We start from the raw sequence: 57,671 nt of genomic DNA on the forward strand, positions 1-57,671 counted from the left end.
ATTTCGACATGCCCACCGAGCGAGGCAGCGTTGGCCATGATGACTTGATTGCCGATCTGACAATCGTGGGCGACGTGGGTGTAAGCCATGAACAGATTGTCGTCGCCGATACGGGTGACGCTCTGATCCTGCACGGTGCCGCGATGAATGGTGGCGAATTCGCGGATGCGATTGCGGTCGCCGATTTCCAACCGCGTCACCTCGCCGTTGTATTTTTTATCTTGCGGGTCTTCGCCGACTGAGGCGAATTGAAAAATGTGATTGTCGCGCCCAATCCACGTTGGCCCGCGCAGCACGACGTGCGATCCCACTCGCGTTCCCGCGCCCAGATGAACATCCGCGCCAATCACCGCAAAGGCACCAACCGCAACGGTCGGATCCAATTCGGCAGCGGGATCAATCAGCGCGGTGGGGTGAATCAAGCCGCAAACTCTCGCGCCGTACACATGATTTCAGCGGTGGCGACGACATAATCATCAACCCGCGCTTCCGCATCGAATTTCCAAATGCCGCGCCGAATCGGGCCGAGTGTCACTTTCATAGTGATTTGATCGCCGGGTTCAACCGGACGTTTGAATCGCGCTTTATCAATGCCAACGAAATAATACAATTTATCGCCGACTTCTTCCGGGCGCGACGCCATTGCTAATAAGCCAGTCGCCTGCGCCATCGCTTCAATAATGAGAACGCCGGGCATTACTGGTCGCACGGGAAAATGACCGGTAAAAAACGGCTCATTATAAGACACATTTTTAATCGCAATGAGATAATCATTGATCTTAAAATCAATCACCTTATCCACTAATAAAAACGGATAACGATGTGGTAATAAACTCAGGATGCGATGAATATCCATCGTGTGAATGACGGCAGTATCAGTGCTCATCGGTTCGGGAACGCCTGCGCCAGAATGCGATCCATCCATTTTATGCTTTCCCCCGCGTAATAATCTCTTTCATTACATCAATCCATTTTTCAATTGTTTTGAGTCGGTGCATGATGTCATTAAGCTGCTTAAAGCGCACCACATTGCGCCGCCATTTCGCAGTAGGCATCACCGGAATTCCGCTGCTATAAGACCCCGGTTGCTGAATAGAATGTGTCACCATCGTCATACCAGTGAAATGCACCTGATCGCCAATGTCTAAATGACCCGCAATGCCCACCGCACCCGCAATGGTGCAATGACGACCAATGCGCGTAGAACCCGCAATGCCACAATTCCCGGCAATGGCGGTGTGATCGCCAATTTCAACATTATGCGCAATTTGAATGTGATTATCTAATTTAACCCCATTACCAATGCGCGTATCGCCAAGGGTACCGCGATCAATGGCAGTATTTGCCCCCACTTCGACATCATCACCGAGAATGGTGCGTCCAATTTGCGGAATATGCACCCATTCTTCACCATCGCGGGCAAAACCAAAACCTTCTCGACCAATCACCGCACCGGGATGAATTAACACCCGTGCGCCAATGTGCGTTCCTGTGCATAACGTCACATTCGCAATTAAACGACTGTCCGCGCCAATTCGCACCGCATTTTCAATCACACAACCCGGACCAATAAAAGCGCGCGCAGCAATGGTAACATTGGCTTCAATGACCACTAATGCGCCAATTTGCGCAGTGGCATCAATCACTGCACTGGGATCAATCACGGCGCTGGGATGGATGCCAGCCCGGAGTGGCGGTGGTGGATGTAATAATTGCGCGGCGCGGGCAAATGTTAAATACGGGTTATCGCTGAATAATATCGGTATTGCGGCGGCATCAGCGTTATTGTGTGACAGAATGACAGCACCAGCATGGCTTTGTTGTAAAGCAGAACGGTATTGATCGTTCCCTAAAAAAACGAGGCTTTTTGCATCCGCATCAGCGAATTGCGCGACGCGGGAAATCTGCACATTTGGATCACCCTGCAATACCACACCTAACTGCGCTGCGAGCTCACCAAGCTGGATATCCATAGACGCTCAACCTTTCCATCGTATCAGTGCGACACGTTATTTTTTATTAAATTCTTGTTTCAGACGTTCAATCACTAAATCAGAAATATCAATGCGCGGATTTGAATACACCAAACCATCGCTGATAATGAGATCAAATTTCTGTTCTTTCGCTAATTCAACTACCACTTCATTCACTTGCCGCCCCAACTTCTTGCGCAGTTCATTTTGACGCAGGGCGAAATCTTCTTGAAATTCATCTCGCGCATATTTCAATTTGCGGGTGCGGCTGCGAATATCATTTTGCAAGCGTTGAATTTCATTTTCACTCATTAACGCGCCATCATGTTCCAGTTTTTTTTGCAATGATGCAATCTGTTCTTGCTGATCACGCAAGCCGCGTTCCCGATCTTCTACTTCGCGCTGCAACGCATCACGGGCGGCTTCGTATTGCGGTGATTTTTCTACCACACGATTGGGATCGACCACTGCAATGCGATAGTCAGCCGCAGTTGCTAACTGTGGCACAATTCCAAAAGATAAGCATAAACTGAATAGAATTAACCCGCGCATCTGTAAACCTCATGCCTTAAAAGGCTTGACCAAATCCGAATTGAAAGACCTGCGTCTCATCGCCGTTTTTCTCGGTTAAGGGATAAGCGAGACTGATTGATAATGCGCCAACTGGCGATAACCACGTCATTGACATGCCAGTTGAATAACGCAAATCTGCTAAATCAAAGCCAGTGGCATTCAGCAGCCGTGAATCATTCATTGCCCATACTGAACCAAAATCAAGAAAGGTACCGAGCCGCAACGTTTTTTCAAATTCACCGCCCACTGGAGCTGGGATAAAAAATTCCAAACTGCCTACCATTTTCAAATTGCCGCCGACCGGATCATCAGTAATGATTTCACGCGGACCAATAGAATTGGCGACCCAACCGCGTACTGAACGCGGACCGCCAGCGTAATAGTTTTCAAAAAACGGTAATTCTGGACTCTCGCCATAACCATCGCCGTAAGCGATATTGCCAGTGAGTGACACAATAAACCGCGAGGTTAATGCCACATAACGCTGTTCTTGATAATTCATTTTATAGTATTGCAAGGCGCTACCAGGTACGGCAATTTCAGTGGATAGCGTTCGCAAACCGCCTTTGGTAGGAAAAATTGCAGTGTCGCGGGTGTCATTAGAATAACTTGCTGAAATTAAATAATCATTAAACCGCGAGCCGTTATCGGTAATGAACTGACGCGCTAAACTGGAATCACCCGCCGTGAAATCAGTATATTGATAACGAAAGCCCAATCCAGCGCGACTGTTATCTGCAATTGGTAAACCGAACGTCATTTCCGTAGTGCCCACGTTTGACGCATAATTCGCACCAATCAATTTACTAAAATCAGTTTCGGTGTAGGACGCATTAAACCCGCGACTGATACCATCAACAGTGTAATACGGATTGGTATAACCAATTTGATATAAACTGGTGGAAGTGCTGGTATTAAATGCCATTGCCACCCGTTTGCCAGTTCCCAAAAAGTTGTTTTGCGTGATGCTGGCATTCAATAAAATACCCTGCGATTGGGAAAACCCAATACCTGCTGCTAAATTGCCGGCGGGTTTTTCTTTCACGGTCACATCAACATCAACTTGATCGGCCGAGCCGGGCACGGCAGGAGTGGCGATATTGACCTCTTCAAAATAACCAAGCCGTTGAATACGTTCCCGCGATTTACGCACTAATTCGGCTGAAAACCACGCGGTTTCTAATTGCCGCATTTCCCGCCGCAGGACTTCATCACGGGTGCGCGTATTGCCTTTCATATTCAACCGCCGCACATAAACCCGTTTCCCCGAATCAACAAAGAAGGTGACAGCGACTTGATGTGCCGCTTCGTTAATTTCAGGCACCGTATTGACATTTGCAAAAGCGTAGCCTTCATCGCCGAGCAAACCTGAAATACGTTCTGAGCTTTCAGTCGTCACTTTGCGGGAAAAGAAATCGCCGCGTTTTAAGTGAATCAACGGAAATAACCGCTCCACTGGCACCGATGGCTCGCCTGCCAATTTAATATCGCTAATCGTAAAGGCTTGACCTTCATCAATGACGATGGCGATATAAATATCTTTCTTATCGGCGCTAATCGACACCTGCGTCGATTTGATTTCAAATTTAATGTAACCGCGATCTAAATAAAACGAGCGCAGCGCCTCCAAATCTCCCGCCAGCTTTTGTTTAGAATACTGATCGTTTTTAGAATAAAATGAGTTCCAACGGGTTGAACCGAGTTTGAATTGTTGGTTAAGTTCTTCGCTCTTAAATGCTTTGTTGCCAATAAGATTGATCTGTTTAATTCGAGCGGTTAAGCCTTCAATCACTTCAATATGAATTGACACGCGATTACGTTCCAGCGGCGACACGGTGGATTGAATAATCACGCCGTATTTACCCCGCGCAAAATACTGGCGCTCCAATTCTTGCTCAATCCGATCCAACACTGAGCGATTAAAGACGCGCCCTTCTTTTAAGCCAATATCTTCTAACGCCGTGTTTAATGCTTCGGTTTCAATATCTTTGTTGCCGGTGATTTTAATTTCGGCAATGGCGGGACGCTCGCGCACCCATAGCACCAACACATTGCCATCACGTTCCACCCGCACATCATCAAAAAAGCCAGTTTTATACAGAGCGCGAATAATGCTGCCGGTCACATCTTCAGCAACGGTGTCGCCAATTTGTACCGGCAAATAATTGAATACCGTGCCGGGAGCAATCCGCTGTAAGCCTTCAACACGAATATCCGCAATTTGAAAGACTGCCGCCGTTACGGGCTGCATGAATGCCAGCAGCGCCAGCAGAGGAATTATTCCTTTAATGCTAATGCGAAAAAATTGAGCAATGGCAAACAAGATAATATCCTCTCATTAAATCGAAAGATGCAGCACCGCTGGCAGTCACAAGTACGGGAGTTGGTTAGCTTAACAGCCGCAAAATATCAGCATAAAATGCCAATACCATTAACGCGATTAACAGCGTAAAACCGACAATTTGCGCACGCTCTTGAATCTTTTCTGAGACCGGACGCCCGCGAATACGTTCCAATAGAAAATACGCAAGATGGCCGCCATCTAATACCGGAACTGGTAGCAAATTTAATACGCCTAAACTCACGCTGACGACCGCTAAAAACTTAATAAACGCATCCAAGCCAGAACTGGCGGAGCGCCCAGCAATTTCCGCAATCGTGATCGGGCCGCTTAAATTTTTAACCGACGCCTCGCCAACCAGCATCCGCCCCATCACGCGCAACATCATCACGCTCAAATCCCACGTTTTGCCGACCGCTTGCCCCAGCGCCTCGCCCGCGCCGTAACGCACCAGCACCTGATAGTCATCCATCAATCCTTCTGGCACCGCCACGCCCGCGCCAATCCGCCCGACCGTTTGCCCGTCGACTTCGGTCGCCTGCGGCGTCACCGTCAGGGTGAGATGCGAACCGTCGCGGCGCTCCACCTCAACCGCCAACGCCTGCCCGGGACGCTGGCGCACCAGCTCAACCCAATCTTTCCACAATTCAAGCGGTTGCCCATTAACACTGCGCACCCGATCACCCACCGCCAAGCCAGCTTGCTCCGCCGCTGCGCCGGGTACCAATTCGCCAATCACCGCCGGCAGTTGCGGACGCCGCGCCGTCAAACCGAGCCGATTGAGCAAATCCGGCACTTCCGCCAACGCCGCCAATTCCGCACCGGGCAACCAGCGGGTTTGCGTCATCCCCGCAGCATCGCGCACCTGCACCTGCACATCTGCGCCATCAAGCGCCTCCAGCGCCAAGGTAAAAATCGCAGTTTCCCAACTCCGTGCCGGCTGCTCGCCCAGCGCCAGCACCTCGTCATCAGGCTGGAAACCGGCGTTGGCAGCGATGGACTGCGGCGCAACGGTACCGATAATCGGCTTCAAACCGAGATCGCCGCTCATAAACAGCGCCCAATACGCCAGAATCGCAAACAACAGATTAAACAGCGGGCCTGCGACCACAATGGCGGAGCGTTTCCACACCGGCTGGCGATTAAAGGCATGTTTTAACTGCTCTTCTGGCACTTCGCCTTCGCGTTCGTCGAGCATCTTGATGTAGCCGCCGAGCGGAATCGCCGCCAGCACATATTCTGTCGTCTCCGGACTGCGCTGCCATGACAACAGCGTCGGGCCAAAGCCAATTGAAAACCGGGTGACGTGAACGCCCAAGCGTCGCGCTACCCAAAAATGCCCAAACTCATGCACCGCGATCAAAATCGTGAGCGCGATGACGAAGGAAGCGATGGTGAATAACAGGTTATCGGTCACGCTAATAAACCTCGGTGCCGCACCAGATGCGCTGCCTGCTCGCGGGCACGGCGATCAACATCCAGAAGAAAATCAACATTTTGCCCAACAACGGTTTCATACGGCAGCGCATCTAAAGTGCCGCTCACCACCGCCGCAATGCCCGGTAAATCGAGCTGGCGCTCCAAAAATGCTGCCACCGCAATCTCATTGGCAGCGTTCAAAATCGCCGGCGCGGTGCCGCCGCTTTGCGCCGCTTGAAATGCCAGCGCCAAGCACGGAAACCGTGCGAAATCAGGCTCTTGAAAATCAAGCCGCCCCACTGCGAATAAATCCAACGGTGCCACGCCCGAAGTCAAGCGTTCTGGCCACGCCAGCGCGTGTGCAATCGGCGTGCGCATGTCGGGATTGCCGAGCTGCGCCAACACAGAACCATCCTGATATTGCACCAGCGAATGAATCACGCTTTGCGGATGAATCACGACCTGAATGTGATCGGTATCGGTGCCAAACAGCCAGCAGGCTTCAATCACCTCCAAGCCTTTATTCATCATCGTGGCGGAATCGACCGAAATTTTGCGCCCCATTGCCCACGTCGGATGGGCGCAGGCTTGTTCTGGCGTCACGCTCGCCAATTGATCTAGCGGCCACTCGCGCAGCGGGCCGCCCGACGCGGTGAGCAAAATCCGTTCGACGCCGACTGCGGCTAATCCGGCGCTAAATTTGGAGGGCAAGCACTGAAAAATAGCGTTGTGTTCGCTGTCAATCGGCAGCAATTCCGCGCCGCTGGCTGCCACCGCTTCCATCAATAACGCGCCAGCGACGACCAGCGCTTCCTTGTTAGCCAGCAGCACCCGTTTACCGGCGTGCGCGGCCGCGAGCGTGGGACGTAAACCTGCCGCGCCGACAATCGCTGCCATCACATAATCGGTTTCTGGCAGTGCTGCGACCTGTTCTAAACCCGCCACGCCGCTCAAAATTTCCGGCGGCTGCGCGAGATCAGCCAGCGCCGTGCGCAATTGTGTCGCCGCCAGCGGATCAACCATCACCGCCACTGCCGGACGATGCGCCCGACACTGCGCGGCCATCCGCTCGACATCCTGATTGGCAGTCAGCGCCACCACGCGAAACCGGTCGGCGTGACGCGCCAGCACATCCAGCGTGCTCACGCCGATGGAACCTGTTGAACCCAGTACGGTTACACCTTTCACAACGTCACCCCACAAGTTAAGAAAACACCCAGATCATGCCCAACGTGAACAGCGGCGCGGCTGCCGTCAGGCTATCAATCCGATCCAATAAGCCGCCGTGACCGGGCAGCAGTGCGCCCGAATCCTTCACGCCGCGCTGGCGCTTGAGCAGGCTTTCATATAAATCGCCGATGACGGAAATCCACACCGTCGCCCCGCAAATCATCACTATCCGAATACTTTCAATCACATCGAGCCGCAGCCACAGCGCCAGCGCCACACTACAGAGCGTCGCGCCAACCAGTGCGCCCTTGACGCCAGCGCGGGTTTTATTGGGACTGATGAGCGGCGCTAACTTGGTGCGCCCCCACTGCCGCCCGACAAAATAAGCGGCTGAATCGGCTGACCAAATCAGAAGCATCAAAAACAGCACCAACTGCGTGCCCACGATGGGCAGTTGGTGCAGCGCCACTAACGCGATCCAAGGAATCACCACAATCACGACGCCAATCACCAGCAATTCCGGTCGTAAACCCGTGTTTGGCACGATCTCGCGCACCTGCGTGAGCAGCAGCATTTGCCACCCCCACCACATCACTCCCAGCACCAGCAGCCCCATTTGAAAATCTGGGCGCACCCAAGTGAGCAGCATCACTGCCGCCAATCCGCCTAAATACAGACCGCGCCACGTTGGCGGCGTGAGTCCCGCCAAGCCGCACCATTCCCATGCTGCCATTAAAAAAATCAGCGCCGTGCCGAGTGCGAAGATCGGCGTCGGCAGCCACAAAATCGCGGCGATGACCAGCGGTGCCAGCACCAGCGCGGTGCGGAGGCGCAAAAAAATCCCCCCCTGCCCCCCTTTTTCCAAGGGGGGAGAATCAGAAAGCCCCCCTTTGGAAAAGGGGGGTTGGGGGGATTTTCCTAACGAATTATTTGGTTCGGTCATTGAGAGCCACCCACGATTCAACTTGTTCGCCGGTATGGCCGAAACGCCGCTGGCGCTGCGCAAAATCATCCAAAGCTGCGCCCAGCGCCGCTTCATCGAAATCCGGCCACAGAATGTCAGTGAAATACAGCTCGGCATACGCCGACTGCCAGAGGATGAAATTGCTCAACCGCTGCTCGCCGCCGGTGCGGATGAACAAATCTGGATCAGGCACATCAGGAAAGGAGAGAAACGCGGCGAGGGTGGTTTCATCGCACTCGGCGGGGTTCAAATGTCCCGCCTGCGTCTCAATGAGCAGACGGCGCATGGCTTGGGTAATGTCCCAACGCCCGCCGTAATTCGCGGCAACTTGCAAAGTCAACGCAGTATTGGTGGCGGTGAGCTGTTCCGCCTCGACGATCCGGCGTTGCAGTTTTTCAGAAAACGCGCTGCGGTCGCCGATCACGCGCAGCCGCACGCCGTTGTGATTCATGCGCCGCACTTCACCGCGCAGCACCACCAAAAACAGCTCCATCAACACCATGACTTCAGCGCGGGGTCGCCGCCAATTTTCACTGCTGAAAGCAAAGATGGTGAGGGTTTTAACGCCGCGCCGGAGACATTCATCCACCGTGCGGCGGACGCTCTTCACGCCTTCACGATGTCCGACAGTGCGTGGACGCCCGCGCAATGTCGCCCAGCGCCCGTTGCCGTCCATGATGATCGCCACATGCTGTGGCACAGAACCAGCGGGAGCGGCAACGGGGGGAGTAGCGTCCACAACAATTTGATTCTATTTGTGAAAATGCACTTTAGATGGACAACAAATCCTGTTCTTTATCCGCCAGCACCGCATCGACATCCTTGATCGCCTGATCGGTGAGTTTTTGCACCACTTCCTGTCCGCGCCGCTCGTCATCCTCAGAAATCATCTTGTCTTTCACTAATTCCTTGAGATCGTGATTGGCATCGCGGCGGATATTGCGCACGGCAACCCGCGTTTGCTCCGCCTCGTGACGCGCCACGCGGATGAGATCGCGGCGGCGTTCTTCGGTCAACGCCGGCAGCGGCACCCGAATCACCGTGCCCGCCGTGTTGGGATTCAAACCGAGATCCGATTGCATGATGGCTTTCTCAATCGCCTGCACCATGTTCTTTTCCCACGGCACCACCGCCAACGTGCGGGCATCTTCAGCGTTGACGTTAGCGACCTGCCGGATCGGCATTTCCGAGCCGTAATAAGACACCATCACATGATCCAGCAGCGATGGATGCGCCCGTCCGGTGCGAATTTTAGCCAACTCGTGCGTCAGCGCCTCAACGCTTTTGCCCATGCGCTCGCTGGCATCTTTTTTAATATCTTCAATCATTTAGCAATTCTCACTGACAACTAACGAGCCAATATCTTCACCGCAAATCAGGCGCTGCAACGCGCCCGGTTCATTGATGTTCATCACCCGCAACGGCAGATGATGATCGCGGCATAACACGATGGCGGTGGTATCCATGACTTGCAGCCCGTCGCGCAACACCTGCGCGTAACTGATGCGCGGATAACGAATCGCGCTCGGATCGCGCAGCGGATCGGCAGAATAAATCCCATCAACCTTGGTGGCTTTAATCAACACTTCGGCACCAATCTCAATTGCCCGCAAACTGGCGGCGGAATCGGTAGTGAAAAAGGGATTGCCGGTGCCTGCTGCCAACAGCGTGACCCGCCCTTTGTCCAGATGGCGCAACGCCCGTCGCCGGTCGTAACTTTCGCACACCTGCGCGATGGGCAGCGCCGACAGCACCCGCGCTGGCACCTGTAACCGCGTCAGCGCGTCCTGCATCGCCAACGCATTCATCACGGTGGCGAGCATTCCCATGTGATCGCCGGTGACGCGATCCATGCCCCGCGCCGCCAAACCCGCGCCCCGAAACAAGTTGCCACCACCAATCACCAGCGCGACCTGCACTCCGGCGGTCACTAACGCTTGCACCTCGCCGGCGTAGCGGTCGAGCACTTCGGGATCAATGCCATCCGTACCCGTGCCCATCAGCGCCTCGCCACTGAGCTTGAGCAGGATGCGATGATAGACAGCGGCGTGAGACATAGCGGGAAATCCTCGGAGTGGTCAATAAACGACAGCGCCGCCGGCGGGGCGCAACGGATTAGCTGGCGCGAACCTGCGCCATCACTTCTTCAGCGAAGTTTTCGGTTTTCTTTTCAATTCCTTCGCCAACCTCAACCCGCGCAAACGCCAGCACCTGAGCGCCAGCGTGCTTGAGCAATTTCTCCACCGACTGCTCGGGGTCTTTCACGAACGGCTGTCCCAATAAAGTGACTTCTTCCAGATACTTGCGAATCCGACCGTCGATCATCTTCTCCACAATCTCCGGTGGCTTGCCGCTCTCCAACGCCTGAGCGCGGAAAATCTCCTTTTCCTTCTCCAGCGTCGCCGCTGGCACCTGTTCGGCGCTGAGGCAGAGCGGATTACTGGCGGCGACGTGCATTGCAATATCGCGTCCCAGCGCAGCATCGCCACCGACCATGTCAACCACGACGCCGATGCGCACGCCGTGCCGATAGCTGTGCAATGCGCCGCTGGTGCTCTCGAACCGCAGCAAGCGCCGGACTTGGATGTTCTCGCCAATCTTGGCGATCAAGGCCTCGCGGGCAGCACTCACCGTCAAGCTGGCATCAGTCACCAGCGGTTGATTGGTCAGCGCCTCAACATCGGTGACTGGAGTTGCCAACGCGGTGACGGCGACGGCTTCAGCGAAGGCGACAAAGCCGGCATCTTTGCCGACGAAATCGGTTTCGCAGTTGATTTCAACCAACACGCCGTGTTTTTGATCGGCAGTGATCTGAATCACGACCACGCCTTCAGCGGCGATGCGCCCAGATTTTTTCGCAGCGCGGGCTTGACCGGATTTACGCATTGCTTCAATTGCGGCTTCGATGTCGCCATTGGCTTCAACGAGAGCGGTCTTGCATTCCATCATGCCGACGCCGGTGCGCTCGCGCAGTTCCTTAACCATTGCGGCTGTAATCGCCATGTTTCACCTTCTAAATTGTTTGACTGCTGACGTGCTGAAATTGAGGGGTGCCTGAATCCCCCTTTTTTCAAAGGGGGCTTTTGAAATCAGCAACTTACTGGCGTTCTTCCCGCTCGGCGCTGGCTTCGATGATGACTGGATCGCCGCGTCCGACCATTGCGGCAGCGGTGCTGCGCCCGTCGAGAATGGCGTCAGCGGCACCAGCGATATAGAGCTGAACGGCGCGGATGGCGTCGTCATTGCCGGGGATGACGTAATCGACGTTGCTGGGATCGTTGTTGGTATCGACCACGCCGATGACCGGGATGCCGAGCTTGTTGGCTTCGGTGACGGCGATTTTTTCGTGACCGACATCAATCACAAACATCGCATCGGGCAGACCGTCCATGTTTTTGATGCCGCCCAAGCTCTGCTCCAATTTGTCCCGTTCCCGCGACAAGCCGAGGGCTTCTTTCTTGTTGAAACGGTCGATGGAGCCGGTTTCAAACATGGCTTCCAATTCTTTCAGCCGCTTGACTGATTGGCGGATGGTTTTGAAGTTGGTCAACATGCCACCGAGCCAGCGGTGATTGACAAACGGCATGCCGCAGCGCAGCGCCTCATCCCGAATGGCATCGCGGGCGGCGCGTTTGGTGCCGACAAACAACACCTTGCCGCCGTTAGCGGTGAGTGTCCCCATGAAATTCACTGCCTCTTGATACAGCGGCAGAGTTTTTTCCAAGTTGACGATGTGAATTTTGTTGCGATGCCCGAAGATGAACGCGCCCATCTTGGGATTCCAGTAGCGGGTCTGGTGGCCGAAATGGACACCGGCTTCCAGCATCTGGCGCATAGTGACATTGCTCATAATCTTGATTTCCTAATGGTTTGGGTTGAGACCTCCACGCGCCCCATGTGACCACCTGCATGGCAATCTCAGGCACCCAGTCGCATGTGTCGGCACGTGTGTGGACGGTGATCGCAGTCAGTGCTGCAAATAAAAATAAAGCGAAAAACGAGTTTTTCGCTTGGTGTCAGCGCCGCCATCAAAAGAATTGGCTTGATTGCGGCGCTGCGCGGCGTTTTATACCATGCTCAACTCAATACGGGCAATTGTCCCGCTTTCCCACTCGATTTCTCACAATACCAACAATGAGTGTGCCAATTAAAACACCAGAGGCAATCGAGCGAATGCGCGTTGCCGGTCGCCTCGCCGCCGATGTGCTCGATATGATTGAGCCGCATGTCCAGCCGGGGATCACCACCGATGCGCTCAATGAATTGTGTCATCGCTATATCACTGAAGTGCAAAATGCAGTGGCTGCGCCCCTGAATTATCGTGGCTTTCCCCGGTCAATTTGCACATCGGTCAATCATCAGGTCTGCCACGGGATTCCGAATAGCAAGCGCCTGAAAAAAGGCGATGTGCTCAATATCGACATCACCATCATCAAAGACGGCTATCACGGCGACACCAGCAAGATGTTCTTTGTCGGTGAGCCGTCGGTGCTGGCGCGGCGGTTGGTGACGGTGACGCAGCAGGCAATGCAATTGGGCATTTCCGTCGTGCGTCCCGGCGCGACGCTGGGCGACATCGGTTATGCGATCCAACGCTTTGTCGAACAGCACGGTTATTCGGTGGTGCGCGAATACTGCGGACACGGGATCGGCTACGAATTTCACGAGGAGCCGCAAGTGCTTCACTACGGGAAAGCGGGCACGGGGCTGGTGCTGGAGGCGGGCATGTGTTTCACCATTGAACCGATGGTCAACGCCGGCAAACGCTATATCAAGGTGCTGCCGGATGGCTGGACAGTGATTACCAAAGATCGCAGCCTGTCGGCGCAATGGGAACACACCGTGCTGGTGACGCCTGACGGTCACGACATCCTCACGCTCCGCGCTGAGGAACGTGACGATCCATTGCCATGAATCATTCCGACGCTCCCGCTCCGCTGACCACTGCCGCCACCCCCCCTTTGGAAAAGGGGGGCAGGGGGGATTTATCAAAAGCCGCGCTCACGCCCCTCGCCGTCTATCGGGAACGTCTCCGCACGGATCGAGAGGCGCTGTATCAACAATTTAATCAAGGCGTTCCGGTCGCAGTGCTGGTGCGCCAGCGCAGCCAACAGCTAGATACCGTGCTCCGGCATCTGTGGGCAGATCAGCTCGGTGCGCCGACTGCGGCAGCGTTGATTGCGGTCGGCGGCTACGGGCGTCAAGAGCTGCAACCCGCGTCTGACATTGACATCCTGATTTTAATTGCGCCGGAGTTGGATGCCGCGACCACGACGGCGCTGGAGTGTTTCGTCACCTTTTTGTGGGATTTGCGGCTGGAAATTGGGCACAGCGTGCGCACCGTCGCCGACTGTGTGCAGGAGTCGGAGAAGGATGTCACCGTCATCACCAATCTGATTGAAGCGCGGTGGTTGAGTGGCAATCCGGCGCTGTTTCAAGAGATGCGCGAGGCGATTGCACCCGAGCGGCTGTGGAACAGTGAACGATTTTTTGCGGCGAAAACCGAAGAGCAGCGGCTGCGCTGGGAAAAATACGGCGGCACGGCTTACAACCTCGAACCGAATATCAAAGAAAATCCCGGCGGCTTGCGCGATATTCAAATGATCGGCTGGGTTGCCAAGCGCCATTTTGCGGCTGAGACGTTGCACGATTTGGTCAGCCACGACTTTTTGACCGAAGCCGAACATCACACCTTGATTGAAGGGCAGGCGTTGCTGTGGCGGATTCGTTTTGCGTTGCATCAATTGGTCGGACGCCGTGAAGATCGGCTGTTGTTTGATTATCAGCGCACCTTGGCGGAGCAGTTTGGCTTTTGCGACGGGGCGAATAATCTCGCCGTTGAGCAGTTCATGCAGCAGTACTACCGCACGGTGCAGGAACTCAATCGGCTCAACGAGATGCTGCTGCAATTGTTCCGCGAGGCGATTTTGCTCCACGACGTGCTCGGCCCACCGCAGCCGATTAACAAACGGTTTCAAATCCGCAGCGGTTATTTGGAAGTGACCGCCGCAATGGTGTTTCAACGCACGCCGATTGCGTTGCTGGAAGTGTTCCATCTGCTGCAAACGCGCCCCGAATTGCAGGGCGTCCGCGCCAGCACCATTCGCTTGATCCGTGAAAATCGTCACCGCATTGATGACCGCTTCCGCGCTGATCTCCGCGCCCGCAGCTTGTTTATGGAAATTTTGCGCGAGCCGTTTGGCATCACCGAAGCGATACGGCGGATGAATCGCTACGGCGTGCTGGCGGCGTACATTCCCGCGTTTGCCAACATCGTCGGGCGGATGCAATACGACCTGTTTCACGTCTACACCGTCGATGAGCACACGCTGATGCTGGTGCGCAATCTGCGCCGCTTTGCCAATCCCAAATACGATCACGAGTTTCCGCTGTGCAGCGCGGTGAGCCGGCGGATTCCCAAGCTCGAGTTGCTCTATCTCGCCGGGCTGTTTCACGACATCGCCAAAGGACGTGGCGGCGATCATTCGACGCTTGGAGCGCAGGACGTGACTGCATTTTGCCAAGTACACGGCTTGAGCGAATTTGACACGCGACTGGTGGCGTGGCTGGTGACGCAGCATTTAGTGATGTCGATGACGGCGCAGCGCAAAGACATCAGCGACCCGGAAGTGATTCAAGCGTTTGCGGAAAAGATCGGCGATCCAACGCGGCTGGATTATCTCTATTTGCTCACCGTCGCCGACGCTCGCGCCACCAATCCAGACCGTTGGAACGGGTGGATGGACGCGCTGCTGCGGGAGCTGTATCAGGGCACACGGCGGGCGTTGCTGCGGGGTTTGGACAATCCGCAAGCGCAGGATGATTTGATCGCGCAAAAACAGTCGGAAGGCGTGCGGTTGGTGGCGCGTTACGGCGGCAATGCCGAAGCCTGCGCGGAATTGTGGGGCAAGTGCGGGGTGGATTTTTTCCTGCACCATTCGCCAGACGAAATCGCGTGGCAGACGCGGCAAATTCTGGCTGCCGATCTGGCGCAATTGCCGTTGATTGTGATCCGCCCGCTCACCATGCGCGGCGCGACTGAGATTTTTATTTACACCCACGACCGCACCAATCTGTTTGCGCACACCACCGCGCTGCTGGATCAACGCGGCTTGAGCGTGATGGATGCGCGGGTGATGACGACGACGGACGGGATGGCGATTAACAGTTATCAGGTGCTCGATCACGACGGCAGCCCGATCAATGATCCGCCGCGTATGGCGGAAATTCGGGCGCGGCTGGCGGTGCTGATTGCTGATCCGCAGCGGATTCAAGTCAAGGTAGCGCGGGCGCTCTCGCGGCGACATCGGCATTTTCCGATTGAAACTCGCGTCAGCTTTGCGGTGGACGCGCCCAATCAACGCACCATCATGCGCTTGACGACGTTGGATCGACCGGGCTTGTTGGCCGAGGTGGGCGCGGTGTTTCAGCAGTGCGGGATTCGGCTGCAAAACGCCAAGATCGCCACCGTCGGCGCGGAGGTGGAAGACATCTTTTTCATCACCAACGGCGATGCGACGCCAATCACCTGCCAAACGGCGCTGACGTGTTTACGCCAAGCGATTCACGACCGGCTGGAGTAATCAGCAAAGCCCCCCTTTGAAAAAGGGGGGTTGGGGGGATTTGAGATCGGGCGGTTGGGTGGATTGATCTATCGGCAGTTGGTTCGCAAGCCCACCTACGGTGGGCAAAATCCCCCCAACCCCCCTTTTTCAAAGGGAGGCTTTGATGCCAACTGCTAACGCAATAACGGGTTATTAAAAATGTTGATTCAATTCCAAACTCCCGCCTACGCCACCATCACCATGTTTGGCGATGTGGCGCTCACCCTTATCAAACTGATGGGACACAGCGGCACCGTGCCCGGCGCCTTGCTGGCTTCAGACATTCCCGCTGCGCTGACGCAGTTGCAAGCCGCTGTCGCCGCGCATCCTGAGCAACCGCTTGACCCGGCGACAACAGCAACCGCTGCTGCTGCGGGTCAGCACGTCAGCCTCGCGCATCGCGCCCAGCCGTTGATCGCATTGCTGCAAGCCGCTGCCGCTGCCGGCAACTCCGTGCTGTGGGAACAGGTGTGAATGCAGCAGTGCCCGTGATCGGCGTAGTTGCGCCGAGCGGCAGCGGCAAAACGACCTTGCTGCGGCAACTCGTCGCCGTGCTGCGCCAGCGCGGGCTGCGGATTGGTTATCTCAAACACGCGCATCACAGCTTTGATCTTGACGTGCCCGGCAAAGACAGTTTTGAGCTGCGAGCCGCCGGAGCAGCACAAACGCTGTTGGCGTCACGCGAACGCTGGGCGCTGTTGGTGGAGGAACCGGCGGCAGTTGATCCCGATCTCAACGCGATGCTGGCGCGATTTGAAACCGCACAGCTTGATTTGATTCTGGTGGAAGGCTTCAAACATGCGCGTTATCCGAAAATTGAGGTGTATCGCGCCGCCACCGGGCAACCCGTGTTGTATCCGACTGACCCCGACATCATCGCGGTAGCGAGCGCAGAACCGCTGCCGGTTGTTCCGCATCCGCCGCACTTGCCGTTGCAGGATGTGCCCGCCATTGCCGCATTCATTTTGCGCCAAGTTGCGCACTAACCCGTTGTATGGAAATGGATATCAGCACTGATTTGGCAGCGCCAGCGGATGCTGAAAGCCAAGTGATCGCCGCGCTCCATCACCTCGGCAAGCTCACGCCGGGCGAGCTGGCGCGGGCGCGGCGCTTGGCAGAAGACGGTGGCGATGCGTTATTGCCGCTGGTGCTACGGTTGGGATTGGTCGCCGAGCGCGAGCTGGCGCGGGTGATGGCGGAGGTGTTGGCGTTGCCGTTGGTGGAGGCAAGCGAATTTCCACCTGAAGCGGTGCCCGAAGACGGCGTGAGTGTGCGCTTTCTCAAAGATGCGCGGGCGCTGCCGCTGGCGCTGACGGCTGACACCTTGACGGTGGCGCTGGCCAATCCGTTGGATCAGTTTGTGCCGGCGGCGCTGGCGCTGGCGACGGGCAAAACGATCACGCTCGCGGTCGGATTGCCATCTGATATTGAGGCGGCATTGGTGCGGCTGTACGAGCCGAGCCCAGAGCCGCCGCCGGCGTCAGAAGCGGAATTTGGTGATTTTGCCGAGGAAGATATTGAGCATTTGAAGGATTTAGCCAGCGAAGCGCCGGTGATTCGGATGGTGAATCAGTTGATTCAAAAGGCGGTGGAGGTGCGGGCGTCGGACATTCACATCGAACCCTTTGCTGACGTGTTGAAGGTGCGTTATCGGGTGGACGGGCTGTTGAAAGAGGTGGAAGCCCCGCCGGTGCGTTCGACGGCGGCGATCATTTCACGCATCAAAATTATGGCCAAGCTCAATATCGCCGAGCGCCGTTTGCCGCAGGATGGGCGGATTCCGCTGCGGATGCAGGGGCGGGAGCTGGATTTGCGGATTTCGACCGTGCCGACGATGTTTGGTGAAAGCGTGGTGATGCGGTTGCTGGATAAAGAAAGCGTGCGTTTTGATCTCGATGCGCTGGGCTTTGACGGCGCACCCCGCGAGCGGTTGCGGCAGGTGTTGGAACAGCCGTATGGCATTGTGTTGGTGACAGGCCCGACCGGTTCGGGCAAGAGCACAACGCTGTATACCGCACTGAGTCGCCTGAATACGGAGGCGCATAAAATCATCACGGTGGAGGACCCGGTGGAATATCAGTTGCCGGGCATCAACCAGATTCAGGTGAAAGCGGCGATTGGGATGACGTTTGCCGGGGCGCTGCGGGCAATTGTGCGCCAAGACCCTGACATCATTATGGTAGGCGAAATGCGCGATCTGGAGACGGCGCGGATCGCGGTGCAATCGGCGCTGACTGGGCATGTGGTGTTGTCAACGCTGCACACAAACGATGCCGCCAGTGGGGTGACGCGGTTGCTGGAGATGGGTGTGGAGGATTATCTGCTGACTTCAACCATCAATGGCATTGTGGCGCAGCGGCTGGTGCGACGGTTGTGTCCGCACTGTCGGCAAGCCTATCGGGCGTTGCCGGAATTGGCGGAACGGTTTGCACACACGGCGGGCGTGAGCGGGGCGGTTGATTTACATCGGGCGGTGGGTTGTGCGCTGTGCAATGACAGCGGTTATCGGGGGCGGTTAGTGATTACCGAGGTGCTGCTGATGACCGATCAGATTCGTAAAGCAGTGCTGGCGCACGCGACGGCAACGGAGATTCGCCGATTAGCGGTGGTGGAAGGCATGGAGACGATGTATCAAGACGGGCTGCGCAAAGCGTTAGATGGTCGCACGACGATTGAAGAAGTGTTGCGAGTAGCTGCCGCAGATTAACAACAATGGCGCAAGAAAACGGGCGCAATAAAAAACCCTCAATTCCGTTAAAAGAACTGAGGGTTTTTAATAGCGAAGATTATTTATTAAACATAAAAAACTACGCTACGCACGACACTGAAAATAACAGCGCCGCAATGCAAACAGCTTACTGTGCAACGGTGGTTGCAGCAGATGCTGGTGCGACTACAGCAGCAGGAGTCTTCACACGAACGGAATCCTTCCAGCCGTAGCCTGGCAGAGCCAGTGCATAGCTATGAATCATCCACATTTGAACGAACAGAATACCAAAGAAAGGAACCATCCACGTTGCTGGATTGATAACAGTCCAAATTTTCCAATCTTCTTCAGGATGATTGGGTGCAGCAATGGAAGGATCGGCGAGCATAACTGGAACTTGCATTTAGATATCTCCTAACTCAAATAAAGAGGCTCAACGAGAACCAGCGGCTCAAATTAGAACCAGGGTTGATAAACCCAAGTAGCTACATGAACGGCGCAGGCGATCATCACCCAGCTCCAAGTACCATGCTTCCAATGCTCATGGAATTCTTTTGCTTGTGCGTCGGTCAAACCAGACAGGTTAGCCATGAAAATATCTCCAGCGTGAGAGTGGGTAGCCATTTCGGCTCGTGATAGGCTCACTAAGCATCAGCACCATAAAACTAGCGATCAATGTTGCCGTGTTGCCTGCGATACCTTGAGTGTTAGTTTAACCTGACACAAGCCGGTGTCAAGTTGAATTTACACGCACCGCGATTGAGGACGCTGCGCCAGTGCTGTGGGCATGAAAAAACCCGTTACTGCAACAGCAACGGGTTTGATCAATGTGTGGCGGAGAGAGAGGGATTCGAACCCCCGGACCCTTACGAATCAACGGTTTTCAAGACCGCCGCTTTAAACCACTCAGCCATCTCTCCGGTTATCTAAAGATGCGTGGACATTCGTCTTAAACTACGCCTCTATCTGACGGCGGCAATCATAACCCATGATGCGCCGCTGTCCCAATAGCGTTATTTTTCACTCGCCAATTTTTAGGATGATCCATGACCACCGCTGACACCACCGCCCGTCTCGCTCGCCTGCACAACATCATTGAAGACCTCTTGAAAGAAGCCAAACGCCAAGGTGCCAGCGCCGCTGAAGCCGCCGTTGGCAGCAGTGCCGGTTTAGAGGTCGCAGTGCGGCTCGGTGAAGTCGAAACGGTCGAACACACCCGCGACAACGGGCTGGGCATCACCGTCTATTTCGGGCACCGCAAAGGCTCATCCAGCACCTCCGATCTCAGTCCCACCGCCGTGCGCGATGCCGTCACAGCCGCCTGCGTCATCGCCCAGCACACGCAAGAAGACCCCTGCGCTCATCTCGCCGATCCCGCGCTGTTGGCAACGGATGTGCCCGATCTCGATCTGTATCATCCTTGGGCAGTGACAGTTGACGACGCCATCGCGCTCGCCGTCGCCTGTGAAGACGCCGCTCGCGCCTACGATTCGCGCATCGTCAATTCCGATGGCGCCAGCTTTTCCTCCCAATTCGGCATTCACGCCGTCGGCAACAGTCACGGCTTCATCGGCGGCTATCCCACCACTCATCACAGCCTCGACTGCGCCGTGATTGGACAAGCTGGCGACCAGATGCAGCGCGATGCGTGGTGGACGACCGCTCGCTGTGGACAAGAGCTTGATTCTGCGCAACAAGTTGGTGAACGCGCCGCCCAGCGCACTCTCGCCCGCCTCGGCGCACGACGCCTCGACACCCGCGACGCGCCCGTCTTATTTCAAGCGGAAGTGGCGACCGGCTTATTGCGCAGCCTGATGTCCGCGATCAGCGGCGGCAGCATTTATCGCCGCTCCAGCTTTTTGCTTGACCACCTCGGCGAGCGCATTTTTCCCGATTTCGTCCGCATTCACGAAGAGCCGCACCTGCGACGCGGACTCGCCAGCGCCCCCTTTGACGGCGATGGCGTCGCCACCCGCGCCAAAGATTTAATCAACGCCGGCGTCTTGCAAACCTATTTACTCAGCGTCTATTCCGGCTGCCGCCTCAATTTGCCGACCACCGGCAACGCCGGTGGCGTTCGCAATTTGCGCGTTGACATGGGCACACACGACCGCGCCGCCCTGCTGCGTTTAATGGGCACCGGCTTGATGGTCACTGAATTGATGGGACAAGGCGTCAATCTCGTTACCGGCGATTATTCACGCGGCGCAACGGGATTCTGGGTTGAAAATGGCGAAATTCAATTTCCCGTCGAAGAAATCACCATTGCCGGTAATCTCAAAACCATGTTTGCGGGATTAGTCGCCATTGGCAATGACTGCGATTTCCCCGGCAGCGTGCGTACCGGCTCATGGTTAATTGACCGGATGACTATTGCTGGAGAATAAAAAGTGCGGGCGTGTTATTCTAAGCGTTAAGAATCGCTTTAATTGAAGACCGTTTCTCAGGATTATTGGCAATGACTTACGATTCAACGAATATCAAAGTATTAAGAGGTTTGGACGCCGTGCGCAAGCGTCCGGGCATGTATATTGGCGACACCGATGATGGGACTGGTTTACATCACATGGTGTTTGAAGTCGTCGATAACGCCATTGATGAAGCGCTTGCTGGTCATTGCACCAATATCAACGTGATTTTACATAGCGACAATTCAGTATCAGTGCGTGATGACGGGCGTGGCATTCCAGTTGATATTCATGCTGAAGAAAACCGCTCCGCAGCAGAAGTCATTATGACGATTTTGCACGCTGGCGGTAAGTTTGACGACAATTCTTATAAAGTGTCGGGCGGTTTACATGGCGTCGGCGTTTCAGTGGTCAATGCGTTATCGGAGCGGTTAATTCTGCGCATTTATCGCGGCGGTTGGGCGTATGAACAGGAATATCATCTCGGCGTGCCACAATACCCACTGCGTCAAGTTGCCGAAACCACGCAAAAAGGCACAGAGGTACGGTTTTATCCCTCAGATACCATCTTCACGCATTTAGATTTTCACTACGACATTCTCGCCAAACGGCTGCGAGAATTATCGTTTTTGAATTCTGGCGTGCGGATTTCACTGCTTGATGAAGCCAGCGAACGCAGCGATGTATTTGAATATCAGGGCGGGATTCGTGCTTTCGTTGAAAACCTGAATCAGAATAAAGAAGCGATTCATCCCACCGTCATTTATTTCAGCACCGAACGCAATACAGTTGGCGTCGAGCTGGCGATTCAATGGAACAGCAGCTATCAAGAAACGATCTTTTGTTATACCAACACCATTCCGCAAAAAGACGGCGGCACCCATTTAGCTGGTTTTCGCGCCGCCTTAACGCGCACCTTAAACGGTTATATTGAACGCGAAGGCTTGGATCGTACTCAAAAGATTCACCCGATTGGTGACGATGCGCGAGAAGGATTAACTGCCGTATTATCCGTCAAGGTGCCTGATCCTAAATTCTCCTCCCAGACCAAAGACAAACTGGTCTCCTCCGAAGTAAAAGGGATTGTTGAATCATTAGTGGTTGAACAATTGAATTTATTTCTCGAAGAACAGCCGGCAGAAGCGAAGATCATCGCTAATAAAATGCTTGATGCAGCGCGGGCACGAGAAGCAGCGCGGAAGGCGCGGGAAATGACGCGCCGCAAAGGTGTGCTTGATATTGCGGGTTTGCCGGGCAAGTTAGCGGATTGTCAGGAAAAAGACCCCGCAAAATCAGAGTTATATCTGGTTGAGGGTGATTCAGCAGGTGGTTCCGCCAAACAAGGACGTGATCGTTCTTTTCAAGCGATTTTACCGTTAAAAGGTAAAATTTTGAATGTTGAAAAAGCGCGTTTTGACAAGATGCTGGCATCAGCAGAAGTGGGAACTTTAATTACGGCGCTGGGCTGTGGTATTGGGCGGGAAGAATACAACCCTGATAACCTGCGTTATCACCGCATCATTATTATGACTGACGCTGATGTCGATGGTGCGCATATTCGCACGTTGTTATTGACCTTCTTTTATCGCCAGATGCCAGAACTGGTTGAGCGTGGTTATATTTATATCGCGCAACCGCCATTATTCAAGCTCAAAAAAGGCAAACAAGAAACTTACCTTCTTGATGAAGCGGCGCTCAATCGGGCGATGTTACAAACGGCGCTAGATGATGCCGATTTATTCGTCACTGCTAACGCGCCGCCATTAGCACGGACGGCGTTGGAAACGTTGGCGCGTGATTACAATGTCGTTATGAAGATCATTCGGCGCTTGGCACGACGCTATGATGTCGTCTTTTTAGAAGAATTAACCCGCTTGCCTGCCGTCACCGAAGCAGTAATTACCGACAATGCCGCATTTCAAACATGGTGCAATGATTTAGAACAACGCCTCAATCAACATGATTCATTAGCACTGCATTATCGGGTAAGCGGCATTTTTGATTCCATATCCGCATTGCCAACCGCGCTTGAATTAACCCGTTTGGTGCATGGCATTCCTGAATCACGCTTGATTCCGATTGAATTTTTCCGTTCTGGCGATTATGCCAAGATCGTTGAATTTGGGCACACGCTGACCGGATTATTACAGCCAGATGCGTATATGACTCGCGGTGAGCGCAGTAAAGCAATTAACGATTTGGGCGAAGGGATTCGCTGGTTATTGGCAGAAGCGCAGCGTGGCACCAGCACGCAACGCTATAAAGGTTTGGGTGAAATGAATCCCGAACAATTGTGGGAAACGACGATGAACCCACAAATGCGGCGATTATTGCGCGTGACAATTGAAGATGCAGTTGCAGCAGATGCGATTTTCACGACGTTAATGGGCGATCAAGTAGAGCCACGGCGTTTATTTATTGAAAGGAACGCGCTGAACGTTGGCAATTTAGACGTTTAAACCCATCACACCAAACCTACAAAAAGAACGCATGATTTTTGGGGTTGGTTAAAAGCGCGATTTCCGCAGCAATGCTTACTGAAAAAAGCCCCGTTTTGAACAACGGGGCTTTTTATCTTCCAAAAATCTACTTATTCACAGTTTCAAGCTGTACTTTTTCAATTAAAGCGTCAGCAATTTTTAATAAATCTTCCTGCGTTTTTGCCGCATTGCCAAGCACCACATAACGTCCGCCAACAATTATAGTCGGCACCGCGTTGATTTCATAACGAGTGGTCAATGCTTCGCTACGATTCAAGCGCATCTGCACATCAAAAGACTCAAATGCTGCTGTAAATGTGTTCACATCTGCACCTTGCTTATTAAGCCACTCAGTCATCGCCGCCACCGTAAATAGTTTGACTCGTTGGTGGTGAAGCGCATCAAACACCAATTGATCGAATTGTTCTAGTTGCGCAGTGCTATCTAATGCAAAATAAAGTTTTGCTAAATTCACCCATGCGCCGCGCCCAAAGGTCACTGGCAAGCGCCGCAAGACAACATTGGCAGGGAGTTTTTGTGCCCAAGGCTTTAATAAACGATTTAATTCAGCACAATGCGGGCAACCATAGGAAAAAAACTCTAAAACCTCAATTTTATCTTTCGTATCGCTAGGTTGTGGCGGATCAATGCGACGCCAATCTCGACCTTCTAATAATTCTTCGGCAGTTGCTGAAAAGACTGGCATTAGGGTAGCGGCAGCACAGAATGCCAGTATAGAACGATAAAACTGTCGGCGAGTAACGCTCATTTATCTCTCCAAAAAATAAAAGTATTGCAGGTATAATTTATGACTGTTTTTGCATCCAAAATTGATACATGCCAGCAAAGGTTTCTGGGTATCTTGCTTCAAATTCCGTCCAGTGGTTTAAGTTAGTTGCCGTAGGATCATCTGGAAAACAATTGAGATATGCGTTGCTGACATTTTGATCGACAACGAAACCAAGGAATTTGAGTTGAAAGCGATCTATTATTTCTGCGAGTTGTTGTAGCGTGAAATAATGTTCATTAACGTGAAAAATAAGATCACGACAGCCGCTGAGGGTAAAAAAATCACTACTTGTTGCCAATTGCCGATAGTCAGTTTGATCGCGTTGCGTCATCAATTCTTGACGGCAGCGTCGAATATCTTCTGGAGTTGCATGATAACCGCGTTGAGCAATGAACTCTCGCGCTTTTACAATGGCAGTTCGGGCGTGCTGACTATACAAACCGAGTGATAAAAAGCCACCCGGACGCAAATGTGATAACAGTATTTCCCAACCGACGAGCGGAGCTTCTAAATGATGCAATACGCCAGCAGATTCAATAAGATCAAACTGCATATCTAGTGCGTTGAATTGTAAAATGTCAGCTTGGGCATAACGTAAATTTTTAATCCCTAATTCAGCAGTTTTGCGCTGGGCATAACCGAGACTGTGCAACGATAAATCAATAGCCAATACCTGTGCATCTGGAAACCGTTGCGCGGTGTTAATTGAATGCTGACCAGTGCCGCAGCCTGCAATTAAAATTTCAGTGCCATGATGTTTATTCAATGGCGTAAACGGTACCTGTGGGAATTGTTGACGCACAAACGCATCAATTGTTAACGGTGACAAAATTTGATTGGTTTTTACCCAACGCGGATACGGATTTTCTTCATATTGATTTTTAACAAGTGCAGAAATTCCAGTGTTAATTTCGGTTAAACGCGGCATTGCTTGGCAATACGCATTTTGTTCTTGCGGTTCACGCAGATGTTGAATAAGAATCTCAGTAACTAGCTGCGACCAATTCTGAGATAAGAGATTTTCTGCTTTGGGTAACCGCTCAAGTGAACAATATGCTGCTAGCGCGATTAAATGTGGCGCGAATATGGGTAATTGCTGCATGAGCGCAACGGTCATTGCACTTTCTAATGCAGTAATACGCCTATTTTCTTCTTCAGTGACACTGAATACGTATTCATTTAAGTAACATTGCAAGGCTAAGGCTTGCAATAACTGTACACGCGGGCTGCTATCCACATATAAAGCACTATTGTATGCCACATCATTTAGCATTGCATGGCGCAATAGCGTCAACAGGCGTTCCAATTCTAAATCACACACTGACATGGTAACCAATACGGTCATCAGCAATTCATCAGTGATGAGCGCATCTAATTCTGCTGCGCTCAATAATTCCGACAATGACACTCGCGTTGATTGCAGTGTAGCACTGCGCTGGATGGCGTGTTGAATAATTGGATTCAGTTTAATAAAATCACTGCAAATTTTAGTGAGTTTGCCCGGATAAGACCAACCTTCTTTTAACGCCCGCAATAGCATTTGGCGCACATTCGCTGCATCACTCGCAAAATGCAGTTGTTGCGCACACTGCACATAATTAAATTTTGCTTTAACGAAATCTGGTTTTAATTCAATTGCGCGGTGATGATGCGGCAATGCGTCTTCCGGCCGTCCCAAATCTTGTAATATCAACCCCAAATTATTATGTGCCTGTGCAAAGTTTGGTTTTAATGCTAATGCTTGCACATAATCATTCAATGCTTCGTTAAGACGGCGTAACGTTTTTAGAACATTGGCGCGATCATTGAAAATAATCGCTGAATGCGGTTTTAAGGTGAGCGCCCGCGTTAATTCAATTAACCCTTCTTCATAGCGACCGAGCTGTGCTAACGCATTACCACGATTGGCGACCGCACTTGCATAATCTGGCTGTAATACCAAGGCTTGGGTAAAGTAAGCCATTGCTTCTTCAATACGATGCGCACTTTGTAATGCTTTACCAAGGCTATTCAAACACTCAGAATCATGTGGCGCGAGTTCAACTGCACGTTGTATGACAGGCAATGCTTCTGCTTGACGTTCCAATGCTAATAGCACCGTTCCCAGTGCTTTCCAGCTAAACGCGGCGGCGGGATAACGGTTAATAAGTTGATGGGCGAATGCTTCAGCATCAACAAATTTTTCAGCATTAAATAATGCTACCAACATCTCCTGTTCAGACAATGATGGCGCTGCGGTTTGATTGGATGATTTGCGCGGGCGGAATGGTGATTTTGTCGTGGCATTGTGCATAATGATTATTTCACTGGCACATAATACAACCAAGCATCTTGATCGACTTTTAGATCAATTAAACTGGTATTGAGCACATCGAGATGTACATAAATGGGAGTGCCAGCCGGAATGATAATGCCATAACCGGCAGGAAAAGAAATGCTGGTATTGGTAATGTTTGAACCCAGATAAGTGCTGCCTGATTTTGCTTCATAATCGAATAAACCCGGTCCTGCGTATTTCATCCGAAAAATGCACCCTTGCGCTCCGCCGCCGTGACACTGATACATTTCTGGGCGCGTGCTGACTTCCAAATCGGTATACAAATCAATATCGGCTTGCTCTGCAACCACTGCGCCTAAAATTGCAACTGCTGTTTCTGGAATCCATACGCCAGCGCGATCAACATGACAGGTTGTGCCGCGCTGACACAATCCAGTCGTTGCTTTAATCACTGCGGTGTGTAGCGGTTGAATTTCGCCGCTGTTCGCCGTTGTCATACCAATTAACGTCAGTGTCGCCAGTATACCGCGCCAGCTCGCATTGATTAAATCATGCTGTTTTGATTTCATTGTGTTCATTATTCTTTCAGCGGATTAAGCGCATCATCAAGATTGAAATTGGGCGTGTGACCGGCAGTGACATATACCGCCCGTTCAGCGACCGTCGTGGCGCGATCTGCGACGCGCTCATAATTGTGTACGATCCATAATAAATAGGTGCCAATTAACGCGAAGCCGGCATCAACTTGCATTCGATCTAATACCCGCTGCACCAATGCCGCTTCATCCCGATCCACTTGCGCTTCTAACATGACTGCTGCGCGTGCAGTGAGTTCATCGCCATTGGAAGTGAAAACATCCAATGCCGCAGTGAACATTGTAATGGCATTATCTGCGACATCCAGAATGGCAGCGACTGGTTCTGAGGGTAATGGAATATCGCCAATTTTAAGCATGATGCTGGCAATATCGGCGGCATAATCGCCAATGCGTTCTAATTCAGAAAGGAGTTCCATGCAGGAACCAAGAGCGCGTAAATCTTCGCCAGCCGGTTTATACGCTGCTAATGTGACTAAACATTGCTGCTCAAGATCACGTCGTTGTTGATTGATGTCCGCATCAGCGGCGATGATTTCCGCAGCTAAACTGAGATCATGGGTGTGTAAACAGATGACTGATTGTTGTAAGGCTTGCGTGACGCGCAACCCCATATTTCCAATTGCTGATTGCAAATGAAAACGCTTTTTTTGCACTAAACTGATCGCATCAGGCATGGCTCCATCCTCATTAACAAACAAGCAACTGGTGCGCAAAGAATGCGCATGGTTCCCATAAATCGTCAAGCAATTGTGCTTATCGCATCATCGCAGTGAGTTATTGGCACAAAAACCTAACGTTGGTTTCAACCCCGCACTCCGGTAGACTCTTACCGGTCTACTGATTTTTGAGGTGCTGCAATGTCACTGTTAGCCATTATCGGCGGTTCGGGGTTTGCCACGATGCCTGCGTTGCAGGTGTCGGAAGCGCGCACGGTGGACACGCCGTATGGCGCAACCTCTGCACCCTTGCTGCGCGGGCAGCTCGGCAAGCGGGAGGTGTTATTCCTGCCGCGTCACGGAGCGGCGCATCATCTGCCGCCGCATTGTGTCAACTATCGCGCCAATTTGTGGGCGCTGCGGGCGCAAGGTGCGACGCAGATTGTGGCACTAGCGGCGGTCGGCGGCATCACGCCGCGCTTTAGTCCGACCACGTTGGCGATTCCTGACCAAATCATCGACTACACCTACGGGCGCGACCACACCCTGTATGACGGGACGAGCGCGGGCGTCGATCATGTCGATATGACTGCGCCGTATTGCGAGGCGCTGCGCGAGGCGTTAATCAGCGCCTGCGCTCGCGTTGGTCAGGCAGTCGTCGCTGATGGCACCTATGGCGCGACGCAAGGGCCGCGTTTGGAGACTGCTGCTGAAATCCGCCGCTGTGAACGCGACGGCTGCGATCTCGTCGGCATGACCGGAATGCCGGAAGCGGGGCTGGCGCGGGAACTGGGGCTTTGTTATGCCAGCTTGGCATTTGTCGTCAATTGGGCAGCCGGCAAGAGTGACGGCATCATTACGATGCAAGAAATTGAGGATAATCTCGCTGGGTGCGCGGAGCGCATTGTGACCGTGTTGACCAGCTTGGCAGCACAAATTGCCAGTACAACTACAATAAACGATTGATCTCTAATGATATTTTAGGAGTATTTTTCCAATGGCTGATGATACCGAAACGACAACCACAACGGCTCCCAAAAGTCGGCTCAAACCCAAACCGCAACCCAAGCCGCGCTCGACCTTCGGCTTTTTCCCCAAACTGATTCTCTGGGGCGTGGTGCTGACTTTTGGTTATCTCTACCTGACCTCGCTGGAAGAAGATAGCCAAGCTGTTTCCAAATTAGTGCAAAAAATCAGCGATTTAAGCCCGATTCCGTTGACGGCGCTGCCGGGCATGGAACCGAAATCGCCACCACCTGCGCCCGCGCAGCAAGCTGCCGCACCTGCGCCAGCGGTGCATTCTCCTGCGCCCAAACCAGCAGAAGTGGCAGCACCAGTGGTCGCTGCACCAGCGCCAGCTGCCGCCCCGGAAACGACTGCATTTGCCAACTCGCTGCTGAACAAAGAAGCAGCGCCAGCCGCTGTGACACCAGCTCCGGCTCCGCCAACGGCAGCACCAGCTTCGGCGGCACCTGTTGCTGTCGCCGTCCAGCCTGCACCGCAACCGCAATTTCAACCGCGTGCGGCAGCGCCAGCCGCGCCGCTGTATCAACAGCCAGCTCCCCAGCCGCAAGATTGGGAGGCGATGATGCAGCAACAAGCCATGATGCAAGCGCAATATGCAGCGATGCGGCGTCAGGCTGACGAGCGGATGCGCCAGTATTGGGAACGGATGCCGCAGGCTCCGGCAGCGCCCGTTGCCCCCAACGTGATGCCCTACGGATACCCCGGTTATCCAACAGGCGGCGGATATCCCGCTGGATATTTACCACCGCGTTGAGCGGGTTGATTGACAGCGCGAGATGCAGCGACATTCGCATCTCGCGCTGACGGCAGTGCGGTTGCGCGGTCTAGGTGAAAAGACTACTATCCTGTGGCTTAAAGCAGGTGAATTTGACCCCACCTGCGCTGTTTTAATTTAAGACCCCGTTACGGGGTTTTTTTATCGTTTTCAAACGGCTGGCAACGCTTGCTGTGACGAGCGATGCAATCAGTGCTTGGGCCAGATGGCCCAATTTTTTTGTTTTTTTGACAGGTTGAATCATGCTGGCGGCAGATAGTTCCCTCACTCTTTTAGCGCAGCGCGTCGTCGAACCACTGGGGTTTGAACTCGTGGGCGTGGAACTGTTCCAGCACGGAGCTGGTGCCACGCTGCGGGTTTATATCGATCATGCGCAGGGCATCACGCTGGACGATTGCAGCGCGGTGAGTCACCAGTTGAGCGGGGTGCTGGATGTCGAAGACCCGTTGCCGGGGCACTACGATTTAGAAATTTCATCGCCGGGTTTGGATCGCCCACTGGTCTTTCCGGCACATTTTGTACGCTTTATCGATCATCGTGTTCGCATCCGATTGACTGAAAAATTGGAGGGACGGCGCAAATTTGATGGTCTGCTGCGGGGATATGCGTCCGGGATCGTGACCTTGGAAGCCGATGATCGGCTATGGGCGCTGCCGCTGGCGCAGATCGACACCGCCCGCGTGGTGGCAGATTTTCGTGCGTCTCCCGCCGCAGTCGCTGACCATGTGGCGTGATGGAACGAACGGTTTGAGTTGGATAAAAATGGCATGAGTAAAGAGATTCTGCTGGTCGTTGAGGCCGTTTCCAACGAAAAGGACGTGCCTGCGCAAGTAATTTTTGAAGCCATCGAAGCGGCGCTGGCGTCGGCGACCCGCAAAAAGCAGGGCGGGGATGTGGACGTGCGGGTGTTGATTGACCGCAAAACTGGCGATTACCGCACTTTTCGGCGCTGGGAAATCGTCACCGATCCCGATGGCGGTCTCGATGCGCCATCCCGCCAGATCACGGCATCTGCGGCGGCAATACTGGAACCGACTTTGAACGTCGGCGAGTTTATTGAAGAAGAAATCGAGTCGGAGTTGTTTGGGCGCATCGCCGCGCAAACCGCAAAACAGGTGATCGTGCAAAAGGTGCGCGATGCCGAACGCGCCAAGGTGGTGTCTAGTTTTGTCGAGCGCAAAGGTCAGCTTGTAACTGGCATCGTGAAAAAATCCGAGCGCGGTTCAATCTTGCTTGATCTCGGCAATAACGCAGAGGCGATTATCTCCCGCGAGCATTTGATTCCCCGTGAATCTGTCCGCGCTGGCGACCGGATGCGCGGCTATTTGTATGACGTGCGCTCAGAAGTGAAAGGCCCGCAACTGTTTGTCAGCCGCACCGCGCCGGAATTGCTGATCGAATTATTCAAGCTGGAAGTGCCGGAAGTCGGCGAGGGCTTGATTCAAATTCTCGGTGCCGCCCGCGATCCCGGCTCCCGCGCCAAAATCGCCGTGCGCACCACCGATCCGCGCATTGATCCGGTAGGTGCCTGCGTGGGAATGCGCGGAGCGCGGGTGCAGGCGGTGTCGAATGAACTCAACGGCGAGCGCGTGGACATCATTCTGTGGGATGACAATCCGGCGCAGTTCGTGATTAACGCCATGTCGCCGGCCGATGTCGTGTCTATCGTCATCGACGAGGAATCCCGCAGCATGGATGTGGCGGTGAAAGAGGAGAATTTGGCGCAAGCGATTGGTCGTTTTGGGCAAAATGTGCGCCTCGCGACCCAGTTGAGTGGTTGGGAACTCAACGTGATGAATGAGCAGGATGCGGCGGTCAAAAGTGAACAGGAAGCGCGGCGCTCGGTGCAAAATTTTGTGACCCAGCTCGGCGTGGACGAAACCGTCGCTGCCGTGTTGGTTGAGGAAGGATTTACCACTGTTGACGAGGTGGCTTATGTGCCCCTCGCCGAGATGCAGGCAATCGACGATTTTGATGATGACACCATTGAGATGCTGCGCGAACGTGCCAACGACGTGTTGTTGACCCGCGCCATTGCATCTGAAGAAGGCGTCAGACCAACGCTGGCTGCGGAACTGCTGGCGCTGGCTGATATGGATGACACGCTGGCCGAGGCGTTAGCAGCGCGGGGCGTTGTGACCCTAGACGATCTCGCCGAACAGTCCGTTGACGAACTCATGGACATTGCAGGCATGGATGCGGAGCGGGCAGGCCGCTTAATTATGAAGGCACGCGAACCTTGGTTCGCCGACGCCGCCGAGGAATAGAGGTAAAGATCAATCCATGAGTGAAGTCACGGTCAAACAACTTGCGGCATCAATTGGCATTCCGATTGAGCGCCTCCTCACCCAACTGAATGAAGCCGGCATTAGCGCCAGCGGTGCAGATGCCACGCTGACGGAACAGGAGAAGGTCAAGCTCCTTGGCTATCTGCGCCGCAGTCACGGTAAAGAAACCGATGATGGTGCCGCCGCGCCCAATCAGGTCACGATCAAGCGCAAATCCGTCAGCGAGCTGCGCCAAACCCCACCGGCTCCGCGCAGCACTGCTGGCGTCCGTCCGGCGCCCCCAGCGCGAGGCGGTAAAACCGTGAGCGTGGAGGTGCGCCGCAAACGGACTTACGTCAAGCGCGATGGCGATGGTGCCGCTCCTGCTGCGCCAGCCACTCCCGCGCCGACCACGTCGGCACCAACTGCTTCTGCACCGCCCTCATCGCGCCGTCAATCTGAGCGTCCGCCCCGGCGGGAACGGGCACCTGCGCCACCGGTGTATGACGAAATGCGCCGGCGTACCGAGCTGCAAGCCTTGCGGGCAGAGCAGGAAGCGCGGCGGTTTGCTGAATTAGAAAATGAAGAATTGCGCTCGCGTGAAGAGGCTGTGCGGCGTCGCGCTGCGGAAGAGGTGCGCAAAGCTGAGGAAGAAGTGCGGCGGCAAGCTGAAGAAGTTGCCCGCATTGAAGCCGAACGACTTGCGGTATTAGCCGCAGCCGAAGCTGCGGCACAACAAGCGGCGCTTGAAGCGGCAGCGCCGGTTGAAGCGGCAGCGCCGGTTGAGGTGGCAGTAGTTGAGGCTGCGCCAGCTCCAGTCGATGCTGTTGCTGTTGTGATTGATGAGCCAGCAGTGGCCGCAGCTCCGGTAGTGGCACCGCGCCCCAGAGCTGCGCCCGCTGCCCGACGTCCAGCATCTTCTGCTCCCGGTGCCAGTGCTGCGCCAGCACCGCCGCGTCGCGCTGAAACTGCCAACAAGCCGGTGAAAAAGAGTGGCGTTAAAAAACCGGCTGAGGTGGAGGAAAAAGAAAAGGATCGTGCCGTTAAAAAGGCTCCGCGCAAGGATTCCACGCGAGTGCGGGAGCTGATCGTGACGCCTCGCGCTGCCGATTATGAAGAAGTTGAAGCCGGGCTGGCTGGCAATCGCGGAATGCGGCGGCGGAAAAAGACCAAGCCGGAGTTGCAGGATAAGCACGTTTTTCAAAAACCGACTGCGCCAGTCGTGCGCGAGGTTGAGATTCCTGAGCTGATTAGCGTGGCGGAATTGGCCAATCGGATGTCGATCAAGGGTTCAGTGGTCATCAAGGAACTGTTTAAGCAGGGCATGATGGTCACGATTAACCAGATGCTGGATCGGGACACCGCCACGCTGGTGGTTGAGGAACTTGGTCATACGCCAGTGATTGCTGATCTGCGTGATGCGGAAGGGACGTTGCTGGATGAAATGCAGGAACAGGTCGATCAAACCGAATCACTGCCGCGTCCGCCGGTCGTGACGATCATGGGTCACGTCGATCACGGTAAAACCTCGCTGTTGGATTACATCCGCCGTACTCGCGTTGCCTCTGGTGAAGCGGGCGGAATCACCCAGCATATCGGCGCGTATCACGTCGAAACGGCGAAGGGCACGGTGTCATTTTTGGACACACCCGGTCACGCAGCGTTCTCGGCAATGCGGGCGCGGGGCGCGAAGGTCACTGACATCGTGATTCTGGTGGTTGCAGCCGACGATGGCGTGATGCCGCAGACAATTGAGGCGATTCAACACGCCCGCGCTGCGAAAGCGCCGTTAATTGTCGCGCTCAATAAGATGGATAAACCTGCCGCCAATCCTGACAAGGTGATTCAGGAACTCAGCCAGCACGAGGTGCAGGTTGAGGAATGGGGCGGCGATACGATGCTGGTGCGGGTGTCGGCAAAAAGCGGTTTGGGCATTGACGATCTGTTGGATGCGATTCTGCTGCAGGCCGAAGTGCTCGAACTCAAAGCGCCAATTGATGGCCCGGCACGCGGCGCGATTGTGGAGTCCAGCCTTGATAAGGGACGCGGGCCGGTGGCGACGGTGCTGGTGCAAAGCGGCACTTTGCGGCGTGGCGACATCATTGTCAGCGGCGGCGAATATGGTCGCGTGCGGGCGATGTTCAATGAAGCTGGCGCTCCGGTCGAATCGGCGGGGCCGTCAATTCCGGTGCAGGTGCTGGGTTTATCCGGCACGCCCAAAGCTGGCGATGATGTGATGGTGGTCAGCGATGAGCGGCGGGCGCGTGAAGTGGCGGAATTCCGCTCGGCGCGGTCGCGGCAAAGTCGTTTCGATGAACAGCGCGGCGTCAGTCTCGATCAACTCTTTTTGCAGATCAAAGATGGCGAGCAAAAGAGCGTCAATATCATTCTGAAAGCCGACGTGCAGGGCAGTTTGGAGGCGCTCAAAGACAGCTTGCTGAAGCTGGCGAACGATGAGGTCAAGCTGGCGATTGTCGCTTCTGGCGTCGGTGGTCTCACCGAGTCGGATGCCAATCTCGCGGTCACGTCGAGCGCGATCTTGCTGGGTTTCAACGTCCGCGCTGATGCCAGTGCGCGGCGCATCGTCGAGGAAAAAGGTCTCGATCTGCGTTACTACAGCATCATTTATGAGCTGATTGATGATGTGAAAAAGGCGATTTCGGGCTTGCTCAGTCCGATTGTCACCGAGGAAATCATCGGGCTGGCGCAGGTGCGCGACGTGTTCCGTTCGTCGAAATATGGCGCAATTGCTGGCTGTTTAGTGACTGAGGGCGCGATTCGCCGCAGCAGCCCGATTCGGGTGCTGCGCAATAACGTCGTGGTTTATGAAGGTGCGTTGGAATCGCTGCGGCGATTTAAGGATGACGTGCCTGAAGTCAAGGCGGGCACCGAGTGCGGTATTGGCGTCAAGAATTACAACGATGTGCAGCCCGGCGATCAAATTGAAGTGTTTGAGCGCACCGAACGGGCGCGGGTGCTGTAAGCGTGAAGGCGTTTTCCCGCACTGATCGGATTGGAACGGAATTGCGCCGCGAGTTGGCGCAATTGCTGCGCGATCAAGTCCGCGATCCGCGTCTCGCCAACATTACGGTACACGAGGTGCGGGTGACGCGAGATTTGGCGCACGCCAAAGTCTTTTTCACCTGCTTTGGAAATGATGACGCGGAGCAATCTGCCAAAACGCAGGAGCGGCTGCTCAACGGTCGTTTGGCGGGTTTTCTCCGCCACGCGCTGGCGCAAACGGTGCAACTGCGCACGATTCCGCAACTGCATTTTGTCTTTGATGAATCAATTGGTTACGGCGAACGGTTATCCACGTTGATCGACCAAGCGGTCGCAAATCCAATACAACAAGGATCGAAACCGACCGAGGAGCAGCAACTATGAGCCGTCGCCGTAATTCAGGTCGAAATATCACCGGCATTCTGTTGCTCGATAAGCCGCTGCATCTCAGCTCGAACGATGCGCTGCAACGGGTCAAGCGGATTTATCGCGCCGCCAAAGCCGGTCACACCGGCAGTCTTGATCCGCTGGCGACGGGTTTGTTGCCGTGCTGTTTGGGCGATGCCACCAAGTTTTCTGCGTTTTTATTGGATGCCGATAAATGGTATCGGGTGCGCGTGCGGCTGGGTGTGACCACGACGACGGCTGATGCCGAAGGCGAAATCGTGGCGACGCTGCCGGTGGAAAACGTTGATGCAGCGCGGATTGAAACGGTGCTGCGCGGGTTTCGCGGCAGCATTCAGCAGATGCCGCCGATGCACTCGGCGCTCAAACACAACGGGCAGCGGCTGTACAAACTGGCGCGGCAAGGCATTGAAGTTGAACGTCAACCGCGTCCAATTGAGATTTTTGCGTTGGAGCTTCTCAGCATCGACCTGCCGGAAATTGAGCTGAATGTGCATTGCTCCAAAGGGACTTATGTCCGCACGTTGGCCGAAGATATTGGGCGCGAACTCGGTTGCGGTGGGCACGTCAGCCAACTGCGGCGCACCGGCGTGGGTCCGTATCTGGAAGCGGAAATGCCTTTTGTGACGCTGGATGAGATTGCAACGATGGCAGATGACGACACGCCGCAGCGATTGGATGCGCACTTGCTGGCGCTGGATTCGGCGCTCGGGCACTGGCCAGCAGTGAAATTGAGTGCAGATGCAGCGTTTTATCTCGGTCAAGGTCAGGCAGTGCTCATTCCGCAAGCGCCAACTTCGGGTCTTGTGCGGCTTTATGATCCGTCGCAGAAATTCATCGGCGTCGGAACTATTGCGGATGATGGAAAAGTACAGCCGAAGCGATTGATTTAATCCAAATCCAATACAACAAGGATTGAAATCTGACGATGGATAAAGTGCCGCCCAAACACTTGATTTAAACATCAAATCCAATACAACAAGGATTGAAAAAAACAACACCATCCAACCCTATTTCCCTGATGTCATTGTTGGGGAAATTGTATTGAATCATTTGATTCAATACGGGTTTTTACCACTCTCATTTATGGAGAATTGCAATGACAATGACCGCAGCAGATAAGAAAAAAGTCGTCGATGAATATGCGCGTGGCGCTGGCGATACCGGTTCCCCTGAAGTGCAGGTTGCATTATTGACCGCTCGCATTTTGCAATTGACCGGGCATTTCAAAGAACACAAACATGACCATCATTCGCGGCGTGGTTTGGTACACATGGTGAATGCTCGCCGCAAATTGCTCGATTACCTCAAGCGCAAAGACATCGACCGTTACCGCGATTTGATTGCGCGTTTGGGTCTGCGTCGCTAAATCCCCCCAACCCCCCTTTTCCAAAGGGGGGCTTTTTGCACGAGGGGCAAGGTGAGATCACAGTTCGTCTTAACCCTTTTGTCTTGACCTTTGAATTTACTTAATCTTGTTTTGAGGAGACATTGGTGAAATTATTGACAGGCGAAGCGTTTTATCTCGGTCAGGGTGCTGTGGCGGTTTCGCCAGAGCCAATTTCAGATTTGGGTTGCAAGGATAAATCCAATAAAACAAGGATTGAAACGTGATTTCCAGCCCCATCGTCAAAGAATTCCAGTTCGGCACCCACCGAGTCCGGCTCGAAACCGGCGAAATCGCCCGTCAAGCCGACGGCGCAGTCTTGGTCAACATGGATGACACCGTTGTTTTTGTGACGGTCGTCGTGGATAAACGCTCCAACGTTGAGCGCGATTTCTTGCCGTTGACCGTTGATTATCAAGAAAAAACCTATGCCGCTGGGCGCATCCCCGGCGGCTTTTTTCGGCGTGAAGGGCGTCCCAGCGAAGGCGAAATCCTCACCGCTCGCTTGATTGATCGTCCGGTGCGCCCGCTGTTTGCGGAAGGGTTCTGCAAAGAAGTTCAGGTGATTGCCACCGTTAAATCGTTGAATCCGGCGGTGAATCCAGAAATTCCGGCGTTGATCGGCGCATCTGCGGCGCTGTCGATTGCGGGGCTGCCGTTTAACGGGCCGATTGGCGCGGCGCGAGTTGGTTATAAAAACGGCGAGTACATTTTGAATCCCGCCATGATTGGGTTAGGGCCGGATTCCGATCTTGATTTGATCGTTGCTGGCACGGATCAAGCCGTGTTGATGGTCGAATCGGAAGCGCGGGGCTTGTCGGAAGAAGTGATGCTGGGCGCGGTGCTGTTTGGACATCAGCAGTTCCAGTGCGTGATTCAGGCGATCCGCGAACTCGCCGCCGAGGTGAATAAACCCGCGTTCGCGTGGACGCCACCGCCGCCAAATGCTGAACTCACCGCTGCCGTTGCAGCTGCCTGTGGTGAGCAGATCGCAGCGGCGTATCAAATCCGCGAAAAACAGTTGCGTTACAGTGCGTTAGATGTAGCGCGGGCTGGCGCAGTCGCTGCGTTGACGGGCGGTGAGGCGGCGCAGTGGTCGGAAATGCAGGTGAAAACGGCAATCGAACATCTCGAAAGCCAGACCGTGCGCGGCTCCATTCTTGCTGGCAATCCGCGCATCGACGGACGCGACCGCCACACGGTGCGCCCGATTGCCATTCGCACCAGCGTTCTGCCGCGCACGCACGGCTCGGCGCTGTTCACTCGCGGCGAAACCCAAGCGATGGTCATCACCACGCTCGGCACTGAACGCGATTCGCAGATCATTGACGCGCTGGACGGCGAACGTCGTGAGCATTTCATGCTGCATTACAACTTCCCACCGTTCTGCGTCGGTGAGATTGGGCGCGTTGGCAGCCCGAAACGGCGCGAAATCGGGCACGGTCGGCTGGCCAAACGCGGCATCTTGGCGGTCATGCCCAGCATCGAAGAGTTCCCGTATTCGGTGCGCGTGGTTTCGGAAATCACCGAATCCAACGGCTCCAGTTCGATGGCGAGCGTGTGCGGCACCAGTCTGGCGTTGATGGATGCCGGTGTGCCGATTAAAGCGCCGGTCGCTGGCGTGGCGATGGGTTTGATTAAGGAAGGCGCGGAGTTTGCCGTCCTGACCGACATCATGGGCGACGAGGATCATCTCGGCGATATGGATTTCAAGGTCGCCGGCACCGCTGACGGCATCAACGCGCTGCAAATGGACATCAAAATTGAAGGCATCACGCCGGAGATTATGGAGACCGCGCTGGCGCAGGCCAAAGCTGGGCGGCTGCACATTCTCGGCGAGATGAGCAAGGTCATCACCTCGCATCGCACCGAGATGTCAGAACACGCGCCGCGCATCATCGAGTTCAAAATTCACCCCGAAAAAATCCGCGATGTCATCGGCAAGGGCGGCGCAGTCATCCGTTCGATCACCGAGGAAACCGGCGCGACCATCGACATCAACGATGAAGGCGTGGTGAAGATTTTCTCGGTGGAGAAATCCGCTGGTGAAGAGGCGAAAAAGCGCATCCGCCTGATTACCGCTGATGTCGAAGTCGGCAAAATCTACGAGGGCAAGGTTGCTCGCTTGATGGATTTCGGCGCATTCGTGACGATTCTGCCGGGGCGCGATGGCTTGGTGCATATCTCGCAGATTTGCGAGGAGCGGGTGCAATCGGTCAGCGATAAGCTGAAAGAAGGCGATCAGGTGCGGGTGAAGGTGCTGGAAGTGGACAAGCAGGGACGGATTCGTCTGAGCATGAAAGCAATCGAAATGGGCGAATAAAGCCCCAACTGGGCGCTGGCAATTTGCGCTCCGACCAGCGCCGCCAGTTCCGGCGTTCCCCAATGACGTAACCATTGATAACACGCGCCGCTGCCGCATTCATCCTGCGCCAGCGGCGTTTTTATGCCCATCAGCGCGGCTGGCACCAGCGCAATCAGCACCACGCGCTGCCGGTTGGCGAGCTTGGCGCGTTCCACCGCGTGGCGACCGACGCTCAACGCAACATCCAGCCGATGTTTATCAAGCGGCTGGCGCGGATCAAGTTCCAGCACTTCCAGATCGCAGTGCGGATCAGCCAGCGCCGTCCACGCTGCGGCTGGCAGCGCACTGGCTCCAAACACGATGATCCGCCCCGGCTGCGCGATGCCGCTTGGCGGCGGTGAACAGTCGGCAGCGGGAATCGTCAACCAGCCCGGCTTCACCCACACCGGAGCGCCGCCAGCGCCAGCTTCAGGCGTTGCCATTCACGCTCATGCCCCGGCAAGCCGAAGCGCACACTTGCTGGCTCTGCAAAATAGCGCACCAAAATTCCCTGCTGCGCCAAACCAGCGGCGATGCAGTGGGCATGTTCGGTCATCACCCATTGAAATAACGCCGTCCCGCCGCTGGGTGCCAGCCCATGCTGCGTGAGCAGAGTCGCCAAGCGTGCGGCGGCGAGCGGCAGCGCAGCGCGAGTGGTCATCTGCCACGCGCTATCGGTCAACGCTTGCGTCGCCACCCAGCGCGACGCGCCAGCGACTGTCCAAGGCCCGAGCTGCGCTGCGACCTGTGCGCGTAACGCCTTGTCTGCAAACAGAAATCCCACGCGAGCGCCAGCTAAACCAAAGAATTTGCCGAGCGAGCGCAGCACGATCAAACCGGGGCGGTTGAGATACGGCAACAGGCTGGCGCTCGGCGTGACGTCCATAAATGCTTCATCAACGATCAGCCAACCGCCGCGAGCCGCGAGCCGCTGCTGCCAATGCAACAGCGTGGCGACCGGCCAGCAGTGTCCGGTGGGATTATTCGGATTGATGACAATCAGGCAATCCAGCCGCTCGCTGTCGTCCACCAGCCAGCGGTCGGGATTGGCGCTCAATTCAATCACTTGATGCCCCGCTCGCCGCCAAGCGTGAGCGTGTTCCTGATAACCGACCGCTGGCACACCAACGCGACAAGGCTGGCGCAGCGTCGGCAGCACTTGAATCGCTGCCTGCGAACCAGCGAGCGGCAGCGGTGCCGCTGCGCCGTAATACTGCGCGGCCGCGCTTTCCAAACCGTCGTCATCTTCGGGCAGCCGTTGCCACACCGATTCTGGCGGCAGCGGCACTTGCCAATTGTGCGGATTGACGCCGGTGGACAGATCAAGCCACTGCGCCAGCGGAATGCCCAATCGCGCAGCGGCTTGGCGCAAGCGACCGCCGTGTTCGGGTGGCGTGAGCGGTGAGAGTGGTGAATCGGTGGCAGTGGTCATCGGTGGTTTAAGTGGCTGGCGCAGCATCAGGTGGTAGCGCGTCGGCGTCGGGAAATAATGCCAAATTGGGATCGCGCAGCAGCGCCAACGGCGGTAAATCGTTGAGCGAGCGCAGCCCGAAATACTCCAAAAAAGCGCGGGTAGTCGCGTACAGCGCCGGATGTCCGGGCGTGTCACGATGCCCGATAACGCGCACCCATTCCCGTTCGGTGAGGGTTTGTATCAGGTTGGTGCTGACGGCAACGCCGCGAATCTCCTCAATTTCACTGCGCGTGATCGGCTGGCGATAGGCAATCAGCGCCAGCGTTTCCAGCACGGCGCGGGAGTAGCGCGGAGCGCGTTCTTCCCACAGGCGACTGATCCAAGGTGCCATATCGGCGCGGATTTGCACCCGAAATCCTCCCGCCACTTCGACGATTTCAATCCCGCGAGCCTGATATTCGGCAGCGAGATCGTGCAGCGCAGCGACGAGCTGCGCTCGGTCAGGACGGGCGTCATCTGTAAACAGCGCCCGCAGTTGCTCCAGCGTGAGCGGCGTGCCGGCGGCAAACAGGGCTGCTTCGATGATGTGTTTGAGCGGGGGCATTTTTGGGGGAAGTTGGCAAGAAAAAGTTGTCAGTTGGCGGTTGTCAGTTGGCGGCAAAACCAGAGTTCTGGCTGCGTTGCTGGCGCGATGGGCGCGGATTCGGTGATGGCGACGAGGTTGGCTTTCAGCAGTTCCAGCAGCGCCAGCAGCGTGACCACCACGCCCGCTCGCCCTTCGCGCAGATCACACAGCGCATTAAAACTGCGCGGTGCGCCATCTTGTAACTGCGTCAGCACCGCCGTCATCCGTTCCCGCAATGACAGCGCCTCCACCGCAACGCAGTGATGCGTGAACAAATCGGCGCGGGTCAACACCTCGCGCAGCGCCAGCAGCAGATGCGCCAATTCAACTGGCGGCGGAATGCGCTGGCGCGTCCCCGCTGGCACGGCAGCGCGAGCGATAAACACATCGCGCTCCAAACGCGGCAGCGCATCCAAATCTTGCGCCGCTTGTTTAATCAGCGCGTAGTCCTGCAAGCGTTGAATCAGTTGGCGGCGCAACTCTTCTGGCGTTTGTTCCTCACCATCCACCGTCACGCTCGGCAACAGCAGCCGCGATTTCAATTCGGCAAGCGTGGCGGCCATCACCAAATAATCCGCCGCCAATTCCCAGCGTAATGTCGTCATCAGCTCAACATAAGCCAGATATTGCGCGGCAAGATCGGTGAGCGAAATCGTCAATAAATCAAGATTTTGGCGCTGGATTAAATACAGCAATACATCCAGCGGCCCTTCAAACGTTTCCAAAAATACCGACAGTGCATCCGGCGGAATGTACAAACCCTGCGGCAACGTCAGCAGCGGCTCGCCCGCCACCCGCACCACCGCCGGAAGAGTATGGCTGTCTATTTCCAAATCGCTGGCAACCGTCACCGCATCAGCTCAGATCGCCATCACCAGCGACATCGCGTGGCGCACTTCTTCCATCGTCTCCCGCGCCACGTCCCGCGCCCGTTCACAGCCTTCGTTGAGCACGCTGCGCACCAATTCTGGCTGCGCGGCATATTCCACCGCCCGCGCTTGAATCGGCAGCAATTCCGCCAACACGCCGTCGATGATCGGTTGTTTGCAATCGAGACAGCCAATGCCTGCCGAGCGGCAGCCGGTTTGCACCCACTCGCGCACTGCGTCGTTGGAATACACCTGATGAAACTGCCACACCGGACATTTGTGCGGATCGCCCGGATCGGTGCGCCGCACCCGCGCCGGATCAGTCGGCATCGTCCGCAGCGCCTTTTCCACCACCGCCGGCGGATCACGCAGCGCAATCGTGTTGTGATACGACTTCGACATCTTTTGTCCATCCAAGCCCGGCATCCGCGAGGCTTTAGTCAGCAACGGCTGCGGCTCCGGCAAAATCACCCGCCCGCCGCCTTCTAAATAACCGAGCAGGCGCTCGCGGTCGGCGAGAGTGAGATTGCCCTGACCTTCAATCAAAGCACGGGCGACGGCCAACGCTTCCGCATCGCCCTGTTCTTGATAACGACGCTTGAGCGTGTCAAATAATTTGGCGTTTTTCTTGCCCATTTTGCGCTTGGCATCTTCGGCGCGTTCCTCAAACCCCGGCTCGCGCCCGTACAAATGATTGAACCGCCGCGCCACCTCACGGGTCAGCTCGACGTGCGCCACTTGATCCTCACCGACCGGCACCTGCCCAGCTTTGTAAACGAGAATGTCGGCACTTTGCAGCAGCGGATAACCGAGAAAGCCATAGGTCGCCAGATCGCGCTCTTTCAACCGTTCCTGTTGATCTTTGTAGGTTGGCACCCGCTCCAGCCAGCCCAGCGGCGTCATCATCGACAACAGCAAATGCAGCTCGGCGTGTTCGGGAATGCGGGATTGCACAAAGATCGTCGCCGAGCCGGGATTCAAACCCGCCGCCAGCCAGTCAATCACCATCTCACGGCTGCTGTCGGGGATGCTGGTCGGATCATCGTAATGCGTGGTCAGCGCGTGCCAATCGGCGACAAAAAAGAAACACTCATATTCATGCTGCAATTCCAGCCAATTTTTGAGCACGCCGTGATAGTGCCCCAGATGGAGCTGACCGGTCGGGCGCATTCCCGATAACACCCGCGCATGTTGTGCAGAAACAGAAGACATAACTAAAACCGTCTCGAATCAAACCGCTGGAAGAAAAAGTTTGCTAACGATGTCAGCGCCGGGCAGCACTGCGAGAATGCCGTGAACCGCTGGCAGCAGTACCGAGCCGAGCATTCCAGTAATCAGCAGCGCCAGCAAAATCACCATCCCGTAAGGCTCCGCCCGATAAAACCAACCAGCAGCGCGGGGCGGCAAAATTCCCGTCATCACCCGCCCGCCATCGAGCGGCAGCAGCGGCAGTAAATTCAGCACCATAAAAAAGACGTTAATCAGCACTCCGGCGGCGCTCATGTACACCACCGTCAGCGCCAAGCCGCTACTGAGCGGTTGCAGCAAGGAACCGAGATGCAGCAGCGCCAGCCAGCCCAGCGCCATCAGTAAATTCACGCCCGGTCCAGCAATGGCAACCAGTGCCATATCGCGGCGCGGATGATGCAGATTGCGCCAGTTCACTGGCACCGGTTTGGCCCAGCCGAATAACACGCCGTGCAAAAAAATGAAGGTCAACGCCGGCACCAGCACGGTGCCAATCGGATCAATGTGTTTGAGCGGATTGAAGGTCACGCGCCCCAGTTGTCGCGCCGTGTCGTCACCCAGCCGGTGCGCCACCCAAGCGTGAGCGGCTTCGTGAACGGTGATTGCCAAGATGACCGGCAGCGCCAAAATCGCTACCAGTTGTAACTGCGCCATAAACGCTTGATAAGTGATGTCCATTTGTTCCAATTAGTCCTCAATAAATTGTGTTGCATCGCCCTTGCCCCGCCGTACCAACGTCGGCGGTTCGGTGGTCATATCCACCACGGTGGTTGGTTCCAGCCCGCAGAACCCGCCATCAATAATTAAATCAACGTGTTTATCCAACAGCTCGCGCATGTCATAGGGATCAGTCAGCGGTTCGGTAGCGTCCGGCATGATGAGCGTGGTGCTCAAAATCGGTTGATTCAGTTCGCCGAGCAGCGCCCGACAAATCGCGTGATCGGGAACGCGAATGCCGATGGCTTTGCGCTTCGGATGCAGCAGACGACGCGGCACCTGTTTGGTCGCCTCGTGAACGAAGGTGTACGCGCCGGGCGTGAGCGATTTCAGCAGGCGAAACGCTTGATTGTCGATGCGAGCGTAGGTCGTGATTTCCGACAAATCCCGACACAGCAACGTGAAATTGTGCTTGTCGTCCAAACGCCGAATTCGCCGAATTCGCTCCATCGCGCCCTTCTCGCCGAGCTGACAACCCAGCGCATACGACGAATCAGTTGGATACACCACCACGCCGCCTTCCAACAAAATCTCCACTGCGCGGCGCACCAAACGCGGCTGTGGATTATCGGGATGAATCTGAAAAAACTGCGCCATATCAAAATCCTAGTTCGGCAGCGGCTGGTGATAAATAGTTGTCAGTAAAAGCAAGTTGTGAACGGGCTGCATCTGGCGCGACTGACAACTGATTCAAATCAGCTCCAATCTCGCCACACCGGCACGCAGCTTGTCGGCAACGGCGGCAGACGTCCCAATTGCAACCACGCATGTTCTGGTCCATGAAAATCAGACCCCACCGATGCCAGCAACTGCTGTTCGCGGGCGAGGCGGGCAAAATTCAGAATGTCATCGCGGCTGTGTGTGCTGGTCACGACCTCCAGCGCCGCGCCACCCGCGTTGTGAAATTCTCGGATAAAGCGCAGTAAACGGGTGTGCGTCAGGCGATACCGCCCCGGATGCGCAATCACCGCTTGTCCGCCCGCAGCGCGAATCCAGCTCACCGCAGCTTCCAAACTCGCCCATTGTCCGGCGACGTGTCCGGGTTTGCCGTGCGTCAAAAACCGCTTAAAAACCTCGTTGGTGTCGGCAGCCAGACCGCGCTGCACCAGCAACCGCGCAAAATGCGTGCGTCCAATCAAGCTGCCATTGGAAAACCCTCGCGCTCCTTCATAAGCATCGTCAATGCCATGTTTCGCCAAACGTCGCCCAATTTCTTCCGCTCGCCACGCCCGAAAAGTGCGCAATTCCGCCAGCCCGGTCGCTAATTCTGGCGCATCAACCGCCACTCCCAGCCCGACGATATGCACCGTGCGCTCGCCCCAAGTGGCGGAAATCTCAACGCCAGCAATCAACCGGATGCCGTGCTCCAGCGCAGCAGCGGTCGCCTCAGCGATGCCGGCAGTGGTGTCGTGATCGGTGAGCGCCAGCACCGTCACTCCCGCCGCCGCTGCTCGCGCCACCAACTCGGCGGGAGTCAGGGTGCCGTCAGAAGCGGTGGAATGGGTGTGTAAATCATAGGTGTCATGGTTCATCGCGCTAGTTTAACCGGTCTGATCGCAAAGAAGCGCCCGCTGCGCGTGAGGTTGTGACTTTTTAGAGTTGTCAGTTGTCCGTGAGCGGCGATAACGCTGTTTTTTTACTGACAACCGACAACTGAAAACTGATAACTCAGTTTTGTAGGCACGCAACAGCGCAGCGCGTTAGGATCGCCGCCTTCAAATGCCAAAGCCAATCTACAAGGCGAATGCCGTGAAAATCATCATTTTGGGAGCTGGTCAGGTCGGCAGCTCGGTGGCAGAAAGTCTGGTTTCGGAAGCGAATGAAATCAACGTGATCGACACCGACACCCGCCGCCTGCGGCAATTGCAGGATCGGCTCGATCTGCGCACGGTGGTTGGCAATGCCGCGCTGCCGTCGGTATTGCGACAAGCTGGCGCAGAAGACACCGATTTATTGATTGCCGTGACGCAGAGCGACCAAACCAATCTGTGCGCCTGCCGCACCGCCGAGACCCTGTTCAAAATTCCCACCAAAATTGCCCGCCTGCGTTCCGCCGATTACAGCGTTCATCCTGAACTGTTAGATGCAAAAAACTTCGCCGTCGATTTCAGCATCTGCCCCGAACAGATCGTCACCGATTACCTGTTGAAACTGATCGAATTTCCCGAAGCCTTGCAGGTGTTGGAATTCGCCGACGGCATGGTCAGTCTGGTTGCCGCTCGCGCCGTCGCGGGCGGACCGCTGGTGGGGCATCCGGTCAGCGATTTGCGCCGCCACATGCCCGAAATTGATGCGCGGATCGCCGCCATTTATCGCCGCGATCAACCGATTATGCCGACCGGAGAAACACTGATTGAAGCGGGCGACGAGGTGTTTTATCTCGCCGCCACCCGCGATATTCGCCAAGTGATGACGGAACTGCGTCGCCGCGATCAACCGACACGGCGGCTGATGATTGCCGGTGGCGGCAACATCGGCTCACGATTGGCGGAAGTCGCGCAGGATCGCTACCAAGTCAAGGTGATTGAGGCGAATGAAACCCGAGCGCGGGATTTAGGCTCGGCGCTGAATTCGGCGCTGGTGCTGTGCGGCGATGCGACTGATGAAACGCTGTTAAGTGCTGAAAACATTGATGATATGGACTTTTTTCTGGCGCTGACCAATGACGATGAAAACAACATCATGGCCGCGTTATTGGCAAAAAATCTCGGCGCACGACGAGTGCTGGCGCTGATCAATCGGCGAGCGTATGCCGATTTGTTGCAAGCAGATCGGATTGATATTGCGATTTCGCCCGCGCAGGTTTCAATCGGCTCGCTGCTGGCGCATGTGCGGCGCGGCGATGTCGCCGCCGTTCACAGCTTGCGGCGCGGCGCAGCGGAGGCGCTGGAATTCGTGGTACACGGCGACGCCTCGACCTCAAAAGTGATCGGTCGTCACATTCACGAACTGGATTTGCCGCGTGGTGCCAGCATTGGCGCGATTGTGCGCGGAGTCAGTCAGGACACGCCCGGCGCGAGTTTGCGGCTGGGGCAAGTGTTAATTGCACACGGCGACACGCTGATTGAAGCGGAAGATCACGTCATTCTTTTTTTAGCGAGTAAAGATTTAGTGCCAAAAATTGAGCGATATTTTCAAGTCGGACTGGCGTTTTTCTAAATGCGCGCCCTCCTTTCTGTTACCAACGTACTGGGTTATTTATTGCTGGTATCAAGTGTTATTTACTTGCTGCCGCTGACCTGCGCCCTTATTTATCAAGATGGCACCCTGCTGACTTTTTTAATCAGCGTGATGGTGTGTCTGGTTGTCGGCGGCACACTCACGCTGGCCACCCAACGCTATCGGATGGAATTAAAAGCCCGCGATGGGTTTATTTTAGTGGCGCTATCGTGGGTGCTGATTTCCACAATTGCCACCGTGCCGCTGATGCTGCATGAACAGCTTTCTTTTACGGATGCTTTTTTTGAAATGATGTCGGCGCTCACCACGACTGGCGCAACCGTGATGGTGGGATTAGATACGCTGGCTCCATCAATTAATTTGTGGCGACACGCAATTAACTGGTTGGGCGGCATGGGTATTATCGTGTTAGCAGTTGCGATTTTACCGATGCTCGGCGTCGGCGGAATGCAGTTATTTCGTGCGGAAGTGCCCGGCCCCATTAAAGATGCCAAACTCACCGCCCGCATCGCCGACACTGCTGCCGTATTGTGGGTGATTTATTTGGTATTAACGCTGGCGTGCATTGTGAGTTTATGGCTGGTCGGCATGAGTTGGTTTGATGCGATTTGTCACGCCTTTGCAACGTTAAGTTTAGGCGGTTTTTCAACACATGATGCCAGCGTCGGCGCGTTTAATTCGCCTGCGATTGAATTGGTGTTGATTGTATTTATGGTATTGGCGGCGCTCAACTTTGCCACGCATTTTGCGGTCTGGCGCGAACGTAAATTAACCGCTTATTGGCGCGATACCGAAGCGCGGGGCGTTTTAGCAGTGTTATTTTTAAGCAGCGTCGGCTGTGCCGTATATTTATGGTTTAACGAGATTTATGCCAGCTTTTGGACGGCGCTGCGCTTTGTCAGTTTTAATCTGGTCTCAATTGCCACTGATTGCGGTTTTGCCAATACCGATTATGCGCTCTGGCCGATTTTTGTACCGTATTGGATGCTCTTTTTATCGGCAATTACCGCCAGTTCTGGCTCCACCGGCGGCGGCATTAAAATGATTCGCACCTTGATTTTAGTGCGCCAAAGTGGACGCGAATTAACACGGCTTTTGCATCCATCAATGGCAGCGCCGGTAACGGTGGGCGGTATGCCGATTCCCAACAGCGTGGTCGTCGCCATTTTAGGCTTCATCTTTTTGTATTTTATGAGCATTGTGGCGATGACTTTTTTACTCATTTTTGGCGGCATGGATTTTGTTTCTGCATTTACTGCCGTGATTGCCTGCATTAACAACGCCGGTCCCGGTTTAGGTCAGGTCGGCCCAGCGACGAATTATGCGAGCTTGACTGATTTTGAAACGTGGGTGCTGAGTTTTACGATGTTATTAGGGCGACTTGAGGTGTTTTCTTTACTGGTTTTATTTACACCACAGTTCTGGCGGAAATGATTTTTTAGTTGGCAGTTGTCAACGTATTTTCAAAATAACCGTTTATGCTTAACGCCCATCACTGACAACTGAAAACCGACAACTTAAAAAAGAGACCTCAATCGTTATGCACCACATCATTCAACGCTGCCGCGATATTTATGCAATTGATCGTTGGAGTGAAGGCTATTTCACGATTAACGCTGCCGGTCATCTGTGCGCTCGCCCCGATCCGCGCCAGCCCACCGAGATTGATCTCACTGATTTAGTTGCGGAAATTGCCGCTGAAGGCTTGGCGTTGCCGGTGTTGGTGCGCTTTACCGACATCCTGCGCCATCGCGTCAGCGCCCTGCATCAGGCGTTCACTGACGCCAGCGCCGCCTGCGGCTACAGCGGGCGCTATCAGCCGGTTTATCCGATCAAAGTCAATCAACAAGCGGGCGTCGTGCGCGAGATTCTCCACTCCGGTCACGCCGGGCTGGAGGCGGGCAGCAAACCGGAATTGATGGCGGTGCTCGCACTCGCTCCGCCCGGCGGTTTGATCGTGTGCAACGGCTATAAAGACCGCGAATACATCCGCTTGGCGCTGATTGGGCGGCGGTTGGGGCTGCGCGTTTATCTCGTCATTGAAAAGCTGTCGGAAGTGCCGCTGCTGTTGGAAGAAGCAGCGCGGCTTGAGGTCGCACCGCTGCTCGGCGTGCGGGTGCGGCTGGCGGCAGCAGCGGCGGGTCATTGGCAGAGCAGCGGCGGTGAAAAAGCCAAGTTTGGCTTAACTTCCAACCAGATTTTGCAGTTGATTAAACAGCTTGAAGCCGCCGGGCATTTGGAGTGGTTGCAATTGATGCACGCGCATCTCGGCTCGCAGATTCCGAATGTGCAGGACATTCGCGCCGGAGCTGCGGAATTGGTGCGGTTTTACGCCGAGCTGCGCCGGCTGGGGACGCCGATCAACGTGATTGACGTCGGCGGCGGGCTGGGCGTCGATTATGAAGGCACCGGCACCCGCAATTATTGTTCGGTAAATTATGGACTTAGCGGCTACGCCAGCGCGATTGTCACCACCATCGCTGCCGAATGTCGGCGCTGCAATTTGCCCGAACCGGATTTATTCAGCGAATCGGGGCGGGCGCTGACCGCGCACCACGCCGTGCTCATTACCAACGTCATCGACCGCGAAGAAGCGGGCGGCAGCGCGGTCACGCCGTTGGCAGACGAGGGCGACGTGACTTTGAATGCGCTGGCGCGGTGGCTGCGCGAAGTCGCCGACGCCGCCCCGCAAGAGGTGTACGCCGAAGCGCGAGAATTACGCGCCACTGCCCGCGACCGTTTTGCTCACGATCAATTTGATTTAACGCAGCGGGCGCGAGCTGAAGAATTATTTATGGCGATTTGTCGGGCGTTATCGGAACGTTTGGATATTGGAATACGGCGGCAGCGGGAATTAGCAGATGACATCAACGCCTTGCTGGCAGATAAACTATTTTGTAATTTTTCTCTCTTTCAATCGCTGCCAGATGTATGGGCGCTGGATCAAATTTTTCCCATTGCGCCGATTCAACGCTTAAATGAAATTCCCGCAGCGCGGGCAGTATTACACGATTTAACCTGCGATTCTGATGGCTGCATTGACCATTATGTCGATGAAGGCGGCATTGAAGCGAGTATGCCGGTTCATAGTGGCGCGGGATTAACGGGCGCATATTTACTTGGTTTTTTCATGGTTGGCGCGTATCAAGAAATTCTTGGCGATATGCACAATTTATTTGGCGATACTGATGCCATCAATGTTGAATTAGACGCCAATGCGCCAGCGGGTTATCGCATCCGCGATCCTGAGCGCGGCGATTCAACTGATGAGTTATTGAGCGTGGTGCATTTTGAGCCACGCGTATTGCTGGCGCATTATCGGCGCAAATTGGATGCCGTTGGATTGGATCGCGTGACGCGAGAACAACTGTTTGTTGAATTAAAAGCCGGGTTATACGGATACACCTACTTTGAAAGCTAAAAGTTAGATGTTTTCGTCATGGCAGCACAAGTAACAGAGCGCACAATAATGGGAACTCACACGCACCAGCGGGTTTTATTACGATTGTTTGGCGGCTGGGTTGTGCTGTCCTTACTGATTGGCAGCATCGTTTTTTATTTAGAAATGGGCAAAGTAGATGATCGCGTGTTGAAATTAGCAACACAGGAAGCCAGCACATTTAACAGCGACGTTCTCGATCATTTTAATCCCATCGACCAAGCCCACCCTGAAATCATTCAGCAGATTGAGCAGCTCACCACAGAATTTTTACAGCAGCATTTTATTGTCATTGAATTATACGATGCAGCCAAGAAAAAGTTTCTGGAAAAAAGCCGACCAGAGACAGAATATGTAGAAACTGAACTGAAAAAATATACGCATTCATTCCCGCTTGAAAACTCAGTGCAATACAATAAATTTTATTTTCACTCGTGTATTTATATGCAGGTGTTACTTCCACTGAAAGACAGTCGCGGACAATTAGCGGGATATTTTGAAGGCTTGTATCAAGTAGATGATACAACGTTGCAGAGTATTTTTGATGACGTGATTCGTATTTTGTTACTGGTTGTTGTGATCGTGCTGACCACCTCAATTTTACTGTATCCGTTTATTATTGCGCTCAATCGTGATTTGCTAAAACTATCTGATGATTTATTGCAAGCCAATATCGAACTGATGGCAGTTTTGGGCAGCGCCATTGCGAAACGCGACTCTGACACCAACAGCCATAACTACCGCGTTACCATTTATGCAGTGCGTTTGGCGGAAGAATTAAAGTTACCGCAAAAAGACATCAGTCGTTTGATTTCAGGTGCATTTTTACATGATGTTGGGAAAATTGGCATCAGCGATAATATCTTACTAAAACCCGGACGGTTGACAGCAGAAGAATTTGCGGTAATGCGCACGCATGTCGCTTTAGGTGTCGATATTATTGCGCATTCGGCATGGTTAATTGGTGCCCGCGAAGTTGTAGAACACCACCACGAAAAATACGACGGCAGCGGTTATTTGCACGGTTTCAAAGGTGATGATATTCCATTGAATGCGCGTATTTTCGCAGTGGTTGATGTATTTGATGCGCTGACATCGCGCCGGCCTTATAAAGAGCCAATGGAATTTAATGTAGCAATGATGATTCTGCACCGCGATTGCGGCAGCCACTTTGACCCCAACGTGGTAGACGCTTTTACGCGCATTGCGCAGGAATTATATCAAACAACGGGCTTGGCTTCTGATCGCGCCTTAGAAATAGAACTCACTCAAATCATACAACGCTATAAATCTTTCTACAAAGAAGTATCCAAAAAAGTAAGGTTCACTGAGCCACATATCCCAATCAGTAGTTGGACATTTTAACGACAGCATTACATTGCGCTTTTCGCAAATATCTCGGAGGACATTGATGAAAAACTGTAAGTTATGCCGCTACAGCAAAGTCTGCAACGATTTACCGATGATTTGTATTCTTTTACCTTATATTGCAATTGCGGTTGTCGTGATCGCAGTAAGTTATTTGTTTATCACGCAGGAGTTATTTCCACTGTGACTATTTTACTTGCCAATCCGCGTGGTTTTTGCGCAGGAGTTGATCGCGCTATTGCGATTGTTGAGCGCGTATTAGCGCGTTATAGCGCCCCAATTTATGTGCGCCATGAGGTTGTTCATAATCGTTATGTTGTGGAAGATTTACGCCGGCGCGGTGCAATTTTTATTGAAGAATTGGCGCAGGTACCGGATGGCGCGACCTTAATTTTTAGTGCGCACGGCGTCCCGCAAACGGTGCGGCGCGAGGCGGAACAGCGAGGTTTGCGGGTATTTGATGCGACCTGTCCGTTGGTGACGAAGGTGCATCTGGAGGTGATGCGACATTGCCGCGCCGGGGTGAGCGTTATTCTGATTGGACATCGCGGGCATCCCGAAGTAGAGGGCACGCTCGGTCAATATGACAGTGCCACTGGCGGCATCTATCTCGTTGAAAATGTTGCTGATGTGGCGACCATGACGCTGCCAGCAACGGTGGCGCTGGCGTATGTCACCCAAACGACGCTCTCGTTGGATGACAGCGTGGCGATCATTGCGGCGCTGCGGGAGCGGTTTCCGGCGATTCAGGGGCCAAAGAAAAGCGACATCTGCTACGCCACGCAAAATCGCCAAGATGCGGTGCGGACGCTGGCGGAGCGCAGCGAGCTGCTGCTGGTCGTCGGTTCGCCCAACAGTTCCAATTCCAATCGGCTGCGGGAGCTGGCAGAGCGACAAGGCTGCGTGGCCTATCTCATTGATGGTGCAGATGATTTGCGCCGCGAGTGGTTTGCTGCCGCGCCACGAGTTGGCATCACTGCTGGCGCTTCGGCACCGGAGATTTTGGTGACGCAGGTGGTCGCCAAGCTGCGCGAATGGGGGCTGACGGAGGTGCAGGAATTAGACGGCATCCGTGAGCAAATTGTATTTACTTTGCCGCCAGAATTGGTTGAATCTGACCAAACATAATCAGTTGTCATCGTTTCACCGTGAAACGAGCAATTTTTAACCATCGTTTTAGTGGTCACGCACATGACTGAATTAAGCACGTTATACGAAACAGATTACAGCGCGTGGACATTACAAACGGCGGAGTTAATTCGCGCCGGTCGTTTTGCAGAACTTGATATTGAACATTTGTTAGTTGAACTCAGCGACCTGAGCAAGAGCGACCGCCGCGAACTTTACAATCGGCTTTTGATTTTGATTGCTCATTTATTAAAATGGGAATATCAATATCAGATTTTATCTGAACGCTGGCGTGAGTTTAAAAGTGATAGTTGGCAGCGCACCATTATTGAACAACGTAAACGGATTGTCGTGTTATTTCGGCAATCACCCGGCTTAAAGGTAATTGTCGATGAGGTTATTGCTGAGGTTTATCCTGATGCAGTTGATTTGGCGAGCGATGAAACGCGATTACCAATAATGACATTTCCAACAACGTGTTCTTATACGCTTGAACAATTGCTAGATAAAACGTTTTATCCACATATCAACCACTTTGGAGAATGACCATGCTTGACCGTATGCGATCTTTTCATTCACTGGCGCGTGGGGTGGGATTGATTGCCCTGCTCGCGCTGACTATTCCCGCTCCCGCCGACGGTCTCAACGATACCGGCATCACACCGTCATATTCATACGAGACTGATTTCATAATCGCTGAGGTAAATCGACTGCAAAAACAAGCTGATGCTGATCAAATAAAAGATGATGCACCTGCACAACTTCAGCTCTACATCCAGCAATTATTAACAACGGAAAATTCAAAAGCTAATCCAATTGAAAATGATCGCTTGATCAACGCCCTTAATATTGTTGAGATGTTGAGTAATCAATGGCGAGAAAATTCTAATTCACAATCTAAGCGCACAGCAAAATCAGGCACAACGACAACTTACCAATTAATTTTTGATTCAATGTTTTATAGCAATGGAGACTATGACTTTGGTTCGGTAGCAATTGGCAGTAGTGCAACGCGCACAATAACTGTGACTAATACAGGAACTGGCACTATTACCTTCAAAAGTGGTTATCCGCAAGTAAGTTATTCAAGTCCTTACACTCTCAATACAGGGACATGCACTGGTTCATTAGTACCTAGTGCATCATGCACTATGACGGTAACATTCACACCTCAAATTGCAGGATCGCCTGCCGGATACGTTGCTGTTTATATTAACGAATCTACGGATAATTTTTTTGCATATTTATCTGGAACAACAGCAGCAGTATACACCCACCAATTAACCTTTGATTCAATGTTTTATAGCAATGGAGACTATGACTTTGGTTCGGTAGCAATTGGCAGTAGTGCAACGCGCACAATAACTGTGACTAATACAGGAACTGGCACCATTACCTTCAAAAGTGGTTATCCGCAAGTAAGTTATTCAAGTCCTTACACTCTCAATACAGGGACATGTACTGGTTCATTAGTACCTAGTGCATCATGCACTATGACAGTAACATTCACACCTCAAATTGCAGGATCGCCTGCCGGATACGTTGCTGTTTATATTAACGAATCTACGGATACTTTTTTTGCATATTTATCTGGAACAACAGCAGCAATATACACCTACCAATTAACCTTTGATTCAATGTTTTATAGCAATGGAGACTATGACTTTGGTTCGGTAGCAATTGGCAGTAGTGCAACGCGCACAATAACTGTGACTAATACGGGAACTGGCACTATTACCTTCAAAAGTGGTTATCCGCAAGTAAGTTATTCAAGTCCTTACACTCTCAATACAGGGACATGTACTGGTTCATTAGTACCTAGTACATCATGCACTATGACAGTAACATTCACACCTCAAATTGCAGGATCGCCTGCCGGATACGTTGCTGTTTATATTAACGAATCTACGGATACTTTTTTTGCATATTTATCTGGAACAGCAAATATTGCTTCAACTCATTCGCTCTCAATCAATAAAAGCGGCAACGGATTGATTTACAGCGACGACTACAAAATCAATTGCGGCTCGACTTGTTCCGCCAATTTCAATGGTGGCATCATCGTTAATCTCAATACCACGCCCGATGCTGGCTATATTTTTAGTAATTGGAGCAATGGCTGCACCGGATCGGGCGCGTGTTCAATTCTAATGAACAGCGCAAAAGCGGTATTAGCAACATTTAATCCTGCGCCGACTTATGCCATCGGGTTAATTGCCAATCCCAGCGCGGGCGGCAGCGTCACTTGCAGCGTCAATCCGGTAATACAAGGCGGCTCAACGAATTGCACTGCAACGCCAAATACCGGTTACACGTTTACTGGATTTGGTGGTGATTGTTACGGAACGAGTTGCAGCTTGACGAATATCACTGTGAATAAAACCGTGACGGCGAATTTCACCGCAATCACTTATCCAATCAACGCCACTGCGAATCCGTCACTTGGCGGCAACGTGAGTTGTAGCGTTAATCCGGTGACTTACGGCGGCTCCAGTAATTGCACCGCCACGCCAAACTCCGGTTACACGTTTACTGGATTTAGTGGCGATTGCAACGGCACGAATTGCAGCTTGACGAATGTCACCGGCAATAAAACCGTGACGGCGAATTTCACCGCAATCACTTATCCAATTAACGCCACTGCAAATCCTTCAATTGGCGGCAACGTGAGTTGCAGCGTTAATCCGGTTGCTTATGGCGGCTCCAGTAATTGCGCCGCAACGCCAAACTCCGGTTATACGTTTACCGGCTTTGGTGGTGATTGCAGCGGCACGAGTTGCAGCTTGACGAATGTCACTGCGACTAAAACCGTGACGGCGAATTTCACTGCAATCACTTATCCAATTAACGCCACTGCGAATCCTTCAATTGGCGGCAGCGTGAGTTGCAGCGTTAATCCGGTTGCTTATGGCGGCTCCAGTAATTGCACCGCAACAGCAAATGCGGGTTATACGTTTACCGGCTTTGCTGGTGATTGCTACGGAACGAGTTGCAGCTTGAATAACGTCACCAGCAATAAAACTGTGACGGCGAATTTCACTGCGATCACTTATCCAATTAACGCCACTGCGAATCCTTCAATTGGCGGCAGCGTGAATTGCAGCGTTAATCCAGTGACTTATGGCGGTTCCAGTAATTGCACCGCAACGCCAAACTCCGGATACACGTTTACTGGATTTGCTGGTGATTGCTACGGAACGAGTTGTAGCTTGACGAATGTCACTGCGACTAAAACTGTGACGGCGAATTTCACCGCAATCACTTATCCAATTAACGCCACTGCGAATCCGTCAACTGGTGGTAACGTGAGTTGCAGCGTTAATCCGGTGGCTTATGGCGGCTCCAGTAATTGCGCAGCAACAGCAAATGCCGGTTACACGTTTACTGGCTTTGGTGGTGATTGCTACGGAACGAGTTGCAGCTTGACGAATGTCACTGCGACTAAAACCGTGACGGCGAATTTCACCGCAATCACTTATCCAATTACCGCCACTGCAAATCCTTCAATTGGTGGCAGCGTGAATTGCAGCGTTAATCCAGTGAGTTATGGCGGTTCGAGTAATTGCAGCGCCACGCCAAACGCCGGTTATACGTTTACTGGCTTTGGTGGTGATTGCTACGGAACGAGTTGTAGCTTGACGAATGTCACTGCGACTAAAACTGTGACGGCGAATTTCACTGCGATCACTTATCCAATTAACGCCACTGCCAATCCTTCAATTGGCGGCAGCGTCACTTGCAGCGTCAATCCGGTAATACAAGGCGGATCAACGAATTGCACTGCAACGCCAAATAACGGTTATAGCTTCACCGGTTTTAGTGGCGATTGCAGCGGCACGAGTTGCAGCTTGAATAACGTCACTGCGAATAAAACTGTGACGGCGAACTTCACCGCAATCACTTATCCAATTAACGCCACTGCAAATCCTTCAATTGGCGGTAATGTGATTTGTAGCGTTAATCCAGTGACTTACGGCGGCTCCAGTAATTGCACTGCGACACCAAAGACTGGTTATAACTTCACCAATTTTAGTGGTGATTGCAGCGGCACGAGTTGCAGCTTGACGAATGTCACCAGCAATAAAACCGTGACGGCGAATTTCACTGCGATCACTTATCCAATTACCGCCACCGCCAATCCATCAATTGGCGGCAACGTGATTTGCAGCGTTAATCCGGTGACTTATGGCGGTTCCAGTAATTGCACCGCAACGGCAAATGCTGGTTATACGTTTACTGGATTTGGTGGCGATTGCAGCGGCACGAGTTGTAGCTTGACGAATGTCACTGCGACTAAAACCGTGACGGCGAATTTCACCGCAATCACTTATCCAATTAACGCCACTGCAAATCCGTCACTTGGCGGCAATGTGAGTTGCAGCGTTAATCCAGTGACTTATGGCAGTTCCAGTAATTGCGCAGCAACAGCAAATACGGGTTATACATTTACCGGCTTTGGTGGTGATTGCAGCGGCACGAGTTGCAGCTTAACGAATGTCACTGCGACTAAAACT

52 protein-coding genes, 1 tRNA gene and 1 pseudogene (2 of these 54 cut by a window edge) are annotated in these 57,671 nt (G+C 53.8%); 26 read left to right on the forward strand and 28 right to left on the reverse strand.

Features of this window, described 5'->3' with window-relative positions; all coding sequences use genetic code 11:
• The 13 genes from lpxA to rpsB all read right to left on the reverse strand — a co-directional run.
• Positions 1–422, reverse strand: partial view of an acyl-ACP--UDP-N-acetylglucosamine O-acyltransferase gene (gene lpxA, locus CKO12_RS03560; protein WP_200153361.1) — the 5' portion only. Its footprint begins 349 nt before the window's first position; only the first 422 of its 771 coding nucleotides appear in the window; its start codon is at positions 420–422; the stop codon falls past the left edge of the window.
• Positions 419–925 carry a 3-hydroxyacyl-ACP dehydratase FabZ gene (fabZ, locus tag CKO12_RS03565; protein WP_200153362.1) on the reverse strand — a complete coding sequence of 169 codons (507 nt, stop codon included), beginning with the start codon at positions 923–925 and terminating at the stop codon, positions 419–421. The genes lpxA and fabZ overlap by 4 nt, the downstream gene beginning before the upstream one ends.
• A gap of 1 nt (position 926) precedes the next feature.
• Positions 927–1,973 carry a UDP-3-O-(3-hydroxymyristoyl)glucosamine N-acyltransferase gene (gene lpxD, locus CKO12_RS03570; RefSeq protein WP_200153363.1) on the reverse strand — a complete coding sequence of 349 codons (1,047 nt, stop codon included), beginning with the start codon at positions 1,971–1,973 and terminating at the stop codon, positions 927–929.
• A 36-nt stretch (positions 1,974–2,009) separates the two neighbouring features.
• Positions 2,010–2,480: an OmpH/Skp family outer membrane protein gene (locus tag CKO12_RS03575; protein ID WP_338032688.1), complete on the reverse strand. Its 471-nt coding sequence runs from the start codon at positions 2,478–2,480 to the stop codon at positions 2,010–2,012.
• 61 nt (positions 2,481–2,541) lie between these two features.
• Positions 2,542–4,797, reverse strand: coding sequence for an outer membrane protein assembly factor BamA (bamA, locus tag CKO12_RS03580; RefSeq protein WP_200153408.1), 2,256 nt, complete (start codon positions 4,795–4,797; stop codon positions 2,542–2,544).
• Positions 4,798–4,933: 136 nt separating this feature from the next.
• On the reverse strand, positions 4,934–6,304 hold the full coding sequence (gene rseP / locus CKO12_RS03585) for an RIP metalloprotease RseP (RefSeq protein ID WP_200153364.1): 1,371 nt from the start codon (positions 6,302–6,304) through the stop codon (positions 4,934–4,936).
• Positions 6,301–7,494: a 1-deoxy-D-xylulose-5-phosphate reductoisomerase gene (gene ispC, locus CKO12_RS03590; protein WP_200153365.1), complete on the reverse strand. Its 1,194-nt coding sequence runs from the start codon at positions 7,492–7,494 to the stop codon at positions 6,301–6,303. The genes rseP and ispC overlap by 4 nt, the downstream gene beginning before the upstream one ends.
• Before the next feature lie 16 nt (positions 7,495–7,510).
• The gene (locus tag CKO12_RS03595; RefSeq protein WP_200153366.1) at positions 7,511–8,419 is read right to left on the reverse strand and encodes a phosphatidate cytidylyltransferase; all 909 of its coding nucleotides are present in this window, start codon (positions 8,417–8,419) and stop codon (positions 7,511–7,513) included.
• Positions 8,403–9,140, reverse strand: a complete 738-nt coding sequence (uppS, locus tag CKO12_RS03600) for a polyprenyl diphosphate synthase (RefSeq protein ID WP_338032689.1) — start codon at positions 9,138–9,140, stop codon at positions 8,403–8,405. The genes CKO12_RS03595 and uppS overlap by 17 nt, the downstream gene beginning before the upstream one ends.
• Positions 9,141–9,210: 70 nt before the next feature.
• Entirely contained in the window at positions 9,211–9,768 is a 558-nt protein-coding gene (gene frr, locus CKO12_RS03605; protein WP_200153367.1) for a ribosome recycling factor, read from the reverse strand.
• Positions 9,769–10,497, reverse strand: a complete 729-nt coding sequence (pyrH, locus tag CKO12_RS03610) for a UMP kinase (RefSeq protein WP_200153368.1) — start codon at positions 10,495–10,497, stop codon at positions 9,769–9,771.
• 58 nt (positions 10,498–10,555) lie between these two features.
• Positions 10,556–11,443, reverse strand: a complete 888-nt coding sequence (gene tsf, locus CKO12_RS03615; protein WP_200153369.1) for a translation elongation factor Ts — start codon at positions 11,441–11,443, stop codon at positions 10,556–10,558.
• A 94-nt stretch (positions 11,444–11,537) separates the two neighbouring features.
• A complete protein-coding gene (rpsB, locus tag CKO12_RS03620) occupies positions 11,538–12,275 on the reverse strand; it encodes a 30S ribosomal protein S2 (protein ID WP_200153410.1) in 738 nt (245 codons plus the stop codon).
• Between the two features lie 135 nt (positions 12,276–12,410).
• On the opposite strand from rpsB, the gene CKO12_RS03625 reads away from it, so the two are divergent.
• The 6 genes from CKO12_RS03625 to gspE all read left to right on the forward strand — a co-directional run bounded on the left by CKO12_RS03625 (position 12,411) and on the right by gspE (position 18,751).
• Entirely contained in the window at positions 12,411–12,578 is a 168-nt protein-coding gene (locus CKO12_RS03625) for a hypothetical protein (RefSeq protein ID WP_200153370.1), read from the forward strand.
• Positions 12,575–13,354, forward strand: a complete 780-nt coding sequence (gene map, locus CKO12_RS03630; RefSeq protein ID WP_200153371.1) for a type I methionyl aminopeptidase — start codon at positions 12,575–12,577, stop codon at positions 13,352–13,354. The genes CKO12_RS03625 and map overlap by 4 nt, the downstream gene beginning before the upstream one ends.
• A complete protein-coding gene (gene glnD / locus CKO12_RS03635) occupies positions 13,351–16,023 on the forward strand; it encodes a [protein-PII] uridylyltransferase (RefSeq protein ID WP_200153372.1) in 2,673 nt (890 codons plus the stop codon). The genes map and glnD overlap by 4 nt, the downstream gene beginning before the upstream one ends.
• Positions 16,024–16,203: 180 nt before the next feature.
• On the forward strand, positions 16,204–16,518 hold the full coding sequence (locus CKO12_RS03640) for a DUF1840 domain-containing protein (RefSeq protein ID WP_200153373.1): 315 nt from the start codon (positions 16,204–16,206) through the stop codon (positions 16,516–16,518).
• Positions 16,515–17,030 carry a molybdopterin-guanine dinucleotide biosynthesis protein B gene (mobB, locus tag CKO12_RS03645; RefSeq protein ID WP_200153374.1) on the forward strand — a complete coding sequence of 172 codons (516 nt, stop codon included), beginning with the start codon at positions 16,515–16,517 and terminating at the stop codon, positions 17,028–17,030. Before CKO12_RS03640 ends, mobB begins: the two co-directional genes overlap by 4 nt.
• Positions 17,031–17,044: 14 nt before the next feature.
• Positions 17,045–18,751 carry a type II secretion system ATPase GspE gene (gspE, locus tag CKO12_RS03650; RefSeq protein WP_200153375.1) on the forward strand — a complete coding sequence of 569 codons (1,707 nt, stop codon included), beginning with the start codon at positions 17,045–17,047 and terminating at the stop codon, positions 18,749–18,751.
• 148 nt (positions 18,752–18,899) lie between these two features.
• On the opposite strand, the gene pufA is transcribed toward gspE, so the two are convergent.
• From pufA to CKO12_RS03665, 3 genes are all read right to left on the reverse strand, one after another.
• On the reverse strand, positions 18,900–19,154 hold the full coding sequence (pufA, locus tag CKO12_RS03655; RefSeq protein ID WP_200153376.1) for a light-harvesting antenna LH1, alpha subunit: 255 nt from the start codon (positions 19,152–19,154) through the stop codon (positions 18,900–18,902).
• A gap of 53 nt (positions 19,155–19,207) precedes the next feature.
• Entirely contained in the window at positions 19,208–19,342 is a 135-nt protein-coding gene (gene pufB / locus CKO12_RS03660; protein WP_200153377.1) for a light-harvesting antenna LH1, beta subunit, read from the reverse strand.
• Positions 19,343–19,583: 241 nt separating this feature from the next.
• Positions 19,584–19,671: transfer RNA gene (locus tag CKO12_RS03665), tRNA-Ser, on the reverse strand.
• A gap of 126 nt (positions 19,672–19,797) precedes the next feature.
• Between CKO12_RS03665 and pmbA the strand changes: the two genes are divergently transcribed.
• Together pmbA and gyrB are read left to right on the forward strand one after the other, a co-directional pair.
• Positions 19,798–21,138 (forward strand): metalloprotease PmbA, encoded by a 1,341-nt coding sequence (gene pmbA, locus CKO12_RS03670; RefSeq protein WP_200153378.1) that lies wholly within the window; start codon positions 19,798–19,800, stop codon positions 21,136–21,138.
• A gap of 71 nt (positions 21,139–21,209) precedes the next feature.
• Positions 21,210–23,618: a DNA topoisomerase (ATP-hydrolyzing) subunit B gene (gene gyrB / locus CKO12_RS03675; RefSeq protein ID WP_200153379.1), complete on the forward strand. Its 2,409-nt coding sequence runs from the start codon at positions 21,210–21,212 to the stop codon at positions 23,616–23,618.
• 127 nt (positions 23,619–23,745) lie between these two features.
• On the opposite strand, the gene CKO12_RS03680 is transcribed toward gyrB, so the two are convergent.
• From CKO12_RS03680 to phoU, 4 genes are read right to left on the reverse strand one after another with little or no spacing between them, the layout of a single operon-like run.
• Complete coding sequence (locus tag CKO12_RS03680) at positions 23,746–24,408, reverse strand: thiol:disulfide interchange protein DsbA/DsbL (protein ID WP_200153380.1); 663 nt, start codon at positions 24,406–24,408, stop codon at positions 23,746–23,748.
• 37 nt (positions 24,409–24,445) lie between these two features.
• The gene (locus CKO12_RS03685) at positions 24,446–26,722 is read right to left on the reverse strand and encodes a tetratricopeptide repeat protein (protein WP_200153381.1); all 2,277 of its coding nucleotides are present in this window, start codon (positions 26,720–26,722) and stop codon (positions 24,446–24,448) included.
• A gap of 5 nt (positions 26,723–26,727) precedes the next feature.
• Positions 26,728–27,285 carry a hypothetical protein gene (locus CKO12_RS03690; RefSeq protein WP_242466189.1) on the reverse strand — a complete coding sequence of 186 codons (558 nt, stop codon included), beginning with the start codon at positions 27,283–27,285 and terminating at the stop codon, positions 26,728–26,730.
• Positions 27,285–27,980 (reverse strand): phosphate signaling complex protein PhoU, encoded by a 696-nt coding sequence (phoU, locus tag CKO12_RS03695; protein ID WP_200153382.1) that lies wholly within the window; start codon positions 27,978–27,980, stop codon positions 27,285–27,287. The genes CKO12_RS03690 and phoU overlap by 1 nt, the downstream gene beginning before the upstream one ends.
• Positions 27,981–28,163: 183 nt before the next feature.
• Between phoU and CKO12_RS03700 the strand changes: the two genes are divergently transcribed.
• From CKO12_RS03700 to pnp, 9 genes are all read left to right on the forward strand, one after another.
• The gene (locus tag CKO12_RS03700; protein WP_200153383.1) at positions 28,164–28,928 is read left to right on the forward strand and encodes an S-methyl-5'-thioinosine phosphorylase; all 765 of its coding nucleotides are present in this window, start codon (positions 28,164–28,166) and stop codon (positions 28,926–28,928) included.
• A 31-nt stretch (positions 28,929–28,959) separates the two neighbouring features.
• Positions 28,960–29,742: a hypothetical protein gene (locus tag CKO12_RS03705; protein ID WP_200153384.1), complete on the forward strand. Its 783-nt coding sequence runs from the start codon at positions 28,960–28,962 to the stop codon at positions 29,740–29,742.
• A gap of 263 nt (positions 29,743–30,005) precedes the next feature.
• A complete protein-coding gene (gene rimP / locus CKO12_RS03710; RefSeq protein ID WP_200153385.1) occupies positions 30,006–30,497 on the forward strand; it encodes a ribosome maturation factor RimP in 492 nt (163 codons plus the stop codon).
• Positions 30,498–30,530: 33 nt separating this feature from the next.
• The gene (nusA, locus tag CKO12_RS03715) at positions 30,531–32,030 is read left to right on the forward strand and encodes a transcription termination factor NusA (protein WP_200153386.1); all 1,500 of its coding nucleotides are present in this window, start codon (positions 30,531–30,533) and stop codon (positions 32,028–32,030) included.
• A gap of 16 nt (positions 32,031–32,046) precedes the next feature.
• Complete coding sequence (gene infB / locus CKO12_RS03720) at positions 32,047–35,013, forward strand: translation initiation factor IF-2 (RefSeq protein ID WP_200153387.1); 2,967 nt, start codon at positions 32,047–32,049, stop codon at positions 35,011–35,013.
• 2 nt (positions 35,014–35,015) lie between these two features.
• On the forward strand, positions 35,016–35,417 hold the full coding sequence (rbfA, locus tag CKO12_RS03725; protein WP_200153388.1) for a 30S ribosome-binding factor RbfA: 402 nt from the start codon (positions 35,016–35,018) through the stop codon (positions 35,415–35,417).
• Positions 35,414–36,331: a tRNA pseudouridine(55) synthase TruB gene (truB, locus tag CKO12_RS03730; protein ID WP_200153389.1), complete on the forward strand. Its 918-nt coding sequence runs from the start codon at positions 35,414–35,416 to the stop codon at positions 36,329–36,331. Before rbfA ends, truB begins: the two co-directional genes overlap by 4 nt.
• A 206-nt stretch (positions 36,332–36,537) precedes the next feature.
• Entirely contained in the window at positions 36,538–36,807 is a 270-nt protein-coding gene (gene rpsO / locus CKO12_RS03735; RefSeq protein WP_200153390.1) for a 30S ribosomal protein S15, read from the forward strand.
• Positions 36,808–37,048: 241 nt separating this feature from the next.
• Positions 37,049–39,148 (forward strand): polyribonucleotide nucleotidyltransferase, encoded by a 2,100-nt coding sequence (gene pnp, locus CKO12_RS03740; RefSeq protein ID WP_200153391.1) that lies wholly within the window; start codon positions 37,049–37,051, stop codon positions 39,146–39,148.
• Here the strand turns inward: pnp and CKO12_RS03745 are convergent.
• From CKO12_RS03745 to CKO12_RS03780, 8 genes are all read right to left on the reverse strand, one after another.
• Positions 39,067–39,612, reverse strand: coding sequence for a hypothetical protein (locus CKO12_RS03745; protein WP_200153392.1), 546 nt, complete (start codon positions 39,610–39,612; stop codon positions 39,067–39,069). The genes pnp and CKO12_RS03745 overlap by 82 nt on opposite strands.
• A complete protein-coding gene (gene cobD, locus CKO12_RS03750) occupies positions 39,567–40,601 on the reverse strand; it encodes a threonine-phosphate decarboxylase CobD (RefSeq protein WP_200153393.1) in 1,035 nt (344 codons plus the stop codon). Before cobD ends, CKO12_RS03745 begins: the two co-directional genes overlap by 46 nt.
• 7 nt (positions 40,602–40,608) lie before the next feature.
• The gene (gene scpB, locus CKO12_RS03755; RefSeq protein ID WP_200153394.1) at positions 40,609–41,187 is read right to left on the reverse strand and encodes an SMC-Scp complex subunit ScpB; all 579 of its coding nucleotides are present in this window, start codon (positions 41,185–41,187) and stop codon (positions 40,609–40,611) included.
• Between the two features lie 29 nt (positions 41,188–41,216).
• On the reverse strand, positions 41,217–42,059 hold the full coding sequence (locus CKO12_RS03760; RefSeq protein ID WP_200153395.1) for a segregation/condensation protein A: 843 nt from the start codon (positions 42,057–42,059) through the stop codon (positions 41,217–41,219).
• A 9-nt stretch (positions 42,060–42,068) separates the two neighbouring features.
• Positions 42,069–43,289, reverse strand: coding sequence for a tryptophan--tRNA ligase (locus CKO12_RS03765; protein ID WP_200153396.1), 1,221 nt, complete (start codon positions 43,287–43,289; stop codon positions 42,069–42,071).
• Positions 43,290–43,307: 18 nt separating this feature from the next.
• Positions 43,308–44,003, reverse strand: a complete 696-nt coding sequence (locus tag CKO12_RS03770) for a site-2 protease family protein (RefSeq protein WP_242466190.1) — start codon at positions 44,001–44,003, stop codon at positions 43,308–43,310.
• A 9-nt stretch (positions 44,004–44,012) separates the two neighbouring features.
• A complete protein-coding gene (locus CKO12_RS03775; RefSeq protein WP_200153397.1) occupies positions 44,013–44,639 on the reverse strand; it encodes an L-threonylcarbamoyladenylate synthase in 627 nt (208 codons plus the stop codon).
• Between the two features lie 98 nt (positions 44,640–44,737).
• Entirely contained in the window at positions 44,738–45,574 is an 837-nt protein-coding gene (locus CKO12_RS03780) for a PHP domain-containing protein (RefSeq protein ID WP_200153398.1), read from the reverse strand.
• A gap of 217 nt (positions 45,575–45,791) precedes the next feature.
• On the opposite strand from CKO12_RS03780, the gene trkA reads away from it, so the two are divergent.
• The 9 genes and pseudogenes from trkA to CKO12_RS03820 all read left to right on the forward strand — a co-directional run.
• Positions 45,792–47,201 carry a Trk system potassium transporter TrkA gene (gene trkA, locus CKO12_RS03785; RefSeq protein ID WP_200153412.1) on the forward strand — a complete coding sequence of 470 codons (1,410 nt, stop codon included), beginning with the start codon at positions 45,792–45,794 and terminating at the stop codon, positions 47,199–47,201.
• Entirely contained in the window at positions 47,202–48,656 is a 1,455-nt protein-coding gene (locus CKO12_RS03790) for a TrkH family potassium uptake protein (protein ID WP_200153399.1), read from the forward strand. It abuts the gene before it with no gap.
• Positions 48,657–48,762: 106 nt separating this feature from the next.
• On the forward strand, positions 48,763–50,643 hold the full coding sequence (gene speA, locus CKO12_RS03795) for a biosynthetic arginine decarboxylase (protein WP_200153400.1): 1,881 nt from the start codon (positions 48,763–48,765) through the stop codon (positions 50,641–50,643).
• Between the two features lie 48 nt (positions 50,644–50,691).
• The gene (locus CKO12_RS03800) at positions 50,692–52,026 is read left to right on the forward strand and encodes an HD-GYP domain-containing protein (protein WP_200153401.1); all 1,335 of its coding nucleotides are present in this window, start codon (positions 50,692–50,694) and stop codon (positions 52,024–52,026) included.
• A 46-nt stretch (positions 52,027–52,072) separates the two neighbouring features.
• Complete coding sequence (locus CKO12_RS03805) at positions 52,073–52,216, forward strand: hypothetical protein (RefSeq protein ID WP_200153402.1); 144 nt, start codon at positions 52,073–52,075, stop codon at positions 52,214–52,216.
• Entirely contained in the window at positions 52,213–53,157 is a 945-nt protein-coding gene (gene ispH, locus CKO12_RS03810; RefSeq protein ID WP_200153403.1) for a 4-hydroxy-3-methylbut-2-enyl diphosphate reductase, read from the forward strand. Before CKO12_RS03805 ends, ispH begins: the two co-directional genes overlap by 4 nt.
• A 63-nt stretch (positions 53,158–53,220) precedes the next feature.
• Positions 53,221–53,703, forward strand: coding sequence for a DUF29 domain-containing protein (locus CKO12_RS03815; RefSeq protein WP_200153404.1), 483 nt, complete (start codon positions 53,221–53,223; stop codon positions 53,701–53,703).
• Positions 53,704–54,014: 311 nt separating this feature from the next.
• Positions 54,015–55,082 (forward strand): annotated as a pseudogene (locus CKO12_RS15345) (choice-of-anchor D domain-containing protein); the annotation flags it as partial.
• A gap of 66 nt (positions 55,083–55,148) precedes the next feature.
• On the forward strand, positions 55,149–57,671 hold the 5' portion of the coding sequence (locus CKO12_RS03820; RefSeq protein WP_242466191.1) for a beta strand repeat-containing protein. It continues 2,535 nt past the right edge of the window; 2,523 of the gene's 5,058 nt are visible here — the first part of the coding sequence; it begins with the start codon at positions 55,149–55,151; its stop codon lies off the right edge, out of view.

The sequence above is a fragment of the Chromatium okenii genome (genome assembly GCF_016583745.1).
Lineage (GTDB): Bacteria > Pseudomonadota > Gammaproteobacteria > Chromatiales > Chromatiaceae > Chromatium > Chromatium okenii.

Excerpts from the sequence above, each read along its gene's own strand:
- speA (WP_200153400.1), top strand. The coding sequence starts at position 48,763 with ATGCACCACATCATTCAACGCTGCCGCGATATTTATGCAATTGATCGT.
- CKO12_RS03705 (WP_200153384.1), top strand. The coding sequence starts at position 28,960 with ATGGCTGATGATACCGAAACGACAACCACAACGGCTCCCAAAAGTCGG.
- CKO12_RS03780 (WP_200153398.1), bottom strand. The coding sequence starts at position 45,574 with ATGAACCATGACACCTATGATTTACACACCCATTCCACCGCTTCTGAC.
- frr (WP_200153367.1), bottom strand. The coding sequence starts at position 9,768 with ATGATTGAAGATATTAAAAAAGATGCCAGCGAGCGCATGGGCAAAAGC.
- CKO12_RS03700 (WP_200153383.1), top strand. The coding sequence starts at position 28,164 with ATGTCACTGTTAGCCATTATCGGCGGTTCGGGGTTTGCCACGATGCCT.
- rpsO (WP_200153390.1), top strand. The coding sequence starts at position 36,538 with ATGACAATGACCGCAGCAGATAAGAAAAAAGTCGTCGATGAATATGCG.
- CKO12_RS03685 (WP_200153381.1), bottom strand. The coding sequence starts at position 26,722 with ATGCACAATGCCACGACAAAATCACCATTCCGCCCGCGCAAATCATCC.
- lpxD (WP_200153363.1), bottom strand. The coding sequence starts at position 1,973 with ATGGATATCCAGCTTGGTGAGCTCGCAGCGCAGTTAGGTGTGGTATTG.
- map (WP_200153371.1), top strand. The coding sequence starts at position 12,575 with ATGAGTGTGCCAATTAAAACACCAGAGGCAATCGAGCGAATGCGCGTT.
- truB (WP_200153389.1), top strand. The coding sequence starts at position 35,414 with ATGAGCCGTCGCCGTAATTCAGGTCGAAATATCACCGGCATTCTGTTG.
- CKO12_RS03765 (WP_200153396.1), bottom strand. The coding sequence starts at position 43,289 with ATGTCTTCTGTTTCTGCACAACATGCGCGGGTGTTATCGGGAATGCGC.
- CKO12_RS03745 (WP_200153392.1), bottom strand. The coding sequence starts at position 39,612 with ATGGCAACGCCTGAAGCTGGCGCTGGCGGCGCTCCGGTGTGGGTGAAG.
- CKO12_RS03640 (WP_200153373.1), top strand. The coding sequence starts at position 16,204 with ATGTTGATTCAATTCCAAACTCCCGCCTACGCCACCATCACCATGTTT.
- CKO12_RS03790 (WP_200153399.1), top strand. The coding sequence starts at position 47,202 with ATGCGCGCCCTCCTTTCTGTTACCAACGTACTGGGTTATTTATTGCTG.
- fabZ (WP_200153362.1), bottom strand. The coding sequence starts at position 925 with ATGGATGGATCGCATTCTGGCGCAGGCGTTCCCGAACCGATGAGCACT.
- gyrB (WP_200153379.1), top strand. The coding sequence starts at position 21,210 with ATGACTTACGATTCAACGAATATCAAAGTATTAAGAGGTTTGGACGCC.
- cobD (WP_200153393.1), bottom strand. The coding sequence starts at position 40,601 with ATGACCACTGCCACCGATTCACCACTCTCACCGCTCACGCCACCCGAA.
- CKO12_RS03595 (WP_200153366.1), bottom strand. The coding sequence starts at position 8,419 with ATGACCGAACCAAATAATTCGTTAGGAAAATCCCCCCAACCCCCCTTT.
- rpsB (WP_200153410.1), bottom strand. The coding sequence starts at position 12,275 with ATGCGCCAGATGCTGGAAGCCGGTGTCCATTTCGGCCACCAGACCCGC.
- pmbA (WP_200153378.1), top strand. The coding sequence starts at position 19,798 with ATGACCACCGCTGACACCACCGCCCGTCTCGCTCGCCTGCACAACATC.
- scpB (WP_200153394.1), bottom strand. The coding sequence starts at position 41,187 with ATGCCCCCGCTCAAACACATCATCGAAGCAGCCCTGTTTGCCGCCGGC.
- pufA (WP_200153376.1), bottom strand. The coding sequence starts at position 19,154 with ATGCAAGTTCCAGTTATGCTCGCCGATCCTTCCATTGCTGCACCCAAT.
- pufB (WP_200153377.1), bottom strand. The coding sequence starts at position 19,342 with ATGGCTAACCTGTCTGGTTTGACCGACGCACAAGCAAAAGAATTCCAT.
- nusA (WP_200153386.1), top strand. The coding sequence starts at position 30,531 with ATGAGTAAAGAGATTCTGCTGGTCGTTGAGGCCGTTTCCAACGAAAAG.
- bamA (WP_200153408.1), bottom strand. The coding sequence starts at position 4,797 with ATGCAGCCCGTAACGGCGGCAGTCTTTCAAATTGCGGATATTCGTGTT.
- tsf (WP_200153369.1), bottom strand. The coding sequence starts at position 11,443 with ATGGCGATTACAGCCGCAATGGTTAAGGAACTGCGCGAGCGCACCGGC.
- CKO12_RS03770 (WP_242466190.1), bottom strand. The coding sequence starts at position 44,003 with ATGGACATCACTTATCAAGCGTTTATGGCGCAGTTACAACTGGTAGCG.
- gspE (WP_200153375.1), top strand. The coding sequence starts at position 17,045 with ATGGATATCAGCACTGATTTGGCAGCGCCAGCGGATGCTGAAAGCCAA.
- CKO12_RS03805 (WP_200153402.1), top strand. The coding sequence starts at position 52,073 with ATGAAAAACTGTAAGTTATGCCGCTACAGCAAAGTCTGCAACGATTTA.
- CKO12_RS03690 (WP_242466189.1), bottom strand. The coding sequence starts at position 27,285 with ATGAACACAATGAAATCAAAACAGCATGATTTAATCAATGCGAGCTGG.
- CKO12_RS03800 (WP_200153401.1), top strand. The coding sequence starts at position 50,692 with ATGGGAACTCACACGCACCAGCGGGTTTTATTACGATTGTTTGGCGGC.
- rimP (WP_200153385.1), top strand. The coding sequence starts at position 30,006 with ATGCTGGCGGCAGATAGTTCCCTCACTCTTTTAGCGCAGCGCGTCGTC.
- pyrH (WP_200153368.1), bottom strand. The coding sequence starts at position 10,497 with ATGTCTCACGCCGCTGTCTATCATCGCATCCTGCTCAAGCTCAGTGGC.
- infB (WP_200153387.1), top strand. The coding sequence starts at position 32,047 with ATGAGTGAAGTCACGGTCAAACAACTTGCGGCATCAATTGGCATTCCG.
- glnD (WP_200153372.1), top strand. The coding sequence starts at position 13,351 with ATGAATCATTCCGACGCTCCCGCTCCGCTGACCACTGCCGCCACCCCC.
- CKO12_RS03775 (WP_200153397.1), bottom strand. The coding sequence starts at position 44,639 with ATGGCGCAGTTTTTTCAGATTCATCCCGATAATCCACAGCCGCGTTTG.
- CKO12_RS03680 (WP_200153380.1), bottom strand. The coding sequence starts at position 24,408 with ATGAGCGTTACTCGCCGACAGTTTTATCGTTCTATACTGGCATTCTGT.
- CKO12_RS03815 (WP_200153404.1), top strand. The coding sequence starts at position 53,221 with ATGACTGAATTAAGCACGTTATACGAAACAGATTACAGCGCGTGGACA.
- phoU (WP_200153382.1), bottom strand. The coding sequence starts at position 27,980 with ATGCCTGATGCGATCAGTTTAGTGCAAAAAAAGCGTTTTCATTTGCAA.